The sequence below is a fragment of the Acinetobacter sp. BHS4 genome, assembly GCF_018454425.1.
In the GTDB taxonomy this organism is placed as follows: Bacteria; Pseudomonadota; Gammaproteobacteria; order Pseudomonadales; family Moraxellaceae; genus Acinetobacter; species Acinetobacter pittii.
This window is the reverse complement of the sequence record NZ_CP075323.1, coordinates 576,121-633,791: the sequence shown is the minus strand read 5'-3', so window position 1 is coordinate 633,791 and position 57,671 is coordinate 576,121. Positions and strand designations below refer to the sequence as shown.

Sequence of the window (57,671 nt, the reverse complement as noted above, 5' to 3'; positions counted from 1 at the left end):
ACGCTCAACCAAACCTTCTTCATCTAAACGACGATCTTGGTCTAACCATTCTTGAATTGGAAGCTCAATACCTAAATCAATACGTAAAGCATTTTCTAAACCTTCCACATCCCACTGGTCATGAATTGACTCTGGTGGAATAAAGTTAGCAATCATGCCTTGCATCACTTCACGATGCATTTCTTCAACGTATTCTTTTAAGGTATTTTCAGCTAATACTTCATCACGTTGTGAGTAAATGATCTTACGCTGTTCATTATTCACGTCATCGTATTTCAATAAATTCTTACGAATATCGAAGTTACGCGCTTCAACTTTACGTTGAGCATTCTCAATCGAACGGCTCACCATTTTATGTTCAATCGCTTCGTCTTCTTTCAAACCCATCGCACGCATCATGCCAACAACACGGTCGCCTGCGAAAATACGCATAAGGTCATCTTCAAGAGACAAATAGAAACGAGAAACACCAGGGTCACCCTGACGACCGGCACGGCCACGTAACTGGTTGTCAATACGACGTGATTCATGACGTTCAGAACCAATAATGTGCAAACCACCTGCTTGCAAGACATCTTCGTGGTCTTGTTCCCATTGTGCTTTTAGACGTGATTCATCTTCTGCAGTTGGGTTCTCTAGTTTGGCAAGCTTAGCTTTCCAGTTACCACCCAAGATAATGTCCGTACCACGGCCAGCCATGTTAGTTGCAATCGTTACTGCATTCGGGCTACCCGCTTGAGCAATAATGTCAGCTTCACGCTCATGTTGTTTTGCGTTCAAAACTTCATGATGAATACCAGCTTGCATTAACTTAGAAGATAAAATTTCGCTGGCTTCAATGGTTGCTGTACCAATCAAAATTGGAGCAACACCCTGCTGACGAATATTCATAATTTCTTGAATAATCGCGTTATATTTGCCGTTACGGTTTAAATAAATTAAATCGTTTTGGTCGTTACGAATCATTGGACGGTGAGTTGGAATAATCACAACATCAAGACCGTAAATTTCTTTCATTTCCGCAGCTTCAGTATCAGCAGTACCAGTCATACCTGAAAGCTTTTTATAGAGACGGAAATAGTTCTGGAATGTTGTTGTCGCTAAAGTTTGGTTTTCAGGCTGAATTTCCAAGCCTTCTTTTGCTTCAACAGCTTGATGCAAACCTTCTGACCAACGACGACCCGGCATCGTACGACCTGTATGTTCATCGACAATAACCACTTCACCATCATGAATAATATAGTGAACATCACGTTGGAATAGGAAATGCGCACGAATAGCAGCAGATACATGATGAACAAGGTTTAGGTTTGTTGCTGAATATAAGCTTTCGCCTTCAGCCAACAAGCCCATTTGAATAAGTTCTTGTTCAACAGTTTCATAACCAATTTCAGTCATTTCAACTGAACGCTGCTTTTCATCAATCCAGAAATGGCCGCCATCTGCTACTTTTTCTTCTTTTTGCGGATGTAATTTAGGTGGAATTGTATTGATTGCACTGTAGAGGTGTGAAGAGTCTTCACTTTGACCAGAAATAATTAATGGTGTACGAGCCTCATCAATTAAGATGGAGTCAACTTCATCGATAATGGCATAGTGCAAACCACGTTGTTTCTTTTCTGCTAAAGAAAACACCATGTTGTCACGTAAGTAGTCAAAACCGAATTCGTTATTGGTACCGTAAGTGATATCAGCAAGATAAGCTTCCGCTTTTTCTGACGGACCTTGCATTGAATAAATTGTACCAATTGATAGACCCAAAAACTCAAATAATGGGCGGTTCAACTCGGCATCACGCTGTGCCAAATAATCGTTCACAGTAATGACATGTACACCTTGGCCACTCAAAGCGTTTAAATAACACGCCAGAGTACCCATAAGGGTTTTACCTTCACCAGTACGCATCTCGGCAATCTTACCTTCATGTAAGGTAATACCACCAATTAACTGAACGTCATAGTGACGCATACCCATCACACGCTTAGCAGCTTCACGACAAACTGCAAACGCTTCTGGAAGTAATTTATCTAAACTTTCGCCATTATTATAACGTTGTTTGAATTCTGGAGTTTTTGCAGATAAGTCTGCATCGCTTAAAGCTGATATCGTCGGCTCGAGCGCATTGATTTGCTCAACAATTTTGCGCATGCGTTTGAGTTCACGCTCATTTTTTGTACCGAAGATACCTCCGATCAGACTTGCCAACATGGATAAACTCTCTAAATCTTGCTTGGTCAAATGAATAAACTTTTTCTCAGTCGTTTATTATGGTGCCAGAAATTTGAAGTACAAGGGGTTTGCACAAAACCCCTAAAAAAAATCTGATAGTTAGACGAATGGTTTTTCATTCATCTAATCTCCCCTTAATGTGCCGAGCACCAAAAACACACCATTAACGCTCATCGATTAAGCATAACTTCCGAGAAATCTAATTTAGCAAATTTACCTTAAAGTTACATTGATTAAGCACTTAAAATAATGAGTTTTAGTCATATATATTTACACTTATATAAAAAGTTCATAATAAAATACAAAAACAATAATTTTAATCATAAAGTAAATGCTGCATATTCATTCAATCGAATAACAAATTATGCGCAATTGAGGAAAGATCATGACACTACGATTAGGAGATACTGCTCCCGATTTTCAACAAGAATCGAGTGAAGGCACAATTAATTTTTATGATTTTTTAGGGGATAGTTGGGGAATCTTATTTTCACATCCAGCCGACTATACTCCCGTATGTACAACTGAATTAGGTTATACAGCAAAATTAAAAGATGAATTTACGAAGCGGAATGTTAAAGCGATTGCTTTGTCTGTAGACGATGTAGAGTCGCACAAGGGCTGGATCAACGATATTAATGAAACACAAAATACAACTGTAAACTTTCCAATCATTGCAGATAAAGATCGTAAAGTATCTGAGCTCTATGGCTTCATTCACCCTAATGCCAGTGAAACTCTAACAGTGCGCTCATTAGTGATTATTGATCCTAACAAAAAAGTTCGCTTAATCATTACCTACCCTGCTTCGACGGGCCGAAATTTTAACGAAGTCTTACGTGTTGTGGATTCATTACAATTAACAGACAAGCATAAAGTCGCTACACCAGCGAACTGGCAGCAAGGTGAAGATGTCGTTATTGTGCCATCACTTAAAGATGAAGAAGAAATTAAACAACGTTTCCCTAAAGGTTATACGGCTGTTAAACCTTATTTACGCCTCACGCCACAGCCTGAAAGCAATAAAACCGACTAAAGGTTTTATTGCTTGCAAGACAAACGCAGTGCGTAGGCAAATATCTGAAAAATTCCCTACAAGACAAGCAAAGCGCGTAGGCACACTTAGATTAAATATCACACCCGAAAAAGTCATCCGTAGTGATGGCTTTTTTATTTATGTATTGAATACTCATGGTTTTTATTGTTCAGATCAGTTATAACTCGAAACGATTCGGTAAAAAAATAAAAATCATGATCTATAAAATTCATCATTTAAAGTGTGGCAGCATGTGCCCAGTTTGTGCACCCTTATTTGGACAAAAAGGCTTCCGAGCTGAAGTAATCTGTCATTGTCTTTTAGTTGAAACTGATCGAGGCTTAGTGCTTATCGATACTGGCTTTGGCTTGCAAGATTACTTACATATGAAGCAGCGCCTAGGCTCATTAGTTAAACGCTTAGGCAATATTGAGCATAATCTTGAATTTAGTGCGATCCAACAAATTCAAAAGCTAGGATTTAATCCGAAGGATGTACAGCACATCTTTGTCACTCATCTTGATTTTGATCATGCTGGTGGTATCTCAGATTTTCCACATGCCACTGTGCATGTTTTAGCAGCAGAATACAACGCAGCCCAACTTCCAAATTTTAAGGGCAAACTTCGTTATAGAACCAATCAATATAAAGATCATCGCTACTGGAACTTTATTGAATATCAAAAAGGTGAAGCATGGTTTAACCTCGAAAAAGTAAAAGGATTTCCACTGTTTCAAGATGAAATTTTAATGGTACCACTGTTGGGGCATTCAGCTGGACATTGCGGTATTGCAATAAAGCAACAAAATCAATGGTTATTATTTTGTGGAGATGCCTACTACTCACACCTAGAGTTAAACCCTAAAAATAAATTAAGATCACTTGGTCTGTTGGAAAAAACATTTGCAGAAGACAATCAAAAACGTCTTTTTAATCTCAAGCGTTTACAGCATTTAGCTCAACATGAACCAATGATTGAAATAATTTGTGCTCACGACCCTGATGAGCTGAAACGGTATCAAACATGAAAAAATTATCGCTCCTTACACTTGTCATCTGTATAAGTTTACAAGGGTGTATGCAGCACGAAAGTATCGCCCATGAGCATCGACCACAAGATTGGGGAAGCTTAGTTTCTCAGACTCATAACTTTTATCAAATTAGTAATGATGTTTATCGCAGTGAACAGCCTGATGCTGCAATGATTTCTGAATTAAAGAATCATCAAATTGGAACGATCATTAATTTAAGAGCCAAAGACGCAGATACTTTAGTTTTTAAAAATGAAAATTTTAATCTTGTGCATATTCCTATCAACACTTGGGCAATTGACCGACAAGATCTCTTAGAAGTCATGCAACAAATCAAAATTGCCAAGCAGAATGACCAGCGCGTTTTATTACACTGCTACCATGGTTCAGACCGTACCGGCGCCAGCGTTGCCATGTATCGCATTATTTTTGAAAATTGGGCAATTGACGATGCGGTTAAGGAAATGAAACAAGGTGGTTACGGTTATCATATTATCTGGAAGAACATTGACCGTTTATTTACACCTGAAAATGTAAAATGGATTCAACAGCAACTGTCGAATCCATCTTAGTAACATTTTGAGTGGAATTTTTAATCTGGTTAACGTTGGTCTAACGGTACCCAGTCAATCACCCACGCTGATTTCATGTTTAAACTTGAATCAGAAGTAATTTTCTTACGAGCAGCATCTGCTGTATCACGGTCTTTTGCAGGTCCAACCATAATACGAATCCCCTTACTGGTTGGGCTTGTAGTGACCTTATAGCCTTTAGCTCGTAATTTAGAAACAACTGCATCTGCATTTGCTTGGTTAGCAGCCAAAGCGACTTGAACCATCCACTTTTTATCGCCATTTTCAAGCAGCTCACGCGCTTTTTCAGCTTCAGCTTTTTTCTCAGCTTCAGCTTTTCGTTTAGCATCAGAGGCTTTTTTATCAGCTTCTGCTTGTCGTTTGGCTTCAGCAGCTTTCTTGTCTGCTTCTGCTTGGCGTTTTGCTTCTGCAGCCTTTTTATCTGCTTCTGCCTGTCGTTTAGCTTCAGCAGCTTTCTTGTCTGCTTCCGCTTGACGTTTTGCTTCAGTTGCTTTTTTGTCTGCTTCTGCTTGACGCTTAGCATCAGCCGCTTTCTTGTCTGCTTCCGCTTGGCGTTTTGCTTCAGCAGCTTTCTTGTCTGCATCTATTTTTGAAGTATCAGTTGTTTTATTCACCGTATTAGCTTGCTGGTTTTTAGCTTTCGCCTCACCCACTAACTCCGGTGGAATATTATCTGAACTTTCTTGAGCCGCTGTACGGCGCGCATTAATCGCAGCGTACTCTGCTGCAGCTTTACGAGCAGCGTCAGCTTCAGCTTGCTGCTGCATTGCTAAGAACTCAGCTGCACGTGCTTCTTGTTCAGCAACGGCCTTTTCACGCGCACGACGCTGTTCTTCTAGCAAACGTTTTTCAGTTTCAACATCAACCGCAAGAGGTTGTAGTTGTACCATTTGCCCTTCAGTTGTCTGTTTTGGTTTAGTTTGAGTTTTTGGCGATGTGGATGCGGATGGTTGAGCTTCAACCTGTTTTATTTCCTCATTTCCTTTTAGAAGTAATGCTGCCAATAAAACACCACCTCCTAGTAAAACAACGCCACCCATCCAGCGTTGTTTGTTATTCATTGACATTCTTCCAAATACTCCCAAATCGCTTCTAAAGTATGAAACGAACCACAGGCCAAAATCAGCTGATTGTTATTTGTTTGCTCAAGCGCTGATTTAAAAGCCTCTTTGATATTGCCATATTGTTGTACTGTCTGGCCTTGCAAGGCATCATTGAGTTGCTGAATCGGTGCAGCACGCGGCACATTCAATTCAGCAATTTTCCAATGTAAAACAGTAGGTTTCAATAAATCGGCTACTGATTTTATATCTTTATCTGCCAGCATTGAAAATACTGCGACAACTTCTGTGTACTGTTTATTGTATTCTAAGAAATTTCGCAATTGCTTTAACAAAAATTCAACACCATGAGGATTGTGTCCGGCATCAAAAATGACCGTCTTCCCATCCACTTGACGCTGTTCAAAACGTCCAGCTAAGCGAGCAGATTGGATACCTTTTTCTAATGCTGACTGAGAAATCTCAAGTCCGCTATTTAAAATGGCCGCAACTGCTCCTGCAATATTTTCAATCGCTAATGTACCTAAAGGAAGTTTTAAAGTGGTTCCTTCCGAAGCAAAGTACCAGTTTTGTCCATCTTCTGCGAGCTTATAAAAATAATCACGATTAACGGTATATAAGTCTGCTTGTGAACTTTGTGCTTTATCTTGAATTGCTTGCGGTAATTGTTGCTCACCCGCAAAGATAACCGGAATATGTGGACGAATAATGCCTGCTTTTTCAAAAGCAATTTTTTCGATGGTATCGCCTAGCCAATCTGTGTGATCTAGGCCAATATTAGTAATCACTGCAATGTCGGGATCAATCACATTGACGACATCTAAACGTCCGCCCAGACCAACTTCGAGCACCCATACATCACATTGTTGTTGTTTAAAAATAACAAAAGCAGCCAAAGTGGTTGCTTCAAAAAAAGATAAGCTTAAATCACAATCGCGACGAGCCTGATCGACTTGAACAAAAGCATCAATCAGACTTTGATCATCGACTTCAACTCCACCTAACTTAACTCGCTCATTAAAGCGATAGATATGCGGTGACTGATATAACCCAACTTTATAACCTTGTGCGTTTAATATCGCAGCCAGTGTGGTTGTGGTTGAGCCTTTACCATTCGTTCCGGCTACTGTAAAAACTTTAGCATGAGGCTGAGTTACACCCAGCTTTTCTGCAACAGGAATTACACGTTCCAGACCAAGATCTATCCCTGTAACGTGAACATGGCTCCAATAATTGAGCCATGTATCTAAAGAGTCTATTGAAAGTGGAGCTTGTTGGTTCAAGGTAAGTTCATCAATTTCGATACAAGTCGAGATACAGTATCACGTAAAGCGTGGCGATGAACAATCTGATCGATTACACCATGATCAAGCAAATATTCAGCACGTTGGAACGGTTCTTCAAGAGTTTCACGTACAGTCTGCTCAATTACACGTTTACCAGCAAAGCCAATCATTGCTTTAGGTTCAGCAATATGAATATCACCCAACATTGCTAAAGAAGCTGTTACACCACCATACACAGGATGTGTTAACACAACGATATATGGTAAGCCAGCATCTTTTAATTTTTGAATCGCAGCAGAAGTGCGCGCCATTTGCATAAGCGATAACATACCTTCTTGCATACGCGCGCCGCCAGAAGCTGCGAAACAGATTAATGGCTGACGTTTTGCAATTGCAAGCTCGGCAGCCTGTACAAAACGGTCACCTACAACGGTACCCATTGAGCCGCCCATAAAGTCGAACTCAAAAGCACATGCAATCATATCTACGCCATTTAAGTTACCTTGCATGGCAATTAATGCTTCCGTTTCACCAGTTTTGCTTTGCGCTTCACGCATACGATCTGGATACGGTTTAGAGTCAACAAACTTTAATGGATCTTTTGCAGTAAATTCTTGACCCAATTCAGTTACAACATTATCGAAGAACCAGTTCAAGCGGTCACGAGCTTTCATTCGTAAGTGTTCATCACATTGTGGACAAACATATGCGTTGAAAGAAATTGCTGTACGTGTCACTAGTGCATGACATTCAGGACATTCAATCGTTGGCTCAGTAAATGTTGCTTTGAGAATTTGTTGCTCATCTGCGACTTCAATACCTGGAACCGGACGTTTTGTCCATGGTGTCGAAGGGCTAAGAACTTTCCCTGGTTTCACTTCTTGATTCATACTAACTCATCGAGCGCTGCTCGAAGCTCCTTGACTTTACTCACCGTCTGTTCAACAGCGTCATCCGCTGCCAACGTTGCAAAATTTTTAACGAAAGCACTACCTACAATCACGGCATCAGCAACATTACCCATTGCTTTTGCTGAAGCGGCATCACTAATACCAAAACCAACACCCACTGGAATATCAGTGGCATTTTTGATTTTTTGAATACGTGCAGCAGCTTCTGCCGTATCAAGTGTTGCTGCTCCAGTTACACCCTTAAGTGAAACGTAGTAAATAAAACCACTTGCCTGATTAGTCACATGTTGAATGCGTTGATCTGTAGAAGTTGGCGCAAGCAAGAAAATTTGGTCCATATCATGTTGTTTCAACACAGCACCAAACTCTTTTGACTCTTCTGGTGGTAAATCCACAAGTAATAAGCCATCTACACCACATTGTTTCGCATGAGAAACAAACTTCTCGTAACCAATCACTTCAACCGGATTCAGATAACCCATTAGAACAACGGGTGTTTCCTGATCCTGCTCACGGAACTCTTTTACCATGTTGAGTGCATCCAACGTGTTAGTCCCTGCTGCAAGCGCACGTTCAGCTGCAAGCGCAATTACCGGACCATCAGCCATTGGATCTGAAAATGGTAAACCAAGCTCAATGACATCTACTCCTGCCGCAACCATTTTATGCAGTAACGGAACCGTTACTTGTGGCTGTGGATCACCCGCCATAACATAAGATACAAGCGCTTTACGTTGTTGGGACTTAAGCTTTTCAAAACGGGTGGCAAGACGTGACATAGGGTTGTGCTTTCCTTGAATTATTTAAAATTGAGGAGTTGTTTGTAGAAATACAAGAACATCGCATTTTAACGCTATTTTTTGTCCATTGAACAGGTCTAACGTTATGGCGATATTCGATTGTATGATTCATACAACCCATGGTGTACATTTATCAATATTTTGAAACTTTTCTCAATGATCAAAGCTTCCTATTTTCGAGCCATTATTAGATCGTCGACTGACCAAAAATTAACCGCATAAAGCTTATTTCTCAATATTTTTATTGGCGAGTTGTAATTCCCTTTTGCGCGTAAGTAAAGTTTGTCCTGTCAAATTTTTATGAGCCCGTGCAAGTGCCGACTGATCCGAATATCCCAACTGTTCAGCAATTGTGGTGAGGCTTTCATTTTGGTGAAGTAATATTTCACAGCGTTTCATGCGTTCAGTATCTAAAATTAATTTAAATGAAGTATTTAATGACTGTAATTGACGCTGCAAGCTTCGTACTGAAATATTCAACTCGATGGCAATATCCTCAATTTTCGGGGCTTGTTGCTTGTGTTTGAAATATTCATGAACAATCCAATGTATTTGCTGAGCTAAATCTGTATGTATTTTCCGCTGAGCCAATGCCTCTTCTGCTTGTTTCACTAAAAGTTGCATTAAGCTGGGGTCTGCATGTCGAGGGCGAACATTCAATCCCTCACTTGCAAAAGTTAATGCATAGTAAGGTTGCTCAAATGACAATTTGCATTGAAAGAAACGCTGATAGTGAACTAATGGACCACGTGAACGGTGCACGAACTCAACATGTTGCAAGAGAAAATCATGAAAAGGAGCAATTTGTTTAGCAAGCTGCACCATAGCAGCTAAAGTCAGCTCACAAAGTATGATATTACTAGCATCAACTAACGGCCAATACAAACGAATGTTAGAAGCATCTTGCTCAACTTGCATAGGTACGACTTGCTCACCGTCAATCACGAGACGATGAAATTTAATGACATATTCAAGAACCTCTGAGAAGCTGCCACTTCGAGAAGCCATATATCCCAGTACGCCAAAATTGGCAGGTGTAATACAAGTTGCCATTTCTAGGGCTAAATTAGAAACTTGTAGACGAGACTCTGTCAGCTCTAAAAGTTCAAGAAAAAAGTTTAAAGAAGATTGAGCGTCAATAGATGAAGCTAAAATATTTTGAACTTGACGGGCCTGAACATCTGTAAGGTTTAATACCTGCCAATCGATTCCTTTTTCTTTTAGATAAGTATTCCAAAGATAAAAATAACCATTTGAAATCGTAAAATCCTGCATGGCTCATCCTTTTTTTAATGCCATCTTGTCGCAAACTGTATAAAAATTGGCAATAACTGTCAAAACAAAGTCGACTATTGGCGACATACTAATGAACATGTTAGATGCGAGAAATAAAAATATGAACGCACATGTTTCTTATCAGGTCGAGCCAGTAGTTCGTAAAGATCTGGATTTTCATTTAAACGAAGCACCTCGCTTTTGGTTTAATAATGATCCTTTTTTGACTCGTATGTTTGATGCGCTCAGCTTAACCTTTCCAGATGGAGAGCGTTATTTTATTGAATGTGTCCGTATGTTCCGAGACAAAATTGATGATCCCGAACTACAAAAGCGGGTTACAGACTTTATTAAACAAGAAGCTCAACACGGTATTGCACATGACAAAATGAATCAGCTCATGAAAGAGCAAGGCATGCCTGTTGACCAGTTCACAGCCACACTTAAAAGAATTTTTCGTTTTGAACTCACCAAACGCTCACCGCAATACAACATTGCAATGACGGCGGCAGCTGAACATTTAACAGCGCTAATGGCAGAAACCTTTTATAGCCATAAAAAAACTTTGGAAAATGCTCACCCCTATGTTCGAGCGCTATTCGCGTGGCATGCCATTGAAGAGATGGAGCACCGCGATGTTGCTTTTGATGTCATGAAACAAGTAGGAGAAGTTCCTGAGTCGACTCGTCGATTTGTATTGGTTCTTACGACAGTACTGATGTTTGGCTTTACACTCTACCGCACAAATATCATGTTGAAATGTGATGGCTTTAGTTCCAGAGAAAGACTATTAATGAGCCTTAAAGGCTTACCATGGTTCTTTGGCAAAAATGGCACATTAACCGCTATGAAAAGCCAATATTTAGATTGGTTTAAAAAAGACTTTCATCCAAGTCAGCATCCAGTCATTCGTCAATATCCTGTCTGGATTGAAACACTCGAAAAGACAAATGATCCTATTGCAGCTGGTGAGGCATTCTGGCAAGCAGGTTTATAACCTGCTTGTTACCATTTTGCATAATGTTGTTCTAGTAAACCGTATTGCTCATTGCAATTGATTATATCGGTTGCCTCATGCTCAATCGTGCCGCTAATTTTAGCTTGCCACTGATTGAACTGACTTCCAATCATTCTTAAATTAATATTTTCGTACCTGCACCAACCAATATGCACTTGGAGATTAAGTTTTTGATCTAGAGAGCTAATTTGCCAAAGTTCATCATTTACTTTTTCAAATAAAACATCAGTCAGTGGAAATAAAACGCCGTTAATCCATAAGCAATTTTCATTACCAAAGCTTTCATTCACACCAGAAGCTAAATTTAAACCGATACGTCGCCCTTGCTCATCCCAAAAATTACATGAAAGCCAGAACCAAGCTGTTTCAGGTCGCAAAAAACCGCAGGTATCATCTAGAGATGCAAATGTCTTTTCATCAAATTGTACGACTTGGTTTTGCTTATTAATAAACATTCCCTCTACAGCCAATGTGGTCTGCTTTTGGGTATAAGTCCAACCATTGATGCCAGTTGGTGTGCACAAACTTAATATATCGGTTCCAGCACAAAAAATACGAGCGCTGAGTTGAATCTCACCATATTTGGTCACTCGGATATATCGCACACCATTGGCATGCTGGATATCAAACTGATAAGGAGATTTAGAAAAATAACTTTGATTAAATAAGGGTTGTTCATCAAGATAGGTTTTATGCCCCAAAGGCTGAATAGCATTCCACTCAATAACCTGCCCTGTTTCATGGTCATAAATATAGAAAAAGCCATGCCCGACCCAGCCGATATCTGCAATAGCCAGACCAATACTATAGTGTTTATGTTGAATACCACAGAATTTAAATTTTTTATATTTTAATTGCTTACGCCAGCCCTTTAAGACCTTACCATAAGGGGTTTTATAAATATAATGTTGTACGTGAATGGTTGACGGTACAGATTCAAAACGCCCGTAGCGAGGCTGTCCATTTTCTTGAATTAAATCCATTTACCCACTTCCATATGAATATTAGATTTCAAATGACCTATACCACGGTCAAATACGTATTTTCCCAAATTGTTTCAGCAAAATCGCCTTTTATTAAATGAATATAGCGCCCTGCTACACAATCTATCGCTAAGCAGTCATCAATATCAATGACTCGATCTGTATGTGCTTTTTGCCACTGCCGATCTATAAATTGTTTACCTAATTGTTTGGCAGCTACCGCATTCGGTGCAACCACAAACTCATAACGGTGAAGTTCACCGAATTCACTTGCATTATATCCGCCCAGATTAATTAAATATAATTTTAAATCATCTGGTTGTGGAGCAGCATCTGTAAAGTGAATTTGATAATTTTGCCCTTGAGAGTTAACACCAGAGAGCTTGGCCCAAGCATCAATATGCAATCCTTGAGCCTCACCAAACCAAGCCTGTTTAAGTTGAGGATAAACTTCTTCCAAAGTATCTCCTACAGCCATGACTACATCATGAACTTCTGTATTAGCACGTGCATGACGCCCGCCTAACATCACCATAAACAAACTTGGCATTATAGTTCTCTTACATCTCGACCATTTCTACGCCATCAATACGTGCAACTGTCATTAAATCTTTATCACCGCGACCTGAAACAGTCGCAATAATAATCTGATCTTTAGACATCGTCGGTGCAAGCTTAGAGACATAAGCCATCGCATGCGAGCTTTCAAGTGCAGGAATAATCCCTTCGATTTTAGTTAAGTCGCGGAAACCTTGTAGAGCTTCTGTATCATTAATCGGCACGTATTCTACACGCTTCATATCTTTCAAGAAGCTATGTTCAGGGCCAACACCCGGATAATCAAGGCCCGCCGAGATACTATGTGTCTCAATAATCTGGCCCTGTTCATCACTCATTAAATAAGTACGATTACCATGTAATACACCCACATGACCTGCATTTAACGGCGCAGAGTGTTTACCAGTTTCAATACCAAAACCAGCTGCTTCAACGCCATACATTTTCACGTTGGCATCGTTTAAAAACGGATAGAACAAGCCCATTGCATTTGAACCGCCACCTACACAGGCAACTAATGCATCTGGTAAACGACCCGCTTGTTCCAAAATCTGTTTACGTGCTTCACGGCCAATGATCGACTGGAAGTCACGAACCAATTGAGGGTAGGGATGTGGGCCTGCAACTGTACCAATTACATAGTACGTCGTATCAACATTAGTTACCCAATCACGCATCGCTTCGTTCATGGCGTCTTTCAGCGTTTTAGAGCCGCTTTGTACAGGAACAACTGTAGCACCCAACAAACGCATACGATAAACGTTCATCGCTTGACGCTTAACGTCTTCAGCACCCATATAAACAACGCATTCAAGACCTAAACGTGCTGCAATTGTTGCTGTTGCTACACCATGCTGCCCGGCACCAGTTTCGGCAATAATACGTTTTTTACCAGAAAGCTTTGCCAATAACGCCTGACCAATCGTGTTATTTACCTTGTGTGAGCCTGTATGGTTCAAGTCTTCACGTTTAAGGTAAATTTGCGCACCACCTAACTCTTTTGACCATCGCTCAGCATAATAAAGTGGACTAGGACGACCTACATAGTAGGCGAGGTCACGGTCGAATTCTGCCAAAAACTGTTCATCATTTTTCATGCGGGAATAGAGATTTTCTAAATCTTCTAATGCCGCCATTAGAGTTTCTGACACAAAACGTCCGCCATGGATACCGAAATGCCCATTTGCATCTGGGAATTGGGTATAGTCAATCACATTATTTTGCTGATCCACGTTGGACTCCTTGCATAAATCGTTCAATGAGTTGTTGGTCTTTTATACCTTTTGCGGACTCTACGCCTCCGCTCACATCTACTGCAAAAGCATCGGTAGTATGAATAGCGTCAATGACATTGTCAGGGGTTAAACCACCTGCCAAGATTAATGGAATATCAAGTTTCGGGAATTTAGACCAGTCAAACTGATGTCCTGTGCCCCCTTTAAGCTCAGGATGCCATGCATCGAGCAATACAGCACTGGCACCAGCTGCCTGATATTTTTGAATTTCAGCAATTACATCCAGATCAGGTTTAACCTGAATCGCTTTATACCAGCGACGTTTACAATGACGCGCTATTTCCTGACATTGTTCTGGAGTTTCATCGCCATGTAGTTGTAATACATCTAGGGGAACACAATCAAGTACATCCTGAATTTCAGTAACACTCGCGTTTACAAACAAACCCACCATTTGTACATAAGGCGGAACGAGTTTTGCTAATTCTTCTGCCTGTTCAACTGTTACATTTCTTGGGCTTGGCGGAAAAAAAACAAAGCCTATCGCATCTGCTCCCGCTGCAACTACTGCCTGAACATCTTGCTTGCGAGTAATTCCACAGATTTTTGCTCGTGTACGTTTTTGGTTTGATTGGCTCATGATCTGCCTAAACTACAACCATTTCTTAAAATAAGCGCCATTGTAATGCAATTTTTGTCCCTTGCGTAAAAGTTCTCTGGGAATTGCTCCAAATGACATTGTATGAAGTAAATCGCCACTTTATACTGCGTAAAATTGGAAGCAAGTGTAAGCAATTCATGCTTTAGGGAAGCTGGTGAAAGTCCGGCACTGCCCCCGCAACGGTAACAATGTAAAGCATATTTTTTAAGTCGTTCTCGACTTACACCACTGCAGTAATGTGGGAAGGTGAATATGTCCATAAATTAAATATGGCGCTGAAGTCCGGAGACCTACTTGTTTCATCTATCTACCCGATCATTCACGTGGGGTGAATGTATGGAGCATGTTATGTCTAAGTCTTTTCAACCTACTCGTCTGGTAGGAGCTATCGCTATTGCGATGGGGTTTTCACCTGTTATTTTTGCTGAAGATACAACGAATGCGACTCAGCTTGATCCAATTGTAGTCACTGCCTCAAAAAGTGCTGAAAAAGCGAGTGAAGTTCCGGCGCGGATTACTGTGATTGATCAGAAAACTATTCAACAATCACCGCTTGCTGACTTAGGTCAGCTCTTACAGCGTGATACTGGACTACATGTCCTACAGCAAGGTGGAATGGGACAAAACTCATCTTTATTTATTCGAGGGACAAATTCAACACATAGCCTTTTTTTAAAAGATGGAGCCAGCCTCAATACTGCTTTGGATGGTGGAGCAAGCATTCCATATATTGATTTAAGTGATGCTGCGCAAATTGAAGTTTTAAAAGGACCTGCATCCGTTCAATACGGTACTGATGCAATTGGTGGCGTTATTAATATTCGTACAATTCCTCCAACTCAACAAAAATTATTTACAACGACTGAAGTTGGTGAAAACAAAACCTATAAATCCTTAATTGGTGCAGATATTGTTTCTAATGAAGGAGTATATCTCCAAGTAAGAGGCCAGCGACAAGAAAGTGATGGTACCACTGTTACAAATAAATCAGATCAAAAAGCAAGCTACGACCAAAAAGGTTATAGTGCTAAAATTGGTTATGAATTAGATCAATATGGTATAAATACAAGTATAAACGAAAATAAAGGGACAAACGTTTACTACGGTGGTTCCCAAGATTTTTTGAATCGTCTAATCAATACCAATGCCTATTATCAAATTTCAAATAATTTAAAAATCAATGCAAGATATTCTAATTTTAAAGATGAACTAACAGGAAAAAGCTCTCTCTATTACTTTGATACAGATCGCAATGAAGGTGATTTAAATCTCAAATGGGATTTTAACAAAAATCAAAATCTATTAATAGGCGCATCTATTAACAATGCCGATGTTAAAAGTCTTGCAATCAAAGGACAAAAGCAAAGTCTCGACTCAAATGGATATTATATCCAGCACCAATTTAACAGCTCAAATGGCATTCATACTCAAGCAGGCTTAAGAGTAGAAGAAAATGAACAATTTGGAACACATACAGTAGGACAACTTGCAGGTCGTATTCAACTTACCCCACTCACTAGTATTTATACAAATGTTGGCACAGCATTTAAGGCTCCAACAGGTAATCAATTATATTACTTGTCAGAATCAGAGTGGAAGGGAACAACTTATATTACAACAGGTAATCCAAATTTAAAGCCAGAAGAAAGCATATCTTATGAGGTTGGAATAGATCAAAAATTAGCTTATGGAATTTCAACTTACGCTTCGGTCTATCACACAAAAGTCAAAAATCTAATACAATATATCTCAGCCTTTGACTCAGTAAATAATATATCAGCATCAACTTATACAAATATAAATAAAGCAAAAATGACTGGTGGTGAAATTGGTCTAAAATGGAAAAACAATGATTTATTTTTCACTACAGAATATGGTTACGTAAAAACAGAAAATGACGAAACTGGTTATGAACTGATCCGTAGACCACGTCAAAATCTCACATTAACAGCAGGCTTAGAAAATGAAATTTATGGTTTAAGCGCCTCTTTAGTTGCCAAGTCTCACTCTAAAATATCTGAATCTAGCTCATCAGCAATGATTCCAGGATATGCGACTATTGATTTACATGCGTATTGGAATGCAACTCCAAATATCAAATTATTTACAAATATTGTAAATATTGGTGATGTAAAATATAAAACATCTTATTACTCAGCAGATGAGTTTTACATCAATGGTGGCCGCCTTGCGTCAGCTGGTGTGACCTTAAGCTACTAAGTAAAACTTTATTATAAAAATATTTTCTTAACTCCAGTTTCGGGGTAATGTTCTGACCGACATTATCCCCTTTTTATGTTCAGGATATCCATCATGGGACACCGTTTAAGCAAAATCTATACACGCACAGGCGACTCAGGTACAACAGGTTTAGGCGATGGTTCTCGTGTTGCCAAGGACGATTTACGAATTGCAGCACTTGGTGATGTTGATGAACTCAACGCCATTATTGGGGTACTTCGTGCTCAAATCACAGATAGCCAAGTAACTAATAAGGCTGATTGGGATAAAAGCTTAAGTCTGATTCAACATTGGCTTTTTGATTTAGGTGGAGAGGTTTGTATTCCAAATTACAACCTACTCCAGCCCGTTTGTATTGAATTTCTTGAAAAAGAAATTGACCGTATGAATGAAGATTTGCCTATGCTTAAAGAATTCATTCTACCGTCTGGCTCCTTATCTTGCAGTTACGCTCATCAAGCTCGTGCCGTTTGTCGTCGTGCAGAGCGATCACTCATGTCTGTGCAAACTCGTGATCAAAATATTCAAGCTACAGCACTCCAACTTTTAAACCGTCTATCTGACTGGTTATTTGTCGCATCGCGTGCTTTACAGCGTGCCGAAGGCGGACAAGAAGTACTTTGGCAAAAAAATATTAATGAGATTATTTAAAAATAGATTAGATTAAACATGGTCTCTACTCTTTTTAAAGAGACCATAGTTAAAATATTTCATAGAAGAAAATTATGCGCGTTATTGGTCATCGTGGTGCACGCCGAGAAGCTCCTGAAAATACACTTGGTGGGTTTCAGCACATAAAAAATTTAGGTATTCGTGGTGTCGAATTCGATATTCGTCAGCTTCAAGACCAAGAGTTAGTTGTTATTCATGATGACAATTTTTTGCGTACAGCTGGAGTCGATCAAGTTGTAGAACAATCTACTTTAGCTCAAGCGTTGTCATTCGATCATCGTCAAAGCTGGCCCAATTGGCCGACTCCTGAACCAACGCCTACACTTACAACTGTTTTAAACTTACTTGATAATTTCGATCATATTGAAGTTGAGGTTAAAGCGGTAAGAGATATGGCATTTGCAGAAAAGTTAGTTCAAAAGCTTGAGTCTGAATTACTGGGGTATGAAAAAGTCGTCACTATCACAAGTTTTGATCTTCAAATTTTAACTGCCTTACGTGATATAAACTCTCAATTTAAACGTGCCTTATTAGTTGAACTTCCTGTTGGGGCAACGGCAATTGAACTCGCTCATCAATTTGGTTGCTGCCATATTGGTTGGCACGACCAGCTTGCAACAGATGAAATGATTCAATTGTCTCACCAAGCAGGTTTAAACATGAGTGTCTGGACAGTAAATGATGTAGAAAGAGCAAAAAAACTGCGGGATTTAGATGTTCAAGGCTTAATTACAGATATTCCAACTACGATGTTACAAGCCCTGTAAATATAAAAAAGGTGGTAAAAACCACCTTTTATTTCTTTTGTGCCTGAATAAGGCGCTGACCACTTTGGTCAAGTAGATATAGCGTATTACCTACGAGTTGGAAGCGTTGGATACGTTGCAAAGCATCTACCAGCTCTGCTTCTTGAGCCAAAGCACCATCACAGCTTGAATGACCTGCATTTACTTGCATATCAAGTTTTTGCTGGCTGAAATTAAAGGTGTAACGGCCAAAAACAGCATTACAGCCAGTATGTCCCGATACTGTTTTGACTGCTGAGTTCAGTGAAAGAGTTGGCCATTGGTTAAAGAATTTTGCCTTATGACCACTGATCTGAGTGATCTGCCAATCAATATCTTGAATGCCATCCGGACTCACTCTCTTTTTTACAACAGGTGCTTGAGTCTGATGAACTGTTCTTTTTGTTTGAACTTTTTTCGTAGTTTGTTCGGGTGCACTTTGACATGCGGCTAATACAAGACTGATTGTGACCAAGACACATTTCAATGATAATTTTCTTGAAATATCAATGCTGTTCTTTTTTTTCAATCGTTGTACGTTCATTAAACAACTTCTCCTGCTTGAAAAACTCTTTGACATAGTTTAATTCTGTTACGGTTCTTTCAATACATCTGTACAATAATGCTAGTGATTCTCACTAAGCACGTGCTAATATGAAGGATAGAATAGCAATATATCTTGATGATTGGTTTTGCTATGTCGTTTTGTCTTTGTACCTTGTTTCACAAGGATTCTAGGAGCGCTGCCGGATATGACTTCCGCCCCACTCAAAGCCCCAATTAACTGGACCGCTAGCATTACCTTAATTGGTTTACCAATTCTTGCCGCAATCATAATCCCGATTTATGCGTATTATTATGATTTTAGTGTAAGCGCATGGGTAAGCTTATTTTTTCTTTTAGCTCTAAGTAGTATGGGGATTACTGCTGGTTACCATCGCCTTTGGGCTCACCGAGCTTATGAAGCGTCGTTACCGCTTAAAATTCTTTTAATGATCGGTGGAACATTTGCCGTACAAAATAGTATTTTGTTCTGGGCATCTGGTCACCGTACTCACCATCGACATGTTGATGATGTTGATGAAGATCCATATTCAATTGAACGTGGTTTTTGGTATGCCCATATGGGTTGGATGATCCGCGATCATTCACCATCTGAGCCAGACTTTAAAAATGCACCAGACCTACTCAATGATAAATTGGTCATGTTCCAACATAAATATTACGCACTACTTGTAGTCGCAGTTCATGTTGGTATTTTAGGTTTAATTGGTTGGGCAACAGGTGACTTATGGGGTGTAGTCCTTTTAGGTGGTTTGTTACGTTTAATCATTAGCCATCAAGTTACATTCTTTATTAACTCGCTTTGCCATATGTTTGGTAAACGTCCTTATACAGACGAAAACTCAGCACGTGATAATTTCTGGTTAGCCATTGCCACTTGGGGCGAGGGTTACCACAACTATCACCATATCTTCCAATACGACTACCGTAATGGTGTGAAATGGTGGCAATATGACCCAACTAAATGGTTGATCTGGTCATGTTCTAAAATTGGTTTAGCTAAAAATTTACGTCGTATTCCAAGCTTTAATATTAAAAAAGCAGAACTGGCGATGAAATTTAAATACGCTGAACAAGACCTCGCTATTTATGGTCATGATGTAAATGCAGACATTACTCAAATGAAGCAACGTATTGCACAAGAGTACGAAGCATTTACACATACATTAAATGATTGGGCAAAACTTAAAGAACAAGAGTTACAAGCGAAAAAAGCAGCAATGGCTGAAAAGATTCATAGAATGGATCATAAGCTTAAAGTTGATTTTCAATTGCTTGAACACCGTTTAAGTCATCACCGCGAATGCTTAGAAACACTCATGCGTAGTGTTAAAAAGAATACCAACGTGGTGTCAGACTAAAAATAAATTCTGATCTAAAATAGCTCTTTCGGGAGCTATTTTTATGCCTGCTTTTTAACTATGGTATAGTGAAATCTGCTCTTTCTATTTTGCTAAGCCTATGCAGTTTAATCCGCTCTACCCTTCACTTCCGTCTAAATTATTTCATGTTCAGCAGCCATCACCTTTACGTGGTGCAAAAGCAGGACATTTTAACAATGCTTTGGCTGATGAGCTGCAATGGTCAGAAGACGATAAAAATGCATGGGTTGAGATCTGTAGTGGACAGCGTACATTCCCTGAATTTCCGTCTCTTGCTATGGTTTATGCTGGTCACCAATTCGGACAATGGGCAGGACAACTCGGCGATGGACGTGGCTTACTGATTGCGCAAATACTCAATACAAAGGGTCAAACCATCGATCTACACCTCAAAGGTGCAGGCCCTACCCCTTATTCAAGAATGGGGGATGGACGAGCAGTATTACGCTCTGTGGTACGTGAATATTTAGCCGGACATGCTTTAAATGCTTTAGGCGTCGCATCTAGTCATGCAGTCGGTTTCACAACCTCGACTCAAGGCGTACAGCGCGAAAAACTAGAGTTAGGCGCAATGCTACTCAGAACATCTGAATGCCATATTCGTTTAGGGCATTTTGAATGGATTAATCAATATGCGCCTGAATTGCTGTCAGAATTCACTCAAAAATGTATTGAATGGCATTATCCAGAATGCCTAGAAACCGAAAATCCAACTTTATCTTTTGCCAAAAAGGTGGTTGAGCGTACTGCGATCATGATTGCAAAATGGCAATTGGTTGGGTTTGCTCATGGTGTGATGAATACCGATAACTTAAATATTACTGGTTCAACACTCGATTTTGGGCCATATGGATTTATGGAGCGTTTCCGCCCCAACTGGATCAACAATCACTCAGACTACCAAGGTCGTTATACTTATCAAAATCAACCGAGTATAGGCCATTGGAACTTATGGACGTGGCTAAACAACTTAATTCCTCTCGCTGAATCTGAACAAAAAGATGAGTTCAAAGAAGAGTTAGCACGTTGCTTAGAACAATTTGAACCAATCTTTTTAGAACACTATGGACAAGGTTTATGTCAAAAAATGGGACTTCCTCATTTCCATAAAGACAGTCTTGATTGTAGTTTTGCGTTTTTAAGAATCTTACAAACTGAACAACTCGATTACACTCAAAGTTTTATTCGTCTTCAAAATAAAGAATTCAAAGCTTTACGAGATGATTGTCTTGATATTCGACAGTTTGATGAGTTTCTTAGCCAATATGAAAGCATTCGTGAACATCAAGATATTGATGAGCTGGATGCGAATATGCAAAAAGCAAATCCAGTTTATATTTTACGTAATCACATGGCGCAGCGTGCTATTGAAGCAGCTGAACGAGATAATTTTAGCGAAGTAGATCGTTTATTTAAGCTACTTAATCATCCATACACAAGACAACCAGAGCTTGAGCAACCACAAGATTTAGGGCCATTACCAAGTGATGTTCCAGATGTAGCAGTGAGCTGTTCATCTTAATATTAAAAAAACTAAACTCTCTTAAGTCATTCTCAACACTTAAGAGAGTTTCTTACACATCAAAGAATAATATATGAAAATTAAACCTCTCATTATTTGTACATTTCTTATCATTCTACTGGGAATCGCTTTTTATAATTATGAAAGATATTTACCGACTTTTACGTCAAGCCATCAAGCGCTCTCAAAAGAAGAAATATTAGAACTCATAAAGACCAAGCCAGTTACCTCAATTGAAGTGTTTAAAAACCAACGCCTACTTCTGCTCAAGAGTAATCAGGGCGTGATTCGGCAATATCCGATTCGTCTCGGCTTTAATCCCAATGGACATAAACACTTTGAAAATGATGGTAGAACACCTGAAGGGATTTATTCTATAGATTGGCGAAACTCACAAAGTGCTTACTATAAATCTTTGCATATTTCCTATCCCGATGCGAAAGATATTGCTTATGCCAAGCAACATAATCAACCAACAGGAGGAGATATCATGATTCATGGATCTGTTCCGAAATCATTACTCTCGATACCTTTTAGCTCGACTTATATGCCCCATAAGGATTGGACGTTAGGATGTATCGCGGTTAGAAATGTAGATATAGATGAGATTTGGCAATTAGTACCCAATCATACCAAGATTATAATTTATCCATAAAATCTTTAAAACTATCCACATTTTCTGTGGATAACATTGTGGTTATCCACAGAATAACTTTTATGAAGACTTACTCTTCAGGATATTCGAAGCGATAACCTACACCATAAACGGCTTGAATCCATTCATGACGGTTACCAGTTTCAGCCGCTTCACTAATTTTTCGGCGCAAGTTTTTGATATGGCTGTCAATTACACGGTCGGCAACGTCAAAACTATCTGGATTAATATGATCTAATAATTGTGCACGTGAATATACTTGCCCTACATGCTCTAAAAATAGCTCAAGTAAGCGAAATTCGGTTGGCGTTAAGCTCAATGATTTTTGTTGATACCAAATTCTTTGTTGTGCTTTATCAATTCTGAAAGAATCATTTTGCTCAGGCTCTGCCTTACGCTCTAAACGACGTAAAACAGCTTGTACACGAGCAACTAACTCTTTGGGACTAAATGGTTTACATACGTAATCATCAGCGCCCATGTTAAGACCTAATACTCTGTCAATTTCTTCGGTACGGGCAGTGACCATAATAATCGGTAAATCTGATTGTTCACGAACTTTACGGCAAATCGTTAAACCATCCATTCGTGGAACCATTAAGTCCAGAATCATCAAATTTGGTTTACGTTGCTGGAAACTCGCATAGGCATCTTGACCATCATGAAACATACTTACTTCAAAACCGGCAGCTTCAAGATAATCACGCACCAAATGCGCCAATTCGACTTCATCTTCAACCAACATCACATGTTTCATGAGATATTTTTCCTTTTATATTTAACTCTGCTTTTTAAAAGTAAGTACACAACGTAAACCACCTAATGGTGAATGTTCAAAACTGAGTGTACCACCAAGCGCCTGCGCAATCTTACAAGACAAAGCTAAGCCCAGCCCTGTTCCACCTGTACTACGCGTACGCGAATCATCTACGCGATAGAAACGTTCACCTAAACGGGATAACTGCTCATCACTTAAACCATAAGGACTATCATCGACATACAAAGTCCACTCTTGAGGATTCTGACTTGTATGAATATGAATTTTGCCACCTGTTTCTGTGTAACGAATACTATTACTAATTAAATTAACAATAATCTGTTTAAAACGGTCACGGTCTAATAATAGCGGAGAACTTGTTCCTTCAACTTGAATTTCGAGACCAGCCTGCTCAAGTTTGGGTTTAAAGTTTTCAACTTCTTGTAGTACCACTTCCCATGGATTTACAGAGCTCAAATAACACTTAAGCTGCTGAGCATCTGCCTGCGCCAAGTCTGCAAGGTCTTGGGTCAATTTTTTCAAGCTTGAAACCTGACGCATCATTGCATCTAAATGTTCAGGTGTGGCTTTTCGAATCCCGTCTTGCATGGCTTCAATTTGTGCTTGCAATACAGCCAAAGGCGTTTTTAATTCATGGGACGTATCTGCCACCCATTGACGTCGTGACTCTTCATGCTGATGTAAAATCTCTGCCAAATGGTTCAATTGAGTTGATAAATCACCTAACTCATCATTTCGCTTAATAACTACTTGGTGTTGATAATTTCCTTTGGTTAATTCATTGGTTGCATTTAATAAACGCTGAATTGGCTTTTTAAAATAAGTCGCCATTAACAGTGCTGCAACTAAACTTGATAGTAAGGTTAAAGCATAGATTAAGAGTAAATAACGCTTTTGATTACTAAAGAAATTAATACTCAAAGCGTCTTCTTTATCTAAAACAGGCTTTAAACCTAAATATCCCACGACTTTATTATTTAAAATAATTGGGCGAAATGACATTTGATCTGAAGAAGGCGGTTCACCTACTACAAACTGGTGCTGCGCGTCATATAGAGATAAACGCGAACTCAACCCTAAACGGTCTGGCAAAGCGATAAAACGCTTCTTCCCATTTTGGGTTTCAATATCTTTTAAGCTTCCCTTCTTTGATTTATTTTTATCATCACTTGGGCGAAACTGATTTGCGCTTAAAGGGAAACGTAATCCTTCAAAGGGTTGATACTGTGAAGGTAAATTTTGCTCGAGTGCTCTTAATTCCTCATCACTAAAAATAGTATTTTTATTTGTCGGCGCAACTTGAGGCGAAATATTGATGAGCGCGTGTTCATCAAAAGAATGCTGCTGTATGGCAATGTCATATTGGCGACGGAGCCACCACTGCGAGAGACGGTCATAGTCATCGGGAGCCGCGGTTCCTTCGATTTGTAAAATCTGTGCCTGAATCGCATTCCCCCAATCATGGTACACCGTATAGACATCGCCAAGATTGGTAATGAGGCGGTCTAGTTTCTGCATTTCAACGTCAGCTACATATTTGGCAAAGTTCTTTTGCATTGTCCAGTGCAAAACGCTCAAGCTTGCAGTCGCAATAAGCAATGTGGTGAGCAAGACTGTCAAAAATAACCGTAATGCAATGGGAACACGTAGAACGTTCAAAAGCACTCTCTCATTTTTACCCTATATTTTGCATTGTAACCAACAACGAAAAGAAAAACTCTCCATTGTTTCTACATCTTTATTATCTAATCTTTAAGACATCAGAAAACACAACATTAAAGGTCTTTAAATATGAAAATGACGGCAAAAATTGCATTATTCAGTGCGGCAATTGTAACAATGGGAAGTTTGGCTGCGTGTCAATCGACAACTCAACCACCTAAACCAGAGCATGGAATGATGCAAGATGGCCCACGTGAGGGTCACCACCGTATGAAGCACCGTGAGTTCACTCCAGAACAAAAAGCTGCATGGGAACAGCATCGAGCAGAACGTCAAGCTCGCTTTGAACAAATTCAAAAAGCATGTGATGGTAAAGCGAATGGACAAACAGTAAATGTTCAAGTTGGAGATAAGACACTTGAAGGTACTTGTAACCTTCGTTTTGAACCAAAGCGTCCTCAACCACCAGTTAACGCTCCTGCTCCTGCACCAGTTCAAGCAAAATAATTCTAAAAATCATAAAACAAAAGGCGCCTATAGGCGCCTTTTGTTTATACATAAGTGTTTACGATTTTGACTATTTGTATCATATAAACATAACCAAAAGTATTTACACTCAAAGCACTTACATAGTTTCAGCATTTTTTTCTTGACTTTGCAGTCACAAAGTAAAGGTCCTGAGGTGCTTGTACAGTTATGCAAGTTGTTGCACGATGTAATAGTCCAAGGTGCCTCATGGCACATTATCATAGATTAAGATTATAACTCTGGTTTCACCAGTATTGAGGAACCCGATATGCCACAATACAAAGCGCCCTTACGTGATATGCAATTCGTTTTGCATGAATTATTAAATGCTGAAGAACACTATGCAAAATTACCTGATTTCCAAGGTAACGTAAGCCGTGAATTGGTTGATCAATATTTAGAAGCTGCGGCGGACTTCTGTGAAAATGAGCTTTCTCCTTTAAACCAAGTTGGCGACCGCGAAGGTTGTACTTGGAATGATGGCGTAGTTACCACTCCAACAGGCTTTAAAGAAGCTTATCAAAAATATATTGAACTTGGCTTTCCGTCTTTATCAGCAGAAGAACAATACGGTGGTCAGGCTTTACCTAACTCTTTAGGTATTGCAATTTCTGAAATGGTAGGTAGCTCTAACTGGGCATGGGGCATGTACCCGGGCTTGTCTCACGGAGCTGTACGTACGTTAGAACATCACGGTTCTGATGAACAAAAAAATACTTATTTACCAAACCTTGTTTCAGGTGTTTGGACAGGTACGATGTGCTTAACTGAGTCTCATGCAGGTTCAGACTTGGGTATTATCCGTACTAAAGCAGAACCAAATGCTGATGGTAGCTATGCAATCTCTGGCGAGAAAATCTTTATCTCTGCTGGTGAACATGACATGGCTGAGAACATCATCCATATCGTTCTTGCTCGCCTACCTGGTGCACCAAAAGGTACTAAAGGTATCTCCTTATTCATCGTTCCTAAATTCAATGTAAATGCAGATGGATCTATTGGCGAACGTAATGCGGTACGTTGTGGTTCTATCGAACACAAAATGGGTATTCATGGTAACGCAACTTGTGTCATTAACTTTGACCAAGCTAAAGGTTACTTGATTGGGCCTGAAAACCGTGGTTTGAACTGTATGTTCACCTTCATGAATACAGCACGTATTGGTACTGCTGTTCAAGGTTTAGCAGCGTCTGAGTCATCTTTCCAAGGTGCGTTAACTTACGCGAAAGAACGTTTAGCAATGCGTTCACTTTCTGGTCCTAAAGCTCCAGAAAAAGAAGCAGACCCTATTATCGTTCACCCTGCTGTTCGTAACATGCTTTTAACTCAAAAAGCTTTTGCTGAAGGCGGTCGTGCTCTTGTTTACTTACTTGCTCAATACGCAGATATCGTTGAAAAAGGCGAAACTGAAGAAGAGCGTAAGTTTGCTGACAACATCTTGTCTTTATTGACTCCAATTGCAAAAGCATTCTTAACTGAAACAGGTTCTGAATCTGCTAAGCACGGTGTACAAGTCTTCGGTGGTCATGGCTTTATTTCTGAGCATGGCATGGAGCAAATCGTACGTGATACACGTATTGCTTGCTTGTATGAAGGTACAACTGAAATTCAAGCACTTGATTTGTTAGGTCGTAAAGTATTGCAAACTCAAGGTGCAATGCTACGTGACTTCACTAAGATCATCCATAAATTCGTAGAAGCAAACAAAGACAACGCTGCTATGAAAGAATTTGTTGAACCGCTTGCGGCACTTAACAAAGAATGGGGCGATCTTACTATGCAAATCGGTATGCGTGCGATGCAAAACCCAGATGAAGTCGGTGCTGCTGCTGTAGATTACCTATACTTCGCAGGTTATATCACTTTAGCTTACCTATGGGCTCGTATGGCGCTTGTAGCACAAGAGAAATTGGCAGAAGGTACAACCGATGTTGACTTCTACAATGCGAAAGTAACTACTGCTCGTTTCTACTTCAAGAAAATCTTGCCACGTGTACGTTCTCACGTAGATGTGATCGCTGGTGGTCTAGATCCATTAATGTCATTAGACGCTGAACATTTCGCTTTCTAACCATAGTTAGTTGCGATATGCAATGTTAAAAAACAAAAAAGGACTGCTCAGTTTTGACGGTCCTTTTTTTATAAAATCAATGATAAATTTACACTTTAAATTCCATATCCATTTCGTTTTACAGGATATCTAGCACAGGCCAATGTGCACAAAAAAGGTGAACGATTATGCCAATTTACAATGCTCCTTTAGCTGATATGAAATTCATCTTAAATGATGTATTTAAAGCAGAACAATTTTGGCAGTCTAATGAGAAACTCGCTCATGTAGATGCTGCAACAGCTGAAGCAATTTTAGAAGAAATGGCTAAATTTGCTCAGAACGTGACTCATCCATTAAACCGTACCGGTGACGAAGAAGGCGCTCGCTATGAAAACGGCGAAGTATTCACACCAGCTGGTTTTAAAGATGCATTTCGTCAATATGCAGAAGGTGGTTGGATTGGCTTAGGTGCCGATGAGGAATGGGGCGGTCAAGGCATGCCAAAAATGCTCACCGTTCTTTCTGATGAAATGTTATTTGCGACTAACCCATCTTTCATGCTTTACCCACTTCTTTCAGTAGGTGCTGGTATGGCTTTAAGCAGCTACGCATCTCAAGAACAAAAAGAAACTTATTTACCTAAGATTTATTCAGGTGAATGGTCAGGTACCATGTGCTTAACCGAGCCACATGCAGGTACTGACTTAGGGATTATCAAAACTAAAGCAGAACGTAATGAAGACGGTACTTATAACATTACAGGTACTAAAATTTTCATTACTGGCGGTGACAACGATTTAGCGGAAAACATCATTCACTTAGTACTTGCTAAAACTCCAGATGCCCCTGCTGGTTCACGTGGTATCTCGTTATTTATCGTACCAAAATACCTTGTAAATGAAGATGGTTCTTTAGGCGACCGTAACCATGTTGGCCCAGGTTCTATTGAACATAAAATGGGGATCAAAGCATCTGCAACTTGTGTAATGAACTTTGATGGAGCTAAAGGTTACCTCGTTGGTAAAGAAAACGAAGGCCTAGCTGCAATGTTCGTGATGATGAACTACGAACGTTTATCAATGGGTATTCAAGGTTTAGGTGCATCTGAATTTGCTTATCAAAATGCTGCTCAATACGCGACTGACCGTTTACAAGGCCGCAGTGCAGCTGGTGTTCAATCACCAAACAAACCTGCTGACAGCATTTTAGTGCATGGTGATGTACGTCGCATGTTGTTAAATGTACGTGCCAATAATGAAGCTTCTCGTGCATTTGCTGTCTATGTAGGTCAACAACTCGATATTACTAAATTCTCAACTGATGCAGCAGCAGTGAAAAAAGCCAATGACCGTGTTGCGCTTTTAACTCCAATTGCAAAAGCTTACCTCACAGATACAGCCTTCCAAGCGACTTTAGATGCTCAAATGGTATTTGGTGGTCACGGTTACATCCGTGAATGGGGTATGGAACAATGTATTCGTGACCTTCGTATTGCTCAAATCTACGAAGGAACCAACGGCGTTCAATCTCAAGATTTAATTGGTCGTAAAACTATTAAATGTGGCGGTGCGTTCATTGCTGAATACATCACTGAAATTCGTGACTTTGCAAATGACCTAGATACTGACTTGAACTTCATTAAAGATGCAACTTTAGATGCTGCAACTGAAATTGAAGCAATCACTCAGTTTATTATTGAGCAAGCTGCTGAGAATGTAGAGTTCCCTAACTCAGCTGCGGTTGATTATTTACATGCAGTGGGTTTACTCAGCTTCTCATACATGTTTGCGAAAATTGCTGCCGCTGCTAAAGATAAGTCTGGTGATTTCTACCAAAACAAACTTGCTTTGGCTCAGTACTTTGTTGAACGTATCTTGCCGGATATTGATGCACGTATTGCTAAAATCAAAGCTGGTTCTGACTTAATTATGGGCTTTAGTGAAGATTACTTTACAAATCAAGCTTAATTAAGTTCTTTATAAAAAAACGCCTGAACAATCAGGCGTTTTTTATTTCTAATCATAAAAGATAGATAACTTTTAAGTTTTTAATTTCTCGACCAAGAAGTCAGCAGTAATATTGACACTGGGTAAAAGCCCTCGTCTTGTCAACATCAATAAACTTGTCGTTACGCTACCAGCAGACCAGTCTGGCAAAACATGAATTAAGCTACCCTCAGATAGTTCATTCATACAAAAAGTTTCAGGTAAAAGCGTAATACCCAATCCCCTTTTTGCAGCCCCCTTTAAGATCTCCGACTCATTTGCTACAAAGCGGATGTTTGGACGTACTATCTCTTTCTGACCATTTATATTTTGAAAATGCCATGGATTCATTTGCAATTCAGGCCATAAGCCTTCGTGTTTAAGCAAATCTTCTGGTGTATGTATAGGAGCCGATTTCATTAAGTAGGTAGGCGCTGCAACAGCAATGATTTTATCATTTTTAAGCACACGTTGAATTAATCCAGAATCCGGCAATGGTTGAAAATGACTACGGATCACAATATCAAAGTTTTCACTCATAACATCAACGTAACGATCAGTTACCTCTACTTGTAATAACAGCTTAGGATAACGTTCTGCAAGTTCAGGCAAACAATCAGATAAAAGATACTGAGCAATGGGTACAGAAGCACTGAGCCTGACTACACCACTTGGCTCTTGTTGTTGTATTAATAAATTTTCTTCTGCGTAACGAAACTCATCTACTGCATTTTTGGCATGTTGATAAAACAGTTTTCCTGATTCGCTTAAGACAAAACTACGTGAACTACGATGAATTAACGTTAAGCCCAGCTTATTTTCTAATATTGCAACACGCTTACTAATAGTTGATTTAGGTAAATTGAGCTGTTTAGCTGCGGCAGAAAATCCTTGATGCTCTACAGCAACAACAAAGAGATAAACATCATTCAAGTTTTGTCTAAGTAGCATTATTCAATGTCCATATATGTAGACAATAAGTTTCATAATACCTGACTACTAGAAACTTTTCTGTCGACTTATGATGATTTTACACATCAAAAAAGAGTAATCATCATGTCAACTTTCACTTTATTTTATGGCGTTCCTTCTGGATGTTCATTTGGTTCAATTGTTGCCTTGGAATGGTCAGGTTTACCTTATCAGCTCTGTAGAATCGAGATGCCGGCTCAGTGTAATACCGAGGAGTACCGCCAAATTAATCCAGTCGGTGAAACGCCTGCACTGCTCTACGATAATGGTAAAGTTTTAACGGAAAGCATGGCTATCTTGAACCATATCATGGCAAAAAGCCTGAATGCGGCTTTTCATTATGAACAAGGAACAGAACAATTTAATCTCTTTAATCAGAAACTAGCTTTTTTGAATACGACTTTATTCAATGCATTTAGCCCACTCTGGTATAGTCTTGAACACTCTTCATCAGAAAGTAATAAACAAGCATTACGTGAATATGGAGCAGTCCAAGTTAAAAAAGCATTTACAGCTTTAGAGAATAGCCTGATAAATCAAACTTGGCTAATGGGCGATCAATTGTCTTTTGTAGACGGATACTACGCAGGTATCGCACGATGGTTGAAATATCATAATGTTATTGATATTGATCAATTTCCAAACTGCAAACGACTTTATGAACAATTACAAAATGAGGCGGCGGTTAAATTTGCGCATGCAATAGAACAAGAACAATCCGTAAAGAGTACAGGTAACTTTTTAGGCCATATTGCATTTGAAGATGTCATTCAACAATATAAAAATTTGAAATAGTCTTTGTATTTATAGTGGATATCACCTTACTACCTGAGTTGAATTAAATCTTCATAAAAACGCCTGAATAATCAGGCGTTTTTTATTTTGTATTTACTATTTCCATTGGCACAGAATTTGTTTAATTTCTAAACATTACGAAGTAAACAAAAGATCTTATTATGCCTGATCCTAAAAAATACGAACGAATACTCGACCGTTTCGGACATTACGCCGTAGAAGCCTTCCATTATTTAGCCTTATTTATTATCGGGTGTATGGTGGCATGGTCGGCAGCCAATACGGTTTTTGAAATTCTGACCGTCAAAAAGTATGCTTCAATTGATGATATTTTATTATTATTTATTTACTTAGAGCTTGGAGCAATGGTTGGAATTTACTTTAAAACCAATCATATGCCTGTGCGTTTTCTTATTTATGTCGCGATTACGGCCTTAACCCGTCTACTCATTTCAGATATTCAACATGATCATAAAGCAGATATTGATCAAGTCATTATTACGGGCTCAATTTTGATTTTAGCCTTATCTATTTTAGTTGTACGATTTGCTTCATGGCACTACCCATCAGTGATGAAAGAGAAACATGCAAAAACTTCTAATAATTTGAAAACACCTCAACCGCAAGATGACGAGTTAGCATAGAAAAAGGCCTCAATATCGAGGCCTTTTTATTTTTACATTTAACGAACTCGGTAAATGTTGTGTCTTGAGTCTACTAATAAGTATTGATTAGGGGTTTTAACCCAGTGGTATCCACGTGGTGGTGCGTATAAACGGTGCGCTCTCCAGTCCGAAACATAATAACGGCTATGGCGATATTGGGTAGGAATACGTTCACCACGTTTAAAAGCAACATAGTTACCATAATGCTTACCACGATCAGCATTTGACCAAACTGGCGCTCGGTGATCATTACGATAATCATGACGGCGGTCATCACGATGCTCATATCGATCATAGTTTTTACCATGGTCATTGTTCCAACGGTGTCCAGAATCGGCCATCGCGGTAGCTGATATACCTAACATTAATGTCGAAAGTACAAGAACGATTGGCTTTTTCATGGCCTATTTCCTTTTAATCTTGATATGAAGCTAGATTAAAAGAGACTCAAGGAGAAACCATGAATAAAACCGCTTTGATTGCTAAACTTTGTAATGACTATAAAGAAAATATGAAGAATCTGTATCTGTGCTACCATTAGCATTTTTCAAACTAGGTCAATTGCTGTGTCTGAAATCAGTTTTGAACGTCTTCATCAATTTTTTTGCAAAGTTCCAACCGTACAAGAAGCCCGTATCATGGCTCATGGAGCAGATGGCGAACATGCTTGGTGGTTTAAGTTCAGTATTGACGTAGAGCATGCACTTGCATGGCAAACAGTTCAAGAACTAGGTCATGTTTTAAATTACCTATCGACAAATGAACGCCTACCCACATTATTCTTCCCTGTTTCACCGCCACCTTATATGAATGGTGAAGCCAAAGATTTTTTATCATGGATTATTCAGTGTAATCATCCGGAGTTTTCTCCAGATGTGGTCTGTGACTGGCTTGAAGCACGTTTGCCGAATCCTGTTGACGACGAGTCGCAGTGGAAAATTAAGACAGATTTGAGTGAAATAGAAAAACTTGATGATAAAGCGTTGGATCAATTGATTCCGCCAGCACCTTAAATCGGACTTATAGCACAGCCTTTGCTTACAGTGATGTTCTTATGTCTTTTGTATAGGCTAATGCCTCACTTTTGAGAGGTCAAAAGTGACAAAAACCTTTGTTTCACTGATGTTGCTTCCCTGCAACACAGTGAAACGGCGACATCCATGCCGCCAATCATCTTGCTATTTTTTGGAAAACTCCAAAGATAGTGATTAAAAAGTCGACAACCCTGACCATTCCATAAAACGATAAATCCAATACTTCACTTTAGACTCATCTGCATACTTCGCATAATCCACGCTCATCTGTCTATCTTTTAGGTTTGACCACGAGGTATTGAAGTAATCTTGCGCATCTTTAAAAACTTGATCTTGAACTTTGCCAATGACCAACATATCCGTTTCAAGGTTGTAATTTTTTAAATTACGGGCCGTAAAGTTGGCAGATCCTACAATCAACTCAGCGTGTTGGGCATTATATTTCAAGATCATTTTGCTATGGTTCTGCTCGCCATGTGTATCACACCAACGGATTGGAATGCCCGCAGCGTGTAGCTCTGAAGCCACCTGACGGTTTGGAATACCATTCTTTTGTCGACCAAACGCATCTTTATTTGGATCGAGTAAAACACGAACAATAACGCCTCGTTCTTGAGCACTTTTTAGGGCTTTAATAATCTTACGTTCAGATAAATAGAACATGCTTAAATCAAGATGCTCTTTCGGCTTCGCTGAATTAATTAATTTCAATACAGATTGATAAATTGCACCTTCAGTTAAAACTTGCACTTGAGGCTTGCTAACGTCTTTTTCAAAGTCACCTAAAATGAGCGATGGAGAACTACTGCCTGACATTTGTGCAACTGCAGCTTCAGTTTGGAGAACATCAGCAGCTGTCGCCCCTGTTACAACCAATGCGACATTAGAATGTCTAGAGCTGCCATCGTGTGGATTTGCTGAGGTCACCAATGTCTTCCAACCAGCATCGGTATCGACTACAACAGTCTTACGGTGATTGGCCTTAAAATTAAATAAGTTTAAATAGCTGCGCAGTGTAATTTTTTCATCACCGAATGGATTCGGTAACCAGCCCTTTTCAGGGTTATTGCCAATATTTTGACAGCAGATGTACCAGAAGCCTGACCAGAATGGGTTAGAAGCACGCAAAGGCGTTAAATTCGTTTCAATCACATCAACACCTGCCTGACGTAACTGACGATAGTGTTCAGGGCTGATACCACCGTATACTGAGTTAATCGGGTCGGTAATCATAACAATCTGAATTTGGCGATTTTGTCTTTTCTTACTTACTAATGCATCGGTTAGCTCTTGCATTAATGGTCTTTGCTTGAGTTTTGAGTCACCCACTTCTGAGTTAAACAAGAACATATCCACCACAATTGTGGATTTTGCCTCATCAATCATTTTCAAGATTTCATCAAAAATATGCTGGTCAACCTGCTGTTGTCCTTTCGCATCTAGATAGGTTTTATCAGCTAAGAATTTGACATCGGCATGTCTAAGCTTGCCACTAAAGTTAATCCCTTGTGGTAATGGTTTTACTGTGTGGTAAATCGCCGATGCAACATATGCAATAGCAACAACGCAAAGTAACACCGCCATATAACGACGCCCTGACCAATTTATTTTTTGATGAATTCGTTGAAAAATACGCATAAAAAAGACCTAACTTGATGCTTTCAAATTAGGTCTTTTGGATTGATTTTTCAAGTTTAGTTTCGTGTTAAAGCCTTAAAAACTAAAATCAACACCCACCGTAAAATTACGTCCAACTTGTGGAATATTTGATAAGAATGAAGCATGTTGATAAACCGTGTCATCTAACAAGTTATTTGCTTTCATATAAACACGATAATCTGTTTTTGCACCATACTGCCCAGAATATGCCACGCCAAGATTGAGCATGTTATAGCCTTCAGTTTCGGTCTCATAAGCTGCGATCTTATCTTGGTTAAAGACATGATAGTACTCGGCAGAACCACTAAAGCCATCGCCAAAGTCTGCATCAACTTTAGTACCTAAACGTCCCGCTGGAATACGTGGAGCATTACCCTCGGCATCAATTTTACCGCGTACATAGTCACCAAAAGCACTGATCTTGTACATTGGGGTAATTTGATAACCAATTTCACCCTCAGCACCATAGAAACGAGCTTTATCTTGAGTGTATTGAACTAAACGGAAATCTTTATAACGGTCAAGGGTTTGAGCATAGATGTAGTCATCAAACCAGTTATGGTACACATGAAGATGATAATCAAGTTTGTCATTATCAAAATGCAAACCTAACTCAACATTATTCGATTTTTCCTTACTGAGTTGATCATTTCCTAACTCATAAGTATTCGTCGCAAAATGTCCACCATTTGCATATAACTCTTGAGCTAAAGGCAAACGCTCTTGATGTGAAGCGACAAAAGAAAGTTTATAGTTCGGTGCAAACTCCCAATTCGCAGCACCTGCGTAAGAGAATGCCGAACCATCAAAATCCTGTTTAGAGTTGTCGTCTACATCAATTTCTTGCTGATCTGCACGGGCAGAAAGCTCAAAATGTACGTCTTTCCATTGTTTATGTTCTAAAGCAAATACGCTCCACTTTTTGGTAGTGGTCGGGGCCATAAATGCTTCTTCGCCAGTTAAATCTAATTTCTGTTGACCTAACTGTGCGCCAATTACCCCTTCCCAACTTGCAATCGGGTTATGTACTAACTCAATACGTCCATCATAACCTTTGTTTTGGAATCGGGTTGCAATTGCTCCCTCTTCAATTTCATCATGCTGATAGTCAGTATAGCTTGCTTGCGCACGTAACTTTTGGAAGCCTGCAAATGGATCATTTAACTCGGTTTTAAAATCGTAACGCTCAGATTTTAAATCAATCCATGGGCCGCCATGTTCGTGTTCATGTTCTTCATGCTCATGATCGTGACCTTCTTCACCCTCTTCATGTTCATGGTCTCCACAATGCAAATGCGGTCTTCCACCTAGATGAGCGCTACAACTTTCGTATTCATGGCTATGCCCCGGTAAGCCATACTGGTCTCTGCGGTTGCTATAAGAAATCCCCGTATAACCACGGTCATAAATCCAAGACAAACCAACATTAACCGAGTCACCCTGCGCAAAAGTATTGTCTACACGGCGCTCTTTTTCACCTTCATGAATATAATTGGGCGCAATATAATTATTCGCATCACGAGTTAACCCCTCAACACGTAAAGCAACTTGGCTGCCCAAGCCAACAGTTACGCCAGCGCTCGCCAGTTTTTCATCACTTCCAGTGTTGTAACGTAAGCCAACTTGTCCTTCATAACCATTTTCAGGCATTTGCGTAGGGATCTTGTTATCAATGACGTTGACTAAACCACCGACAGTCCCCGCACCAAACAGTAAAGTTGAAGGGCCGCGAATTACTTCTACTTGTTTCGCAAGCACAGGATCTACTGTTACCGCATGGTCAGGAGACAACGTCGATACATCAATATTTTCTGATGAATTTTGAAGTACTTTAACGCGTGGCCCATCTTGTCCACGGATGACTGGACGACTCGAACCAGCCCCAAACTGATTCGCGTAAATTCCTACTTCACTACTGAGTGCATCCCCAATGGTGGCAGCACCTTGCGACAAATGCTTTTGATCAACCACGGTATCTGCAACAGCAAAATCTTGTGACGTTTGCTCAAGTGGATGAGCCTTAATTCGGATGGTTTCTAGCTTTTCAACATTTTCACTTTCTGCTGCAAATACAGGTACCGATATTGCAGCCAAAATGGATATGGTCAAAATATTTTTATAGAACAACATGAGGTGATTCTCTGATCGCTACGCCTTTTGTTTTGTTATATTATAACATTTCAGTTGTTTTGCAATAAAAAACATTTCTAATCAGATGATTCGTTAGACTGGCCAATTAAATGATGTGAGTAAATTCTAATTTCTAATGCCTTTTACCATCTCTCATGCCGTTATAGCACCACCTCTTTCCAAGCTTAGTCGAAACACTTTACCAATTGCTGCATTAGCAATTGGCAGTATGACACCCGATCTTTACCGCTTATTTACAATGCAATCAGGTATGTTGACTCATCAATGGAAAGGACTTTTCTACCCAAATCTTGCATTAGGATTATTATTCTGTGCTATTTGGTATTTACTTTACCGGCCTGTAATTTATCGTTTTTTTGGCATTCAACATGATCTTGACCTCCACTCTATAAAACGTATTTTTTTATTTTTGGTTGGAACATTACTCGCACTTATTTTAGGGATTGCAACTCATTTAATTTGGGATGGCCTAACACATTCTGACTTTCGGACTTTTATATTTAAAGATGTATTAGCGACCACAGTTCATCTTTTGGGACACCCTTATCCCTTACATCGTCTTTTGCAGCTAGGCTCCTCTGCTCTTGCGCTACCTTTTATTGTTTGGATGTGTGTTCACTATTATCAGCGCTATAAACAACACTGGAAAGTAAGTAAAAAAATTAAAATTTTTGCATGGTGTCTGTTGATTTTATCTACATTGTTAGGCCTATTTTCTTTTTGGGATTATGCCCGCCACATTCCTCATGAAGTTTGGCATGCCGATACGTATTATTTTACGGGCCGCTCTATTAATGAATTTATGCAAGGTTGGTTAAGTACCTTTAGCTTAGGATGCTTACTATTCCTGATTTTAGATCGACAACAAAGAATGGGATGAATAACTAAAATCGCTGCCAAATTGCTCATTTTCAGGTTAATTTCTGCGGTTTTTTGATCTAGTTCTTGTGACAAACCATCCAACAAGGCATAATCGAAAACTTACTTTTTTGACGGTGCGCGGTTTACGCATCCGTCCTTTCAGCCAATATAGTTTGGATAATCTTCATCATGATGCGAACTCATTACTGTGGCTCTTTAACTGAAGCCCAAATCGACCAGACCGTTACACTATGCGGTTGGGTACATCGTCGCCGTGACCATGGCGGTGTTATTTTCCTTGATATGCGTGACCGTGATGGTCTCGTTCAAGTGGTTATTGACCCAGATACTCCAGAAGCATTTGCAACAGCAGATAAAGCACGTTCTGAATATGTATTAAAAATTACAGGTCGTGTTCGTCGCCGTTATGAAGGTACTGAAAACCAAAATATGGTGAGTGGTCAAATCGAAGTTTTAGGCAAAGAAATCGAAGTTCTTGCTGCTTCTGAAACTCCGCCATTCCCGTTAAATGATGACACGATTAACGTGTCAGAAGAACACCGTTTAAAATATCGTTTCTTGGACATCCGTCGTCCAGAAATGTTAGATCGCTTACGTTTCCGTTCTAAAGTAACTAACTTGATCCGTAATTATTTAGACGATCACGGTTTCTTAGACGTTGAAACTCCGATTTTAACTCGTGCAACTCCTGAAGGTGCACGTGACTATTTAGTACCAAGTCGTGTACAAAATGGTAGCTTCTACGCACTTCCACAATCACCGCAATTGTTTAAACAATTATTGATGGTTGGTGGTATTGATCGTTACTACCAAATCGCGAAATGTTTCCGTGATGAAGACTTACGTGCTGACCGTCAGCCAGAATTTACTCAAATCGACATTGAAACATCGTTCTTAAATGACGATGAAATCATGGATTTGATGGAAGGCATGACTGTTAAACTATTTAACGACTTGCTTGGCGTAAAATTTGAAAAATTCCGCCGTATGCCATATAGCGAAGCAATGCGTGACTATGCATCTGACAAACCAGATTTGCGTATTCCGTTGAAACTCGTTGACGTTGCAGACTTAATGCAAGAAGTAGAGTTCAAAGTATTTGCTGGCCCTGCAAAAGACCCTAAAGGCCGTATTGTTGCTTTACGTGTTCCTGGTGCAGCTTCATTGCCACGTAGTGCAATCGATGAATACACCAAATTCGTTGGTATCTATGGTGCTAAAGGTTTAGCGTACATTAAAGTTAATGAACTCGCTAAAGGAATTGAAGGTCTTCAATCTCCAATCGTGAAATTCATTGAACCGATTGTACTTGAGCTGTTGGAACGTGTTGGCGCACAAGATGGCGATATCGTATTCTTCGGTGCTGATAAAGCTAAAGTTGTAAATGATGCAATGGGTGCGCTTCGTGTCAAGATTGGTCACGACTTGAACCTTTCAACTTGTGAGTGGGCTCCACTTTGGGTTGTTGACTTCCCAATGTTTGAAGAAACTGACGATGGTAAATGGACTTCTGTTCACCACCCATTCACGCTTCCTAAATCTAGCGTAGAAGACGTGAAGAGCAATCCAGGTGAAGCACTTTCTGTTGCTTACGACATGGTATTGAACGGTACTGAAGTTGGTGGTGGTTCACTTCGTATTTACACATTAGAAATGCAAAAAGCGATTTTTGAAGCGCTTGGTATTTCTGATGAAGAAGCAGAAGAGAAATTCAGCTTCTTACTTAACGCGCTTCGTTATGGTGCTCCTCCTCACGGTGGTTTGGCATTTGGTCTTGACCGTTTAGTTATGCTTATGACTGGCGCGACTTCAATTCGTGACGTTATCGCATTCCCTAAAACTAAGACTGCTGAATGTCCACTTACTCAAGCACCTGCTCCTGTTGAAGCAAACCAGCTTCGTGACTTGGGCATCCGCTTACGTGAAAAGCCAAAAGCTGAAGAATCTAAATAATTTTTTAGATTTTCAAATTAAAAAACCCTGCTTATGCAGGGTTTTTTTACTGGGAAATTTCAGCTATATATTCGACTTATCTAAGCTATGCTTTGCGAATAAGCAGGTCAGTGGCATAATAAAGAGCTTTTAATTTAGAGGACAGCTTTATGGCTATGCGCCCTGATGTACGTCGACATGCTTTAGTCGTGATTGTATTCTCCCTCGCACAATGGTTTTTCATGCGCTATATTCTTGCAAATGAATTATTTAATATGACTACAAATCAACGTATTTTATTTTTCTGTGTAAGTAGCTTGGTTGGTGCTTTACTGATTTTTGTTGCACTAATTTATATGGTACTTAAAGGAAATGCCGACCAACCTTAACAACATGGCTCGCCACTGGTTTTAACCGATATTATGATTTTACTGGTGGCTTAATCTTCTATTTTATTTTTTTGCTGCTCATAGTACTGCAATTTATAAAAGATAACCCCCACTTAAGTTACAGCATTTGAATACCACAAAATATATCGAATTATCAATTATGCTTCACCGTACTTGAGTAAAAACTTCATATATTCTTTAATCCCTAGCATTTATAAAAATTAAATTTAATTAATGCTAAGGACTGTATTCTATGACATTTTATTGTTTGTTTCTATCCAATTGCCAAAGTATCTCAATGACTAAAATTAACGATGTAGATCAATATTATTCTCAGTAACTAGACATTAAATAAAGAAAATCAAAATTTTCCTTACTGGCTATGTCTTTTAATTTCAAGGGCAAAACTTATAGAATAGCAGTTGCTATCATTATGTTGTGAATATCTATATGAAGAAAATCTTAATCTTATGCGTGTCTTTAAAAGATAGCAAAGCAAGACAAGACAACATATCTCATCAAATACAATCCCTTAAACAAGTTGTATCCGATATTCAAATTGATTTTCAGTTTTTTGAAGCTGTATATGGAAAAAAACTTCCGCCTGAATACCTTTCCCTTATTGATATGCGTCGTCAATTTTCAGGCTTGTGTGATCATGCTTTAGGTCCGAGTGAAATCGGTTGCTTCTTGAGTCATATGATTCTATGGCAGCGTCATGCTCAAGGAGACTATATGCAACATGATCGCATCATTATTATCGAAGATGATGTGATTTTTAATTTTAATCAAATTCATGAAAAACTGATTTCTCTCATTGAAACCAATCCCTCTTTTGCATTCTTAGGTGGTCATTCACAACCCTCTAGACGCCGAATTCGAGGTTATACTAGTCAAGATCGATTATATTTTAATATGAGTGGCCCTAAAGACCTATATACCGCTACTTTTGCCTACTCCCTCACTAGAGAACAAGCTCGTATATTTATTGAGAAACAAATCAAGCGATTAACCTATATTGATGACTGGAAATATTTATTACAAAAACATAATACTGTGCCATTTTATTTCTGTTTTGAACATGATGATGAAATTCCTAGTTCGATTGCATCCGATCGCCAGAATTTTATGAAAAAACCAAATCGGTTTAAGAAAAATTATCGAAAGATTCGTAATGACCTCGTTTCTCGTATTATTTCTTTATTTTTATTTAAAAAAATTATTCGTCTTTCTGCTTTTATCGCAGCACATAATAATAGCTTGAATATGTCAGTCGATAATAAGAGCAAGGATTAATATGAAAAAATACCTTTTTATTCAAGATCATTTATATGGTGGCGGTGCAGAACAAATATGTATTGATACTGCTGTCGCGCTTAAAGAAAAAGGTCATGATGTGACAGTCTTGTTATTAGATTCAAACAATATTCGCACAACCTATCCTGAAGACTTGAATCTAATCAAATTCGATATAACACCAGCTTTTATGCGAGGTAGTATCAAAAAAAATAAGTTAAAAAGTGTTCCTTTAGAGCAACAAGCTGAACTAATACAAATCATTAATGACTTAGCACCAGATACTATTATTGCTGGTCATTCACATGCTTTTTGGTTATCACCGATTCTGACAGGGAATGTTTGGTTTTGGGTACATGGTGATACATTAGGTTTAGTACGAAAACAAAATTTAGGTTTCTTTAAGTATTTAGAAGCACTGAAGAAGTTTACGCAATGTAAAAAATCCTGTAATTACTTGTTTAAAGGGAAACAACTTATTGTTGTTAATCAAGATATTAAAAATCTTATTCAACAGCATATTCAAGAGACTACAGTAAAAGTCATTCATAATGGTATTAATGTCAAACGACTCAAGAGTAACTTACCAGATGATAAAAATGTCACTATAAAAAAATGGAATACAATTTTTGTCGGACGTTTATCTGAAGAAAAACAACCAGATGTCGCAATAAAAGCTTTTGCTGAAAGTGGTCTAACCGGACGTATGGCAATAGTCGGTGATGGACCTTTATTAGATGAATTAATTCGCCTTACTGAAACCTTAGGATTGACTAACCGTATTGATTTTTTAGGCTGGCAAACTCAGCCTAATCAGTTTATTCAGCAAAGTAATAGTCTAATTTTGACTTCACGCTCAGAAGGTTTCGGACTCACGATTGCTGAAGCATTAATTCTAAATACACCCGTTGTTGCTTATAATTGTAGTGAAGGTGTAGAGCACCAACTGTCCTCTGGAGAACTTATTCAAGGGCTAGTGACTTTAAATGATATGCAAGCTTTGTCTCAACGACTTTATCAAGTGGTCACGCATCCCTACGAGATTCGAGCACAAGACATACAACGCTTAAATATCTCAGAAATGGTTAAAGCCTTTGAAGAACTATAACCTCCACTATTTAACCTTTGATTTGAGTAATTCATCATGTCTATCTCTCGTATAATTCTCAAAAAATGGTACAAACACCTGCAGAATCAGCAAAATAAAAAATTTGATCCACATTGGTATATCCGCTTTGGTTGGCTGGGTGAATCCCTAAATAATAAAGACCAATTAAAAGACCTATTTGAAATCCACTCCCCTAGAAAGTTTACATTTGCAGACAGCTTTTATGCTTATGAAAATGGCCGTCATTTCATTTTTTTTGAAGAAGTCGATGACCAGCATCCGGTAGGCTTTCTTTCGGTTTTAGAAGTCTTTAAGGATGGCACTTACACACCACCTGAAACCATTTTAAAACTCGATTACCACCTCTCATACCCTTGCGTATTTAAAATAGATAACACTTGGTATATGGTCCCAGAAACATCAGCCAATAAAACCATCGAACTTTGGAAATGTACTGAGTTTCCGCTGAAATGGGAAAAGCATTCCAACCTTATTGAAAATATTGAAGCAGTCGATAGCACCCCTTTTTACCATGAGGGCTTATGGTATCTTTTTACCTCAACGCGTCGTGATTGTAAGAAATTTGGTGACCGTTTAGACCTGTTCTTTACCGAAGATATTTTAAATCCGAACTGGCAAGAGCACCCAATGAACCCAGTGTGCCGAGGCAGTCAGCAGTTCCGTATGGCAGGCAAACCTTTTATTTATAAAGGGCAACTGGTTCGACCAAGCCAAGATTCTTTAAAGCGATATGGCGGCAATATCGAATTAAAAGCGATTACTCAGCTTAGCCCAATAGCTTATGAAGAAAAATTACTAGAAGTCGTTTTACCAGATTGGAATCAGGCTGATGACGGTTGCCATACCATTAATGTCGAAGATAACTTCGTAGTACTTGATGCCATCCGCCTTACACCAAAAAATAATTAAGTTTTCAGCAGGCCTTTATAAATATTAAGCGTCTGCTCAGCCATGGCTGGTACAGTCAGTTCAGCCTTGGCCTTTGCATATAGTGGGCTGAAGTCATTTTGAGCCTCAGGTTGAAGGGCATATTCAATCGCTTTTGCTAAACCTTGAGTATCTCCAATTTCTGCTAGATATTGTTCTGGCAGCCACTCAATTACTCCATTCACCTTAGTTGAAGCCATTGCTTTATCAGCCTGTAAAGCCTCGACCATAACAAGTGGAAAACCTTCACGATCTGATGATAAAACCACGATATCAGCCAGTTGTACCAGATCACGCGCATCAGTTCTAAACCCAAGAAAAGCGACCCGATTTTGCATGTTCAATTCGCTGACTTGCTTTTCCAAACTTGCTCGAAGTGAACCGTCACCAACAATCCATAAATTGGCATCAGTCTGTTGCATCGACTCAATCAATAAACTGATATTTTTTACGGGTTCTAGACGTCCAATACACATAACAACTTTTTTGCTTGTGTCTAGCTCAGTAAAATCTTTTTGAATCGATTGAAGCAATTTTTCTTTATTTTCAGTTGTAAGTACGGGCCGAGGATATACCCCGTTATAAACTACGTGTGCTTTAGACTCTGGAATGCCTTGCGTGAGCGCTTGGCTCACCGCAATGACTGCATCACCTGCTAAATAAGCAGACTTATTCTTTTTAGTACCATGAACAGTCGTTACAAACTTTGGACCAGATAAAAATGGCTTAATGCGGGCAATCAGCTCAGCCGCTTTTCCTGCTTGTGCATGAACAATAGCGGGTTGGATCTGCTGAATAAGATTTTTAAGTTGCCAAAGTAAAAAAATATTCCAACGACTACGGGCAAAATCGATAGCATGAAAATGTACTTGTTGGCTAAACTTGTCTACATAGCAAGGATGTGCAATCACATGTACTTCATGGTTTAAAGCAAGCTCATTAACAAGGTTAAAAGTGTGCTGCTCTAATCCACCAACTCCACCGCTAGTTGCCAATACCTGAACAATTTTCATAGCTTGCCTACTTATTTTTATCTTTATTCATGGTCTGTTCAAAAAGCTTAGCTTCTTTTAGAAATGCATAAAATGCATTAATCATACTATTTACGAAACCACGCCAACCATTTAAGAAACTACGGCGAATAAAATAAGATTTCATAAAAGTCACTGGCATCACCAAAACCAATTTTGCAATGCTTGGAGACTTTCCTTTTTGGAATTTCTCTAATGCTTTTAAGTTGGAATAGTGGTTATTTTTTTCGACCTTAACGAAAATGCTCGACTCACCATAATGGTAAATATCGTGTTGAGCACGTTGAGATTCCCCATCTACGATCACATTTTCATGGACTTTATTGGCAAGGTCATAATGCCCTTTAGACCTACGGAAAAAACGTACTTTTGCATGTTTTTTAGTATGTTTACTGTTCGGAACACCTAAAAATACATCATTAATTGGGGTGATTAATGCATCAAGCTTGTTCTGTTGAATGGTCTCAACAATTTCTTGTTTTAATTCATTAGATAAAACTTCATCGCCATCTAAATTAAGCACCCAATCATTTCGGCATTTAGCTAAAGCTAAACTTTTTTGCCCCGCATAACCCTGCCAGTCTTGGTGAGAAATTTGCGTATTTTCAAAGCGCTTTGCAATTTCATAAGTATTATCAGTACTGCCCGAGTCTAAAATAATGACTTCATCAAACTCACTGACACTTTGTAAAGTTCGCTCTAACCAAGCGCCACAGTTTAAAGTAACAATATAGACACTACATGGAATTTTATTCATAACTTATAACGTCCTTTAGCAAGGGCGATACGCATCTGTAAAGCATTCATGGCTCCATGCGTGCTAACACGTGGAATATTAAATTGGTTATCTGCTTCGTAAGCTTCAATTTTTTTACGAGTCGATACTGCATTTTTAAAGCCAATCTCTTGGACCATTTTCTGGTGCTTTTCGTTAAATCGACCAAATGGATAAGCAAAACTCGGGCACTTCCCAACTAATGCTTCAACATCACGCTTAGACTGAAGCATTTCGTCATAAGCGGTTTGGTCATCAAGTTTAAGTAAGTTCACATGATGTTGAGTATGCGCACCAAATTCAATTAAACCAGAGTTGGCCATTTCATGGATTTGCTCATGAGTGAGCTTTTCGATGCCTTCAATTTGCGTTGCTAAATAAATAGTTGCTTTCGCGTTATATTTTTTGAGTAGTGGATAGGCATAAAGATAATTATCCATAAAGCCATCATCAAAACTTAAAGCAACCACATTCTTTTGATTACGATATTGTTCAAGCTCAGAAACAAAGCAAAAGATAGCACCTTTACGCGTTAACAACGTTAAGAGTTGTTCAAACTTTTCAGGAGGCATATTCATGCCAGAAGCAGCATCTTTAGGAGTGACCTGATGTAACATCACAATGCGAGGTAGTTTACTCGAACGAAACGGAAGCCAGAATGTATAATTACCTAGCACATATAACAGTGCAGCAAGTGCTAGCAGGCCTACCGCAACGTACAAAAACCACATCATGCATAAACCTCATGTGACCATTCATAATCTTCTGAAAGGGGCTGTTTAAACGTCACCTCAACCATAAATTGGGTAATACGCTTAGCATTGAAAGATTTACGTGTTTTCTCCCAACCCTCTTTCGCTACTTTTACAGCTTGCTCTGGGTTTTGATCAAAGAATTGTATCTTCTTAGCCAAGTCAAACTGATCATCAAAGTAAACCACTTCCTGCTCAGTATAGAGTTTCTCAAAGCCTGGAATTCTTGGGCTAAAGGTAAGTAAACCATTACCAGTCAACTGAACAATACGATCAGAGCTATATAAGGTTACATCATTACGGCGTGAGTAATTGAGCCCCATTTTTGTTTCAGATAGAACTTTATAATACGCTTTACCGTAAACACCTGGCTGTTCAAAACAACCATAATATTGATAATTTACATGGCCTTGTTGCAAAGCCTCTGCCAAATCCTTTAAGAATTTCTCGCGCTCAGGCTCTTTATAAACAACACCGCAGAAAATAAAAGTTTTGTCAGTCTTTGAGTTTGAAAATTGCTGTAGTGTTTCTACATTGCGGTGACCAACATTCGGCATATAAGCCACACTTAAATGGGGCTGTTTTAACTTTTGGAGATATTCTCCGCCTGTTGTGCAGAAAATAGCATCTAGATAAGGTGAAAATGCTTTTACAAAGTCGAGTTTGTTTTCAAGATAAAGCGGGTCAACATACCAAAATGCAATTTTAGTATTTGGATAAGCTTCTTTAATCTGTCTTAGAACATCTGGACTCATCAAGTCGCTATGACCAATCAGCACCAAATCAGGCTCAATATTATTAACAACCTTGAGTACTTCTTTATTGGCCCACTTTGCACCTAATTTTTTGGTTTTAAAGATTGTCCCCATTCGCGCCATGTCACGGAAACTAAAATCATAAACGAAATGGCCATTTTCAATTAATCCGGCAGAAATTTTACGGTCTGTGCAGTAAAAATGTGCGCCTTGTTTATTAAAGCCAAAATTTGCAATATGCAATATTTTCATTTATTTACTCAAAATAAAAAATTTAATTTTTCGCTAAAAGATATGTTGCCACACGGTCTGCTTCTTTAAAAGCATAAGGTTGTGGCAGCTGTACGACACAAGTATTCTGTGAAATTAGTTGTGATTCTATCATTTGATCAATCGAGTGCGTAATTCTATCGTCTTTCAACCGATCGATTGCTATGACCCCTACGCGACAACCCGCAGTAAGTGCTTCAAAAACCATAGAAACGCTATCTTCTGTTACCCATACAGCTTCTGCTTTTTGCATCTCTTCAAAAATCCAGCCTTGAGGTGTTTGCTCAACCGGAAATATTTGTAAATGCTGGGCAAAACTTTGTTGTCTTAAAATATCGACAAACTCTGCTGGGGTTCGACGTGAAGTGGTCAGAATAATTTCAGCGTCTGGATTATTCTCCACAATTTTTTGAACACTGGTTAATACTTTATTTTGGTTCCATTGATGTCGTTTAGATGAACCACCTAAAGCGATTAAAACTCTCGCGGTTTGATGACGATTTTCATTACGAATGGGATTTAATGCACCACGCGTGACAATCACATGGTTATCGGCGTGAATACCGTCATGCTCCGGAATAACAGCATAATCAAAGCAACCAATAGGTAAACTCGGCTTCATTAAAATAATCGTTTTAGCCTTTTTAAAAATTCTACCGAGCAACCAAACACGAAAATGTGTGTGGCTTCCCACCCCAAATATAAAATCAGGCGCTTGTTTAAACAAAGATTTTTTTGAAGAGAAAAGTGCCTGAATTAAAGAAATAATAGGTAACTCAGAAATTAGGACCTCTTCAAAAGTTGTTTCTGGCTGTTGTCTTTGCATTGCCTGAAACAAGCCTAATGCTTGTGAGCGGTGCCCTGCCTTACCATCAGACACATAGACAATATGCATAGAAGCTCCCTAAGCCAAAAAATAAAAAGGCGAAACTTATGTTCGCCTTTTTATGTTAACGGATTAACTTATTTTACGTAAGTTAACCAGTGTTCATATTTCGGATTTCTACCTTGAACCGCATCAAAGTAAGTTTTTTGGATTTCAGTGGTAATTGGACCACGGGTACCCGAACCGATTGGACGGTCATCATATTCACGAATTGGTGTTACTTCAGCAGCAGTACCTGTGAAGAATGCTTCGTCTGCAATATAGAATTCGTCACGTGTAATACGGCGCTCAACAACTTGGTAACCAAGATCTCTAGCGATTGTCATCACAGTTTGACGTGTAATACCGTCAAGTGCACCACCCGCAATATCTGGAGTGTGTAAAACGCCATCTTTAATCAAGAATACGTTTTCACCAGAACCTTGGCACACATAACCTTGTGGATCCATAAGCATTGCTTCATCGTAACCAGAATGTGCAACTTCTTGGTGAGCAAGAATTGACAACGTGTAGTTACCAGATGCTTTTGCTTTACACATGGTCACGTTTGGATGGTGGTGAGTAAATGATGAAGTTTTAACGCGAATACCTTTCGCCATCGCTTCATCACCAAGATATGCACCCCATGCCCATGCTGCAACAGCGGCATGAATGGTGTTATTTGTTGCTGCAATACCAAGTTTCTCTGAACCGATCCAGATCAGTGGACGTAAATAGCAAGAAGCTAATTTATTTTCACGAACAACATCGATTTGTGCTTGTTCAAGCGCTGCTTGATCATACGGCACTTTCATTTGATAAATTTTTGCTGAATTTAACAAACGTTTTGTGTGGTCTTGAAGACGGAAAATTGCAGTACCTTTAGGAGTTTCATAAGCACGAACACCCTCAAATACGCCCATACTGTAGTGTAAAGTATGGGTTAAAACGTGAATCTTTGCATCACGCCAATCAATTAATTGTCCATCTTGCCAAATAAAACCATCACGATCAGCCAAATTCATGGAACACTCCAAATTGTTATAAAATCATTCACTATCCAACTCAACCGAGGCGGTTGGGTCTATTAATCTTTGCCATAAATTGCAAACGACCGCACGGGTACTACGCCAGTCCGCTGCGCTTACTTGCATGGATTGATTCGCAAGGGCTAAGCGGTGGCTTTCGGCACGTTCACTAAGATAGGCTCGAATTAATGCTGTGGCATCTTCACTGGATAAGCAGTCTGCTTTAGCAGCATCTTCTAATATTCTTACATTATCAGAATAATGGGCGAGATCGGGTTTCGTCCCGCTCCATGCAAGTACAGCATACTGTGCCATAAATTCGATATCTACGATACCACCTGCGTCCTGTTTTAAATGAAAAATACCATGTTTTTTTTGTTCAGAAGATGAACCTAAGTGGTCTTTCATTTTCTGACGCATTTTCAGCACTTCCTCACGAACATAAGCCTCATCTCTAGATTGAGTCAATATCTCGCGGCGAAATATTTCAAATTTTTGGCAAAGCGCTTCATCACCTGCAATAGAACGCGCACGAACTAATGCCTGATGCTCCCAAAGCCATGCACTTTTCAACTGATAGTGTTCATAGGCTTTCAGACTTGTTACCAATAAACCTGCCTCACCTGAAGGTCTTAAGCGTGTATCAATTTCATAAACACGACCATCTAGCGTTTGAGTGGTCATGAGTGACATAAACTTTTGAGCAACACGCATAGCAAACTCAAAGCCACTAATTGACTTCGTTCCATCCGTATCTGCTTGCTCATCTAGATAATGAATAAAGACAAGATCTAAGTCAGAACCATAGCCTAGCTCAATACCACCCACTTTGCCATAACCAATGACAGCAAAAGCTTTGTAGTCGAGTGAGCAGCGTTTCCCATCAACATCTTTTGGGTAACCATGGCGCTTCGCCACAGTTTGATAAGCTAAATGGAGGGTTGCATTAACACTCACTTCAGCAATATCTGTTAATGCATCAGAAACCTTCATTAGAGGGCTTTCAGCTAACACATCACTGGCCGCAACAGTGAGTACATTGCTCTTTTTGAATAGGCGAAGTGCTCGCATTTGGTCTTCGACCTGATCAATCTCAATACGAAGCAACTGCTGACGTAATGAGTCTTCTAAGTCCTTACGCTTTGGCAACTCGAAATCCATCGATAAGAACTCATCCAGCAGTACTGGATATTGCGTTAACTCTTCACAAATCCACGGGCTCACCGTCGCCATTTTCACTAAGCGTTGCAATGCCCCCTTACTTTCAATCAACATCACCAAATACACGGTTCGACGCATGACTGATTCAATCAGCGGCATTAAGCGCAACAGTGCAGTTTGTGGTTGTTCAGACTGCAAGATCGCTTCAATTAAATGAGGCCAAAACGTTTTTAAACGCTGCACAGCATTTGAAGGAAGTTTTTTAAGTGCATGACCATGCCAAAACTCATGAATCAGATTTTTCGCATTGTCATCCAGCACTTCATCTAATTGCTGCTCTAACTGCCCAAAATTTTCAGTTGCGGCATTAGAGCTGGTATCTTCAATCAGTTGCTTAAATTGAACTTTTACCTTTTGACGTTTTTCATTAAGAACATCGAGAAACTCATTCCAGCTCGTAAAACCTAAGGTATCTATAATGCGTTGTCTTAAGTCCAATTCTTCTGGTAATAATTGGGTTTGTTGATCATTTAGAGCTTGAATCGCGTGTTCAACACGGCGTAAAAATAGGTAAGCATCTTCAAGCTCTAATACAGCTTGTTTTTCTAATAAGCCAGCTTCCCCAATGTGCTCAAGACTGACTAAACATTGACGGTCTTGTAACTCACGTTTAGAACCGCCGTAAATCAACTGAAAGACCTGAACAATAAACTCAATTTCGCGAATACCACCCGCCCCAAGTTTAATATCATCCTCAATATGACGACGTAACACTTCGCGCTCAATCATGGCTTTCATATCGCGCATCGCGGCAAAAGCGGTGTAGTCGACATAACGGCGGAACACAAAAGGACGTGTCATTTCTAACAAGTCTTGCCCTTCTTTACCTCCAGTCACAACACGCGCTTTAATCCACGCATAGCGTTCCCACTCACGACCATGCTGACTTAAATATTTTTCTAAAGCGGCATGACTAATCGCTAATGCCGAGCCATCCCCCCAAGGGCGCAAGCGCATGTCAACTCGAAACACAAAACCATCTGCGGTAATGTGCTCAAGTAAATAAATGAGTTTTTGTCCCCACAAAATACAGAACTGCTGTACATCAATACATTTTCGACCGTTGGTTTCACCTTGCTCATCAAAGGCAAAAATTAAGTCGATATCACTCGACAAGTTAAGCTCTTGAGCACCAAGTTTACCCATAGCAACAACAATCAAATCTTGTATTTTGCCAGAGTAACTCACAGGTTCACCGTGTTTCGCCACAAGTGCTACACGCGCAAAATCCTTTGCTGCACAAATACTGGCATCGGCAAAATCAGAAAGTTCACGAGTGAGTGTGACAACATCGGTCAGTTGATTGGCATCCTGCCAAATCCAGCGGAACATTAAACGGCTACGTAAAATGCGCATTCCGCGCATCCAAAGCGTTTCATCACCAATCCCATCTAGCGTGGTCTGTACAAATTGGTAAATCTGTTCGCTCGAGAGCGGTGCAGTAAATTGATCTATTTGATAATCTTGTTCTAAAACAGCTTGATGCAAACCTAAAACTTGTTCTGCGTACTGACTGGCACGCAATGTTTTTTGTAACTGCTCCGCATTCATATAAAAAGCTCTTTTCCTCGTACTCTGTTTTTAGTTATAGCAGTTCGAGTAGTGTTAGGAAAAGGGATTAGACTAATTTTGCTTCTGATGAAGAATGATGTTCGGTATGTACCTCATGACTTTCTTGAGCTGAAGGTAATAGAACCTTAAATGTCGTTCCTATCCCTTCTTTGGAGCTAACAGTAATTTGCCCCTGATTAATCTCGACAAAACGCTTGCAAAGACTCAAACCTAAGCCAGCACCTTTTTCCCCTGCAGTGCCTTTAAAGCTAGCAGTAATACGTGGATGGAATAAATTTGCCATTTGTTGCTCGGTCATGCCCAGACCTGTGTCTCGAACAGTAATTTCTACATTTGTATCCGCTTGTTGAGCCTCAATAAAGACTTTGCCCGATCCATCAACGTCGGTAAATTTCAGAGCATTTGACACCAAGTTTTGAATCACGGAAGTCATCATATTGATATCGGCGTAAATGTTTAGATCATCTGGAACACCATTAACCAGTTCAATATTTTTCTTTAAAGCTAATGTGTGCAATACATCGCAAACGATATTGCTGACTTGTCTAAGTTTAAAATTAATTGGGTGATAGACAAAACGCCCTCCCTCGGCCATCGCCCATGTCAGTAAGCTTTCAAGTAAGTTATAGGTCGATTGTGAGGTGTCGTATAAATAATCTGCAATGTTTTGAATACTAGATTCATCTAAGGTTTCACGCTCTTTGGCAAGTACTTCAGAAAATCCAAGCAATCCATGAAACGGTGCACGTAAGTCATGTGAGATAATCGAGAAAAATTTTGTCTTACTCGAATTAATTGCAACTTGTTGTTCATAGAGCTCGTTTAACTCTTCATAGTTAAACTTCAACTCGACTTGCTGCATAAAAGTAGAACAATAATCGAGCAACAATTGAATATCATCATCTTCGAACGTTGCCGCATCGTCATCAAAAAACACAGCAAAACCCATCGAGGTTTTATCAGGGTGTAAAAGATGCACGGCCAGTGCCCTGCTGCACTCAATATTTAATTCTTTTAAATAGTTGATTAAATTTTGATATGAAGGATGTAAGTGATTAATGACCTGTTGTTTGGAGAAGCACTGTTTTAAATGCTTTGATGGCTTAAACGAAATGGCGGTCATGCCTTCAGGACAACGATGCCAAAAGTAGGGTTCCTGATTAAAAGTCAACAAGGCTTTTTTACAACTCAAAAGACGAAGACTAAACCGGAAAAATTGCTCGATGTAGTTCTGCTCGGCATTTAATCCAAGCAACAGAGATATCCTACAAGCACTTAACTGCTCAACCTGATTTAGTTCTAAACGTTGGAATGTCATTGCCCGCCTCACAGATTATGTCGTTTTTGGTCGGAACCGCTCTCAAGAAATGTACTTATAATCATTATGATCTACTACAAACTTTAACACAGTACATTAAAAGAGCAACGTTCTTTTCAAAATAGAAATGTGAAGTTTCAATTAAAGGTTTTCAGATACATAAAGTGGGTATGCTTGAGGAAAATACAACAAATATTTGAAGGTGGCGAGTTGTAAGATGTTAGAAATGCGAGTTCGGAATACTCGTAAAAGATAGTCAAAAAATATTATTTTGAATAAGAGCTTAGATTCTTACTCAGTTTCGCTTTTATCAAAGATGTTTGGTATTTAAAGAAGAACTTCTTGAGCTTAAAAAATGAAAGATTTTTATAAGCTCTAAATTTATAGCAGAAATTCGAGTCCGACCCTCGGGATCAAATAATAATTTCTTAAGCTCTATCCACTTTTTTATACCCAACAAAAAACCCCTAAACCGTTAGTTTAGGGGTTTTTCGTAGAATCTTACGATTCTGAATCTTGGTCCCGAGGGTCGGACTCGAACCGACACGTCATCTCTGACAGCGGATTTTGAGTCCGCCGCGTCTACCAATTTCACCACCTCGGGAGAGGAAGTATGTTTGTGTTGCGTATATTAGCGCGTTTGTAAAACTTGTCAAACCCTAAGTGAATATTATCGTTCACTTTTAGATCATTTAAACATTTTTCATGATTTAGGTCAGAAGCACAGCCATAAAAAAGCGAAAAAGTTTATACTAGGCCCAATTTTTGCGGTGTTTTTTTTTAAATATGCAACTGTCTGACTTTTCCTTTGAATTACCTGATGAACTTATTGCCTGTTACCCTCTCGAATCACGTAGTGCTTCGCGGTTGTTGCACCTAGATTCAAAGGGTCAATATCATGATCACATGTTCACAGACATTATCGATCTGTTCGAAGAAGGTGATTTGTTGGTGCTTAATGACACCAAGGTCATGAAAGCGCGACTTAAAGGAAAACGCTCTACAGGCGGTGCTATTGAGATTTTGGTTGAGCGTATGCTGAACCACACCACAGCGTATTGTCATATTAAATCAAGCAACTCACCTAAAGCAGGTGCCGAGCTTTTTGTTGGTGCAGATAATATTCCTGTGATTGTACGTGGCCGTCACGAAAATTTATTTGTGGTTGAGTTTTCACAGCCCATCTTGCCTGTACTTGAGCAATATGGTCAGTTGCCTATTCCGCCTTACTTTAACCGTGAAGCAGAAGAAATTGACACTGAACGCTATCAAACGGTTTTCCATAATCCTGAAAAAATTGCCAGTGTGGCCGCTCCTACTGCGAGCTTGCACTTTGACGAAGAGTTACTAGCAAAGTTAGAGCAAAAAAATGTTCAAAAATCTTTTGTGACTTTACACGTCGGTGCTGGCACATTTATGCCTGTTCGTACTGATGACATTACCAATCATGTCATGCATAGTGAATGGTGTGATGTTCCTCAAGAAACTATTGATTTAATTTTGGCGACTAAAGCACGCGGCAATAAAGTGATTGCCATTGGTACAACCGCGACACGTGCTTTAGAAAGTGCAGCTCAAGCTCATGGCGGTAAAATTGCAGCTTGGACGGGCGACACACAAATCTTTATCTATCCGGGTTATGAGTTCTGCATCGTGGACCGTTTAATTACAAACTTCCATTTACCAGAGTCTACCCTGCTCATGTTGGTATCAGCGCTATCAAATCGAGACAACATTTTGGCTGCCTATGAACATGCAGTTAAAAGCCGCTATCGTTTCTTTAGCTATGGCGATGCAATGCTGGTTGATAAATTAGACGTTTAAATACTAAGGCTGGGTTAAATCTTATAAGTTGATTCGAAGTTTAACCCAGCTGATCCAATTACAATTTCGACTAATAATAAAATTTATGAAACTGCTTATTCAAAAAATTCAAAGTACCTTTGATAATCAAAATACACATAACAAAATCACTTTAAGAAATATTGAGGCACTAAGAAATTTACTTAATCAGCAATTACCTCCCGAAATACTTATTCATTCATTAAAAAATTGGACAGGCACCCAACAACTTGATATTCGAAATTATATTTTTTGGAATGCTACAATTTTCGCCTTAGTTTGTATGGTATTAGGCTTTTTAATCTCAATTTACTTCTTCCCTTTTGCCATTCTTGCAATCTTTTATGGTTTTTATCATAGAGCATCGACGGCCGAACTGATTTGCCTACTTCAAGATATCCAAGTTTATTATTATGAACATAAATATAATTTCAAATTTGCAACTGAAGATAACCTACCAAAAGAAGGAACATCTGCTTCAGACTTTCCATTATTTAAGTTAGGCAATCAACAAAATTCAGTTTTAACTGCAATACACGGCAATTGGCAAGTAAGAGAAACAATTCACCCCTATAAAATCTTTAGATACCATTATGTCAATCGAGAGATGGCCTATAATTCAAAAGGTAAATGGGAACTAAAAGATATTAGCTATAATTTATACGGCATCATTTTAGAGAATTTTCCAGTTCGCGGAGTTAGTATTTCAAGTAAACAGAAAAAGGTTTGTCGCTTAGGAGTAGCTTGGGAATCAAGTGATATCCGTTTTAATCAAAAGTACCAACAAAGCGGAATTAATGAGTTGGATTTAGTAAAATTTCTAAGCCCAGACCGTTTGTTATTATTAGAAAAAATGTTGGAAGATTTTCCAGGAGATTTCTATGTACACCCTGAAACCTCTGCATTATGTTGGCTCTGTAATGTAAATCTTTTACGCCAACAAAGTTTATATGGCGCTAGTGTACGCGAGCTTGCTGAATGCCTTGAAACACTTTCAATGCCAGAGTTTGAGCAATTTGCAAATAAATTGCAGGATTTCATTAATGAAACTCAAATGCCAAAATCATAAAAGTAATTATTTATGACTTATTTCTATTTATCTCATTCAATTTAAAAGATAATCTAAAAATAGCTCTTTATGATAATGAACTCATTATTCCCATGCCAATTGATACCTTACAAGAAGCTCTGCATATAAGACGTAAGAAAAATACACAGGTTTTTCGCAATATTGCTCGACTTTGGGATGCTGGACAAAAGTCACAAACAGATCAAGAGCTCTTAAATGCTTTACATCCATGGCGTGAAGATCCTAACCTTCGTTTTGTTAATGTATTGCCGTATTTGTTAGGTATTTGCAGTATTACGACTTTATTATTTGGATACTTTTTTCATCCTCATATTCATTATATTTTGAGCCTCTTATGGGCATTTTTAACTGGTTTTCTGGCCTATTTGCTCTATGAACCGCAAAAATCTCTAAGCGAAGTCATTCACTATTTAGAAGAACGTATCACCACTTTACGTTATGGATTACGGTTTCAACAGTTACCGGCCTATCTTCCTATTCAATCTCAACCAATTTTAGTCTTAAGCAAATTAAAACAACACTTCCCACTGTTTAATCGGGGTAATGAATCTAACGAAATTACTCAGTTTGCTTCCACTACGTGGGATGATGGAATTACGGAACATCAAGTTCTGCTGTTCAAATATCACTATGTAAATAATTTACCCATTCTTCAAAATCAGGATAGTGACAAAAAAATAGTTAAAGAGATCCATAGAGATCTATGGGGCGCTTTTATATTTCAAATGCCTGCATTGGGTATTGCTGTAAGTAACCAACGTTCTCGCTTTTTTGCACCTTACTTAACTGAATGGCAAAGCACGGACATACTGATTAACCAAAAGCTCAATATTTTTGGTACTGCCCAACACCAATTAGCTAAAGAAGTTAACCCAAGCATAACTTTAAAACTTCATGATTTTTTTCAACACTTTAAAGGTGATTTAATTTATCATCATGAAGAGCAAATTTTGTGTTATCTCGGTGAACAAGATCTTTTTCAGATCACCAGCAAGCAAAGTGAAATTCATGATGTTTCAACATTACGTGGACACTTGCGTACCATGACTATGCCGAAGTATGAAAAATTTCAGCAATGAATGCTTAATTTAATTAAATAAATCTCTCGTAGCGCTGAACTGGCAACTTATCAAAAAATAAGAAGTTAAAAGGCTGAATGAGAGAACAAAAATAAGAGGAGTGAAAATGACAGGTTTATTTATTTTCTTGGGGATTTTCGTCGTACTGATTGTCTGGGGCGTTCACATCCGTAACACCATCGTACGTTACTTTAATGCGACTAAAAGAGCTTGGGCTGAAGTTGCCAATTTCGAGCGTCAAAAAGTAAAGACCTTGGAATCTCTCGAATCAACGCTCAATCAATATACTCAATTTGAAAAATCGACATTAGAAAAGGTTACTCAATTACGTCAACAAATTCTTAATTTAAATGTGAATAACACTGATATTTCTCAACTACAACAGATCGAGAAAATGAGCCAAGAACTTATTCGAAGCTTAAACGTTGTTGTTGAAAACTATCCAGAGCTTAAAGCTGATTCGCTGTATAGCAAAATGATGGATGATATTCAGGAACAAAATGAAAATGTTGGTGCAGCAATTAGCATTTTTAACCGTAATGTCGAGCTGTTCAACAACCAGATTGAAGTATTCCCTAATAATCTCATTAACACCTTAACTGTATCCAAGAAAGCGATTCGCCCCTTTAGAGATAATCTCGTGAATGAGAATTTTGACTATAAACCTAATTTTTAATAGGAAGAAAATAGTCTCTAAACTATCGGAAATTTATCTATTTTATAACCAGCTACATTTAG

The 57,671-nt window shown here is 39.0% G+C and carries 51 protein-coding genes, 1 tRNA gene and 1 riboswitch (1 of these 53 running past the window's edge); of the genes, 26 read left to right on the top strand and 26 right to left on the bottom strand.

Features of this window, described 5'->3' with window-relative positions; all coding sequences use genetic code 11:
- Window positions 1-2,208, bottom strand: partial view of a preprotein translocase subunit SecA gene (secA, locus tag KIP84_RS03115; RefSeq protein ID WP_213689310.1) — the 5' portion only. The gene continues 513 nt to the left of window position 1, outside the view; the window shows 2,208 of its 2,721 coding nt (coding positions 1-2,208); its start codon is at window positions 2,206-2,208; its stop codon lies off the left edge, out of view.
- A gap of 406 nt (window positions 2,209-2,614) precedes the next feature.
- Between secA and KIP84_RS03110 the strand changes: the two genes are divergently transcribed.
- The 3 genes from KIP84_RS03110 (at window position 2,615) to KIP84_RS03100 (ending at window position 4,868) form a co-directional block, all read left to right on the top strand.
- Window positions 2,615-3,265 carry a peroxiredoxin gene (locus KIP84_RS03110; RefSeq protein WP_005050084.1) on the top strand — a complete coding sequence of 217 codons (651 nt, stop codon included), beginning with the start codon at window positions 2,615-2,617 and terminating at the stop codon, window positions 3,263-3,265.
- 215 nt (window positions 3,266-3,480) lie between these two features.
- Window positions 3,481-4,293, top strand: coding sequence for an MBL fold metallo-hydrolase (locus tag KIP84_RS03105; protein ID WP_199113989.1), 813 nt, complete (start codon window positions 3,481-3,483; stop codon window positions 4,291-4,293).
- Window positions 4,290-4,868 carry a dual specificity protein phosphatase family protein gene (locus KIP84_RS03100; RefSeq protein ID WP_197738968.1) on the top strand — a complete coding sequence of 193 codons (579 nt, stop codon included), beginning with the start codon at window positions 4,290-4,292 and terminating at the stop codon, window positions 4,866-4,868. Before KIP84_RS03105 ends, KIP84_RS03100 begins: the two co-directional genes overlap by 4 nt.
- 29 nt (window positions 4,869-4,897) lie before the next feature.
- Here the strand turns inward: KIP84_RS03100 and KIP84_RS03095 are convergent, their stop codons facing one another.
- From KIP84_RS03095 to KIP84_RS03075, 5 genes are all read right to left on the bottom strand, one after another.
- Window positions 4,898-5,956 (bottom strand): SPOR domain-containing protein, encoded by a 1,059-nt coding sequence (locus KIP84_RS03095; RefSeq protein ID WP_130119485.1) that lies wholly within the window; start codon window positions 5,954-5,956, stop codon window positions 4,898-4,900.
- Window positions 5,947-7,233, bottom strand: coding sequence for a bifunctional tetrahydrofolate synthase/dihydrofolate synthase (folC, locus tag KIP84_RS03090; protein WP_199113863.1), 1,287 nt, complete (start codon window positions 7,231-7,233; stop codon window positions 5,947-5,949). Before folC ends, KIP84_RS03095 begins: the two co-directional genes overlap by 10 nt.
- On the bottom strand, window positions 7,230-8,126 hold the full coding sequence (gene accD, locus KIP84_RS03085; protein ID WP_005804699.1) for an acetyl-CoA carboxylase, carboxyltransferase subunit beta: 897 nt from the start codon (window positions 8,124-8,126) through the stop codon (window positions 7,230-7,232). Before accD ends, folC begins: the two co-directional genes overlap by 4 nt.
- Window positions 8,123-8,926, bottom strand: coding sequence for a tryptophan synthase subunit alpha (gene trpA, locus KIP84_RS03080; protein ID WP_063099583.1), 804 nt, complete (start codon window positions 8,924-8,926; stop codon window positions 8,123-8,125). Before trpA ends, accD begins: the two co-directional genes overlap by 4 nt.
- A 246-nt stretch (window positions 8,927-9,172) precedes the next feature.
- The gene (locus KIP84_RS03075; RefSeq protein ID WP_213689309.1) at window positions 9,173-10,222 is read right to left on the bottom strand and encodes an AraC family transcriptional regulator; all 1,050 of its coding nucleotides are present in this window, start codon (window positions 10,220-10,222) and stop codon (window positions 9,173-9,175) included.
- A gap of 121 nt (window positions 10,223-10,343) precedes the next feature.
- Here KIP84_RS03075 and KIP84_RS03070 point away from each other — a divergent pair, with 121 nt between their 5' ends.
- Window positions 10,344-11,219, top strand: a complete 876-nt coding sequence (locus tag KIP84_RS03070) for a metal-dependent hydrolase (protein ID WP_044424880.1) — start codon at window positions 10,344-10,346, stop codon at window positions 11,217-11,219.
- A gap of 8 nt (window positions 11,220-11,227) precedes the next feature.
- Here the strand turns inward: KIP84_RS03070 and KIP84_RS03065 are convergent, their stop codons facing one another.
- Genes KIP84_RS03065 through KIP84_RS03050 form a run of 4 tightly spaced genes read right to left on the bottom strand, consistent with a single transcriptional unit; the run spans window position 11,228 to window position 14,656 of the window.
- Complete coding sequence (locus KIP84_RS03065) at window positions 11,228-12,223, bottom strand: DUF2804 domain-containing protein (protein ID WP_032056703.1); 996 nt, start codon at window positions 12,221-12,223, stop codon at window positions 11,228-11,230.
- 37 nt (window positions 12,224-12,260) lie between these two features.
- On the bottom strand, window positions 12,261-12,773 hold the full coding sequence (locus KIP84_RS03060) for a DUF1543 domain-containing protein (protein ID WP_213689308.1): 513 nt from the start codon (window positions 12,771-12,773) through the stop codon (window positions 12,261-12,263).
- Window positions 12,774-12,783: 10 nt separating this feature from the next.
- Complete coding sequence (gene trpB / locus KIP84_RS03055) at window positions 12,784-14,013, bottom strand: tryptophan synthase subunit beta (RefSeq protein WP_000372734.1); 1,230 nt, start codon at window positions 14,011-14,013, stop codon at window positions 12,784-12,786.
- A complete protein-coding gene (locus KIP84_RS03050; RefSeq protein WP_213689307.1) occupies window positions 13,997-14,656 on the bottom strand; it encodes a phosphoribosylanthranilate isomerase in 660 nt (219 codons plus the stop codon). The genes trpB and KIP84_RS03050 overlap by 17 nt, the downstream gene beginning before the upstream one ends.
- A 126-nt stretch (window positions 14,657-14,782) precedes the next feature.
- Window positions 14,783-14,990: riboswitch (cobalamin riboswitch) on the top strand.
- Between the two features lie 35 nt (window positions 14,991-15,025).
- Between KIP84_RS03050 and KIP84_RS03045 the strand changes: the two genes are divergently transcribed.
- The 3 genes from KIP84_RS03045 (at window position 15,026) to KIP84_RS03035 (ending at window position 18,357) form a co-directional block, all read left to right on the top strand.
- A complete protein-coding gene (locus tag KIP84_RS03045; protein ID WP_213689306.1) occupies window positions 15,026-16,897 on the top strand; it encodes a TonB-dependent receptor in 1,872 nt (623 codons plus the stop codon).
- Between the two features lie 93 nt (window positions 16,898-16,990).
- The gene (locus tag KIP84_RS03040) at window positions 16,991-17,569 is read left to right on the top strand and encodes a cob(I)yrinic acid a,c-diamide adenosyltransferase (RefSeq protein WP_005804706.1); all 579 of its coding nucleotides are present in this window, start codon (window positions 16,991-16,993) and stop codon (window positions 17,567-17,569) included.
- Between the two features lie 74 nt (window positions 17,570-17,643).
- A complete protein-coding gene (locus KIP84_RS03035) occupies window positions 17,644-18,357 on the top strand; it encodes a glycerophosphodiester phosphodiesterase (protein ID WP_213689305.1) in 714 nt (237 codons plus the stop codon).
- A 28-nt stretch (window positions 18,358-18,385) separates the two neighbouring features.
- On the opposite strand, the gene KIP84_RS03030 is transcribed toward KIP84_RS03035, so the two are convergent.
- Window positions 18,386-18,919, bottom strand: a complete 534-nt coding sequence (locus tag KIP84_RS03030; RefSeq protein WP_017400285.1) for an META domain-containing protein — start codon at window positions 18,917-18,919, stop codon at window positions 18,386-18,388.
- Window positions 18,920-19,127: 208 nt separating this feature from the next.
- Between KIP84_RS03030 and KIP84_RS03025 the strand changes: the two genes are divergently transcribed.
- The 3 genes from KIP84_RS03025 to KIP84_RS03015 all read left to right on the top strand — a co-directional run bounded on the left by KIP84_RS03025 (window position 19,128) and on the right by KIP84_RS03015 (window position 22,498).
- Window positions 19,128-20,300 carry an acyl-CoA desaturase gene (locus KIP84_RS03025; RefSeq protein WP_002116208.1) on the top strand — a complete coding sequence of 391 codons (1,173 nt, stop codon included), beginning with the start codon at window positions 19,128-19,130 and terminating at the stop codon, window positions 20,298-20,300.
- Window positions 20,301-20,400: 100 nt separating this feature from the next.
- Window positions 20,401-21,843 carry a protein adenylyltransferase SelO family protein gene (locus KIP84_RS03020; protein WP_213689304.1) on the top strand — a complete coding sequence of 481 codons (1,443 nt, stop codon included), beginning with the start codon at window positions 20,401-20,403 and terminating at the stop codon, window positions 21,841-21,843.
- A gap of 73 nt (window positions 21,844-21,916) precedes the next feature.
- Window positions 21,917-22,498 carry a L,D-transpeptidase family protein gene (locus KIP84_RS03015; protein ID WP_213689303.1) on the top strand — a complete coding sequence of 194 codons (582 nt, stop codon included), beginning with the start codon at window positions 21,917-21,919 and terminating at the stop codon, window positions 22,496-22,498.
- 70 nt (window positions 22,499-22,568) lie between these two features.
- Here the strand turns inward: KIP84_RS03015 and KIP84_RS03010 are convergent, their stop codons facing one another.
- Complete coding sequence (locus tag KIP84_RS03010) at window positions 22,569-23,255, bottom strand: response regulator (protein WP_002116101.1); 687 nt, start codon at window positions 23,253-23,255, stop codon at window positions 22,569-22,571.
- Window positions 23,256-23,276: 21 nt separating this feature from the next.
- Entirely contained in the window at window positions 23,277-24,935 is a 1,659-nt protein-coding gene (gene baeS, locus KIP84_RS03005; RefSeq protein ID WP_032005542.1) for a sensor histidine kinase efflux regulator BaeS, read from the bottom strand.
- A gap of 132 nt (window positions 24,936-25,067) precedes the next feature.
- On the opposite strand from baeS, the gene KIP84_RS03000 reads away from it, so the two are divergent.
- The 3 genes from KIP84_RS03000 to KIP84_RS02990 all read left to right on the top strand — a co-directional run bounded on the left by KIP84_RS03000 (window position 25,068) and on the right by KIP84_RS02990 (window position 29,486).
- A complete protein-coding gene (locus tag KIP84_RS03000; RefSeq protein WP_032006070.1) occupies window positions 25,068-25,445 on the top strand; it encodes a hypothetical protein in 378 nt (125 codons plus the stop codon).
- Window positions 25,446-25,734: 289 nt separating this feature from the next.
- Window positions 25,735-27,537 carry an acyl-CoA dehydrogenase C-terminal domain-containing protein gene (locus tag KIP84_RS02995; RefSeq protein ID WP_005804712.1) on the top strand — a complete coding sequence of 601 codons (1,803 nt, stop codon included), beginning with the start codon at window positions 25,735-25,737 and terminating at the stop codon, window positions 27,535-27,537.
- 167 nt (window positions 27,538-27,704) lie between these two features.
- A complete protein-coding gene (locus KIP84_RS02990; RefSeq protein ID WP_002116088.1) occupies window positions 27,705-29,486 on the top strand; it encodes an acyl-CoA dehydrogenase C-terminal domain-containing protein in 1,782 nt (593 codons plus the stop codon).
- Between the two features lie 72 nt (window positions 29,487-29,558).
- Here KIP84_RS02990 and KIP84_RS02985 read toward each other — a convergent pair whose 3' ends face one another.
- Window positions 29,559-30,437: a LysR substrate-binding domain-containing protein gene (locus tag KIP84_RS02985; RefSeq protein ID WP_213689811.1), complete on the bottom strand. Its 879-nt coding sequence runs from the start codon at window positions 30,435-30,437 to the stop codon at window positions 29,559-29,561.
- Window positions 30,438-30,560: 123 nt separating this feature from the next.
- On the opposite strand from KIP84_RS02985, the gene KIP84_RS02980 reads away from it, so the two are divergent.
- Window positions 30,561-31,271, top strand: coding sequence for a glutathione binding-like protein (locus tag KIP84_RS02980; RefSeq protein WP_213689302.1), 711 nt, complete (start codon window positions 30,561-30,563; stop codon window positions 31,269-31,271).
- Between the two features lie 161 nt (window positions 31,272-31,432).
- Window positions 31,433-31,915 (top strand): phosphate-starvation-inducible PsiE family protein, encoded by a 483-nt coding sequence (locus KIP84_RS02975; protein ID WP_002116490.1) that lies wholly within the window; start codon window positions 31,433-31,435, stop codon window positions 31,913-31,915.
- Between the two features lie 38 nt (window positions 31,916-31,953).
- Here the strand turns inward: KIP84_RS02975 and KIP84_RS02970 are convergent, their stop codons facing one another.
- A complete protein-coding gene (locus KIP84_RS02970; protein WP_005804715.1) occupies window positions 31,954-32,337 on the bottom strand; it encodes an RcnB family protein in 384 nt (127 codons plus the stop codon).
- Window positions 32,338-32,502: 165 nt separating this feature from the next.
- On the opposite strand from KIP84_RS02970, the gene KIP84_RS02965 reads away from it, so the two are divergent.
- Window positions 32,503-32,949 (top strand): hypothetical protein, encoded by a 447-nt coding sequence (locus KIP84_RS02965; RefSeq protein WP_213689301.1) that lies wholly within the window; start codon window positions 32,503-32,505, stop codon window positions 32,947-32,949.
- A gap of 195 nt (window positions 32,950-33,144) precedes the next feature.
- On the opposite strand, the gene KIP84_RS02960 is transcribed toward KIP84_RS02965, so the two are convergent.
- Window positions 33,145-34,608 (bottom strand): phospholipase D family protein, encoded by a 1,464-nt coding sequence (locus KIP84_RS02960; protein ID WP_213689300.1) that lies wholly within the window; start codon window positions 34,606-34,608, stop codon window positions 33,145-33,147.
- Between the two features lie 75 nt (window positions 34,609-34,683).
- On the bottom strand, window positions 34,684-36,759 hold the full coding sequence (gene znuD, locus KIP84_RS02955; RefSeq protein WP_213689299.1) for a zinc piracy TonB-dependent receptor ZnuD: 2,076 nt from the start codon (window positions 36,757-36,759) through the stop codon (window positions 34,684-34,686).
- 136 nt (window positions 36,760-36,895) lie between these two features.
- On the opposite strand from znuD, the gene KIP84_RS02950 reads away from it, so the two are divergent.
- The 6 genes from KIP84_RS02950 (at window position 36,896) to KIP84_RS02925 (ending at window position 43,317) form a co-directional block, all read left to right on the top strand.
- Window positions 36,896-37,660 carry a DUF4184 family protein gene (locus KIP84_RS02950; protein WP_213689298.1) on the top strand — a complete coding sequence of 255 codons (765 nt, stop codon included), beginning with the start codon at window positions 36,896-36,898 and terminating at the stop codon, window positions 37,658-37,660.
- A 170-nt stretch (window positions 37,661-37,830) separates the two neighbouring features.
- Window positions 37,831-39,615 carry an aspartate--tRNA ligase gene (aspS, locus tag KIP84_RS02945; protein ID WP_005064200.1) on the top strand — a complete coding sequence of 595 codons (1,785 nt, stop codon included), beginning with the start codon at window positions 37,831-37,833 and terminating at the stop codon, window positions 39,613-39,615.
- Window positions 39,616-39,764: 149 nt separating this feature from the next.
- The gene (locus tag KIP84_RS02940) at window positions 39,765-39,983 is read left to right on the top strand and encodes a hypothetical protein (RefSeq protein WP_063099595.1); all 219 of its coding nucleotides are present in this window, start codon (window positions 39,765-39,767) and stop codon (window positions 39,981-39,983) included.
- 450 nt (window positions 39,984-40,433) lie between these two features.
- On the top strand, window positions 40,434-41,279 hold the full coding sequence (locus tag KIP84_RS02935; RefSeq protein WP_063099596.1) for a glycosyltransferase family 25 protein: 846 nt from the start codon (window positions 40,434-40,436) through the stop codon (window positions 41,277-41,279).
- 1 nt (window position 41,280) lies between these two features.
- Window positions 41,281-42,387: a glycosyltransferase gene (locus KIP84_RS02930; RefSeq protein ID WP_213689297.1), complete on the top strand. Its 1,107-nt coding sequence runs from the start codon at window positions 41,281-41,283 to the stop codon at window positions 42,385-42,387.
- A gap of 36 nt (window positions 42,388-42,423) precedes the next feature.
- Window positions 42,424-43,317, top strand: coding sequence for a hypothetical protein (locus tag KIP84_RS02925; protein ID WP_213689296.1), 894 nt, complete (start codon window positions 42,424-42,426; stop codon window positions 43,315-43,317).
- Here KIP84_RS02925 and KIP84_RS02920 read toward each other — a convergent pair.
- The 9 genes from KIP84_RS02920 to KIP84_RS02880 all read right to left on the bottom strand — a co-directional run bounded on the left by KIP84_RS02920 (window position 43,314) and on the right by KIP84_RS02880 (window position 53,526).
- Complete coding sequence (locus KIP84_RS02920) at window positions 43,314-44,348, bottom strand: glycosyltransferase (protein ID WP_213689295.1); 1,035 nt, start codon at window positions 44,346-44,348, stop codon at window positions 43,314-43,316. The two genes, KIP84_RS02925 and KIP84_RS02920, sit on opposite strands and share 4 nt — an antisense overlap.
- A gap of 7 nt (window positions 44,349-44,355) precedes the next feature.
- Window positions 44,356-45,123 (bottom strand): glycosyltransferase family 2 protein, encoded by a 768-nt coding sequence (locus KIP84_RS02915; protein WP_213689294.1) that lies wholly within the window; start codon window positions 45,121-45,123, stop codon window positions 44,356-44,358.
- Entirely contained in the window at window positions 45,120-45,875 is a 756-nt protein-coding gene (locus KIP84_RS02910; RefSeq protein WP_213689293.1) for a polysaccharide deacetylase family protein, read from the bottom strand. The genes KIP84_RS02915 and KIP84_RS02910 overlap by 4 nt, the downstream gene beginning before the upstream one ends.
- Entirely contained in the window at window positions 45,872-46,900 is a 1,029-nt protein-coding gene (locus KIP84_RS02905) for a glycosyltransferase (RefSeq protein ID WP_213689292.1), read from the bottom strand. Before KIP84_RS02905 ends, KIP84_RS02910 begins: the two co-directional genes overlap by 4 nt.
- Window positions 46,901-46,922: 22 nt before the next feature.
- The gene (locus KIP84_RS02900) at window positions 46,923-47,813 is read right to left on the bottom strand and encodes an ELM1/GtrOC1 family putative glycosyltransferase (protein WP_213689291.1); all 891 of its coding nucleotides are present in this window, start codon (window positions 47,811-47,813) and stop codon (window positions 46,923-46,925) included.
- A gap of 68 nt (window positions 47,814-47,881) precedes the next feature.
- Entirely contained in the window at window positions 47,882-48,808 is a 927-nt protein-coding gene (locus tag KIP84_RS02895) for a branched-chain amino acid transaminase (protein ID WP_016143486.1), read from the bottom strand.
- A gap of 24 nt (window positions 48,809-48,832) precedes the next feature.
- The gene (gene glnE / locus KIP84_RS02890; protein ID WP_213689290.1) at window positions 48,833-51,583 is read right to left on the bottom strand and encodes a bifunctional [glutamate--ammonia ligase]-adenylyl-L-tyrosine phosphorylase/[glutamate--ammonia-ligase] adenylyltransferase; all 2,751 of its coding nucleotides are present in this window, start codon (window positions 51,581-51,583) and stop codon (window positions 48,833-48,835) included.
- Between the two features lie 67 nt (window positions 51,584-51,650).
- Window positions 51,651-52,922 (bottom strand): HAMP domain-containing sensor histidine kinase, encoded by a 1,272-nt coding sequence (locus KIP84_RS02885; RefSeq protein ID WP_213689289.1) that lies wholly within the window; start codon window positions 52,920-52,922, stop codon window positions 51,651-51,653.
- Window positions 52,923-53,439: 517 nt separating this feature from the next.
- A tRNA-Leu gene (locus KIP84_RS02880) sits at window positions 53,440-53,526 on the bottom strand.
- A gap of 182 nt (window positions 53,527-53,708) precedes the next feature.
- On the opposite strand from KIP84_RS02880, the gene queA reads away from it, so the two are divergent.
- The 4 genes from queA to KIP84_RS02860 all read left to right on the top strand — a co-directional run bounded on the left by queA (window position 53,709) and on the right by KIP84_RS02860 (window position 57,609).
- Window positions 53,709-54,746: a tRNA preQ1(34) S-adenosylmethionine ribosyltransferase-isomerase QueA gene (gene queA, locus KIP84_RS02875; protein WP_213689288.1), complete on the top strand. Its 1,038-nt coding sequence runs from the start codon at window positions 53,709-53,711 to the stop codon at window positions 54,744-54,746.
- 85 nt (window positions 54,747-54,831) lie between these two features.
- Window positions 54,832-55,833, top strand: a complete 1,002-nt coding sequence (locus tag KIP84_RS02870) for a hypothetical protein (RefSeq protein ID WP_174724312.1) — start codon at window positions 54,832-54,834, stop codon at window positions 55,831-55,833.
- Between the two features lie 92 nt (window positions 55,834-55,925).
- On the top strand, window positions 55,926-56,933 hold the full coding sequence (locus KIP84_RS02865) for a hypothetical protein (protein ID WP_213689287.1): 1,008 nt from the start codon (window positions 55,926-55,928) through the stop codon (window positions 56,931-56,933).
- Between the two features lie 106 nt (window positions 56,934-57,039).
- Window positions 57,040-57,609 (top strand): LemA family protein, encoded by a 570-nt coding sequence (locus KIP84_RS02860; protein ID WP_213689286.1) that lies wholly within the window; start codon window positions 57,040-57,042, stop codon window positions 57,607-57,609.
- Window positions 57,610-57,671 lie beyond the last annotated feature (62 nt).

Coding starts and splice junctions, on each gene's coding strand:
- KIP84_RS02990 (WP_002116088.1), top strand. CDS start 27,705: ATGCCAATTTACAATGCTCCTTTAGCTGATATGAAATTCATCTTAAAT.
- KIP84_RS03050 (WP_213689307.1), bottom strand. CDS start 14,656: ATGAGCCAATCAAACCAAAAACGTACACGAGCAAAAATCTGTGGAATT.
- KIP84_RS02960 (WP_213689300.1), bottom strand. CDS start 34,608: ATGCGTATTTTTCAACGAATTCATCAAAAAATAAATTGGTCAGGGCGT.
- KIP84_RS03070 (WP_044424880.1), top strand. CDS start 10,344: ATGAACGCACATGTTTCTTATCAGGTCGAGCCAGTAGTTCGTAAAGAT.
- KIP84_RS03095 (WP_130119485.1), bottom strand. CDS start 5,956: ATGTCAATGAATAACAAACAACGCTGGATGGGTGGCGTTGTTTTACTA.
- KIP84_RS03075 (WP_213689309.1), bottom strand. CDS start 10,222: ATGCAGGATTTTACGATTTCAAATGGTTATTTTTATCTTTGGAATACT.
- KIP84_RS03110 (WP_005050084.1), top strand. CDS start 2,615: ATGACACTACGATTAGGAGATACTGCTCCCGATTTTCAACAAGAATCG.
- KIP84_RS02870 (WP_174724312.1), top strand. CDS start 54,832: ATGAAACTGCTTATTCAAAAAATTCAAAGTACCTTTGATAATCAAAAT.
- KIP84_RS02970 (WP_005804715.1), bottom strand. CDS start 32,337: ATGAAAAAGCCAATCGTTCTTGTACTTTCGACATTAATGTTAGGTATA.
- KIP84_RS02905 (WP_213689292.1), bottom strand. CDS start 46,900: ATGAAAATATTGCATATTGCAAATTTTGGCTTTAATAAACAAGGCGCA.
- KIP84_RS02980 (WP_213689302.1), top strand. CDS start 30,561: ATGTCAACTTTCACTTTATTTTATGGCGTTCCTTCTGGATGTTCATTT.
- KIP84_RS03045 (WP_213689306.1), top strand. CDS start 15,026: ATGTCTAAGTCTTTTCAACCTACTCGTCTGGTAGGAGCTATCGCTATT.
- queA (WP_213689288.1), top strand. CDS start 53,709: ATGCAACTGTCTGACTTTTCCTTTGAATTACCTGATGAACTTATTGCC.
- KIP84_RS02900 (WP_213689291.1), bottom strand. CDS start 47,813: ATGCATATTGTCTATGTGTCTGATGGTAAGGCAGGGCACCGCTCACAA.
- KIP84_RS02935 (WP_063099596.1), top strand. CDS start 40,434: ATGAAGAAAATCTTAATCTTATGCGTGTCTTTAAAAGATAGCAAAGCA.
- KIP84_RS03040 (WP_005804706.1), top strand. CDS start 16,991: ATGGGACACCGTTTAAGCAAAATCTATACACGCACAGGCGACTCAGGT.
- KIP84_RS02925 (WP_213689296.1), top strand. CDS start 42,424: ATGTCTATCTCTCGTATAATTCTCAAAAAATGGTACAAACACCTGCAG.
- KIP84_RS03030 (WP_017400285.1), bottom strand. CDS start 18,919: ATGAACGTACAACGATTGAAAAAAAAGAACAGCATTGATATTTCAAGA.
- KIP84_RS02860 (WP_213689286.1), top strand. CDS start 57,040: ATGACAGGTTTATTTATTTTCTTGGGGATTTTCGTCGTACTGATTGTC.
- KIP84_RS03010 (WP_002116101.1), bottom strand. CDS start 23,255: ATGAAACATGTGATGTTGGTTGAAGATGAAGTCGAATTGGCGCATTTG.
- KIP84_RS02895 (WP_016143486.1), bottom strand. CDS start 48,808: ATGAATTTGGCTGATCGTGATGGTTTTATTTGGCAAGATGGACAATTA.
- KIP84_RS02920 (WP_213689295.1), bottom strand. CDS start 44,348: ATGAAAATTGTTCAGGTATTGGCAACTAGCGGTGGAGTTGGTGGATTA.
- KIP84_RS02885 (WP_213689289.1), bottom strand. CDS start 52,922: ATGACATTCCAACGTTTAGAACTAAATCAGGTTGAGCAGTTAAGTGCT.
- trpA (WP_063099583.1), bottom strand. CDS start 8,926: ATGTCACGTCTTGCCACCCGTTTTGAAAAGCTTAAGTCCCAACAACGT.
- KIP84_RS02995 (WP_005804712.1), top strand. CDS start 25,735: ATGCCACAATACAAAGCGCCCTTACGTGATATGCAATTCGTTTTGCAT.
- KIP84_RS03025 (WP_002116208.1), top strand. CDS start 19,128: ATGACTTCCGCCCCACTCAAAGCCCCAATTAACTGGACCGCTAGCATT.
- aspS (WP_005064200.1), top strand. CDS start 37,831: ATGATGCGAACTCATTACTGTGGCTCTTTAACTGAAGCCCAAATCGAC.
- KIP84_RS02915 (WP_213689294.1), bottom strand. CDS start 45,123: ATGAATAAAATTCCATGTAGTGTCTATATTGTTACTTTAAACTGTGGC.
- znuD (WP_213689299.1), bottom strand. CDS start 36,759: ATGTTGTTCTATAAAAATATTTTGACCATATCCATTTTGGCTGCAATA.
- accD (WP_005804699.1), bottom strand. CDS start 8,126: ATGAATCAAGAAGTGAAACCAGGGAAAGTTCTTAGCCCTTCGACACCA.
- KIP84_RS03060 (WP_213689308.1), bottom strand. CDS start 12,773: ATGCCAAGTTTGTTTATGGTGATGTTAGGCGGGCGTCATGCACGTGCT.
- KIP84_RS03035 (WP_213689305.1), top strand. CDS start 17,644: ATGCGCGTTATTGGTCATCGTGGTGCACGCCGAGAAGCTCCTGAAAAT.
- KIP84_RS03105 (WP_199113989.1), top strand. CDS start 3,481: ATGATCTATAAAATTCATCATTTAAAGTGTGGCAGCATGTGCCCAGTT.
- KIP84_RS02910 (WP_213689293.1), bottom strand. CDS start 45,875: ATGATGTGGTTTTTGTACGTTGCGGTAGGCCTGCTAGCACTTGCTGCA.
- KIP84_RS02950 (WP_213689298.1), top strand. CDS start 36,896: ATGCCTTTTACCATCTCTCATGCCGTTATAGCACCACCTCTTTCCAAG.
- KIP84_RS03015 (WP_213689303.1), top strand. CDS start 21,917: ATGAAAATTAAACCTCTCATTATTTGTACATTTCTTATCATTCTACTG.
- KIP84_RS02975 (WP_002116490.1), top strand. CDS start 31,433: ATGCCTGATCCTAAAAAATACGAACGAATACTCGACCGTTTCGGACAT.
- KIP84_RS03020 (WP_213689304.1), top strand. CDS start 20,401: ATGCAGTTTAATCCGCTCTACCCTTCACTTCCGTCTAAATTATTTCAT.
- KIP84_RS03100 (WP_197738968.1), top strand. CDS start 4,290: ATGAAAAAATTATCGCTCCTTACACTTGTCATCTGTATAAGTTTACAA.
- KIP84_RS02940 (WP_063099595.1), top strand. CDS start 39,765: ATGGCTATGCGCCCTGATGTACGTCGACATGCTTTAGTCGTGATTGTA.
- glnE (WP_213689290.1), bottom strand. CDS start 51,583: ATGAATGCGGAGCAGTTACAAAAAACATTGCGTGCCAGTCAGTACGCA.
- KIP84_RS03065 (WP_032056703.1), bottom strand. CDS start 12,223: ATGGATTTAATTCAAGAAAATGGACAGCCTCGCTACGGGCGTTTTGAA.
- KIP84_RS03000 (WP_032006070.1), top strand. CDS start 25,068: ATGAAAATGACGGCAAAAATTGCATTATTCAGTGCGGCAATTGTAACA.
- KIP84_RS02865 (WP_213689287.1), top strand. CDS start 55,926: ATGCCAATTGATACCTTACAAGAAGCTCTGCATATAAGACGTAAGAAA.
- KIP84_RS02930 (WP_213689297.1), top strand. CDS start 41,281: ATGAAAAAATACCTTTTTATTCAAGATCATTTATATGGTGGCGGTGCA.